Here is a 43,706-nt window from a genome sequence, read left to right on the forward strand (position 1 = left end):
GCCTGCAGCTGCTCGGCCCAGGCGTCGGCAATCAGCATCTGGGCCAGCCACGCCTTGGCCTGCAGCCAGCCGCCCTGGGCGGCCGCCGCAATGGCGCCCAGCAGCAGGACCGCAGCAATCAGCTTACGCATGGCGCGGCTTCCAGTTCAGCACCAGAATTGCCGCCAGCATTAGCGCCAGTGCCAGTGCCCACAAGCCGGTGAGGCCAAGCGAGGTCTGCGGATACAGGCGGTGGTCGACCGGGTTCAGGTTGGGCACCCGTTGGCTGTCGAGCGGTTCGTCAGCGGCGCGTACCGGTTGCTCCTCGACGGCGACGAAGCTGGTGAAGCGGCTCATCAACTGATGCTCCAGCGCTACCGGCAACACTAGGTCACGCACTTCGTCCTCGCCGGCGCCCTCGTTCAGACGGTCCATGGCGGCTTCGATCTTGCGGCGTGCCCAGATTCTGGCGATGCCATTGCCCTGCTGTGGCTCGGGGATGTGCAGGTGCTGCTCCCATGGCGCCGGTTGGCGGCCGTGCAGGGCCACTTTCTCCGGCAGTTGGTTCAGTTTCATGGCGATCAGCAACGGCTGATCCGAGTACAGATCGGGCAGTTTCTGCGGCCAGATTTCGGCATCGATGCCTTCCGGCAGCTCCAGTTGCAGGTGGGTCAGTACCGGTGACTCCAGTTTCTCGAACAGCCGCTCCATGGCGTCTTCAATCCCTGCACGGTCATCAATCGAGGTGAACTGGCCGCGGCCGACTTCGGCTGCCTTGCGCAGCAGGAAGCTGTTGGGGGACGCGCCAATGCCGACGGTGAAGATCCGCGCCTGACGCAGGCGCTGCTGAATCATCTGCAGGACTTCGCGCTCGTTGCTGACCGAGCCGTCGGTGATGAAGATCAGCTGGCGCAGGTAGCCGGGCTCGTTTGGCTGAGTCAGCGCCTCGCGCAGCACGGGCAGCATCTCGGTGCCGCCGCCGGCCGGCAGTCCGGCCACCCAGCTGCGCGCTTCCTGCAGGTTGTCCTGGGTGGCGTTCACCGGCTCACGGTAGAGCATGCTGTATTCACTGTTGAATTCGAGCACATTGAAACGGTCTTCGGGCTGCAGGCGGCCCAGCGCCTGGATCAGGCTGTCACGTGCCTGGCGAATGCGCTCGCCCTGCATTGAGCCCGAGGTGTCGAGAATCAGAAACACCTCGCGTGGCTGGCGTTCACGGCTGACCGGTTCGGCAGCAGGCGAAAGCATCATCAGCGCGTAGTGGTCGTCGCCCACCTGTTCGGTGAATACGGCGACCTGGTTGCCGGCTTCGCTGGGCAGCTGCCAGTTGAGGACGAAGTCGCGATCCATGACCACCGGATTGTCCTGCAGCTGAATGCGGTACTGGCGGCCGTCAAAATGGCTGCTGATGGCGTGGCTCGGGCTGCTCACCTCGTGCAGGGCAAAGCCGCTGTGCAGGTTGATATGGATGTCGGCCTGATGGGATGGCCCGTCACGCCACAGGCTGCCGACAATCGGGCCTTCCGGGCGTGCATCACTGGCGGCGACGGGCTGCTGCTGACCATCGACCGGCTGCGGGCGAGCGTTGTAACGCGGGGTCATGGTCAGCGGCAGGCGCAGGCTGTAACGTCCTGCGTCCGGCTGCAGCAGTTCGGTGTAGCTGAGGATGACGCTGATGGTTTCACCTGCGCCGATGTTGGCGACCGAGGTGCTGAACAGGTTGGGGCGTTCCTGCTCGACCAGACCGGTCTGCTGGCCGTTGTCCCGTGCCTGCTGGTAGGTCTTGCGCGCTTGTTCGCGCTCCTGAATCTGGCCGTTGATGCGGCGCTCGCCGATTTCCAGGGTCATGGCGTGAATGGCGGCATTTTCGCTGGTGGGCAGCACATAGCGGCCCTCGGCAAAGGCGCCACCGGGGTTGCTGAAGGATTGGCGAATCTGTACTTCGGCGACCGGGCCGCTGATCTGCACCTGCATATCGGTGTTGAGCAGCAGGGCGGGTTGCCAGCTGCCGTCGTCGGCACGCAGCAGGAAGCTGCCGGTGCCCGGTTGGTCGTTTGCAGCGGCCTGCGCGTTGAGTGAGGCGAGGGCGCCAAGCAGCACTAGCCAGATGAATGCGGTCTTCATGTCGGTCTCCCTGTGGACTGTGACAGGCAGTGTGTTGGCCGCCTTTGTGCTGCGTATGTGGTTTGTGTGTGGTTTTTACCGGTGACCCTGTTCTGGTGCATGTCGTCTTCCGACGGTACATTGTTGTACTTCCTCCCCCTGCCGGAACCTGCCTGCCTATGACCGATACCGACAGCCTCAGCATTCGCACTGAACTCGATGCCATCGTCGAGGCGCTGGAGCGCGACAAGCGCAAGCGGGTGCGCAAGCTGCTGCGCGGTATGCATCCAGGCAAGGTGGCGAGTCTTCTGGAGGCGCTGGATGGCGAGCTGCGAGCCGCGCTCTGGCAGCAAATCGAGGACGAGTCGGAGGAGCAGGTACTCAAGCACCTGAGCCCGCTGTTGGGTGCCCAGCTGCGCCGCGAGCCGGAAGAATCCGATCTGGCGGAAGAAAGCGAGGAGGGTGACGGCGCGGCGACGCAGATCGCTCGCGTGCGTGATGCCCTGGAGGCAGGCAAGTTCAAGCGCGTGGGCAAGGCTTTCCGGCAGATGCATCCGGCCAAGGCGGCCGGTCTGCTTGAAGCGCTGCCGCCGGCCGAGCGCAGCAGCGTCTGGGAAATGCTCGACGCCGAGCGCGCGGGCAAGATTCTGGTCCATCTGCATGACGAAGTACGCGCGCGTCTGGCGCTGGAGATGGAGGAGGACGAGCTGGTTGCTGCCGCGCGCAAGCTTGATCTCGACGACCTGGTTGACCTGATTCAGGCGCTGCCCAGCGGCAGTGGCCGACAGCTGCTGCAGGCGATGGACGTGCGCAAGCGTCAGCAGTTGCTGTCGATGCTGTCCTACCCGGAAGACTCCGCTGGCGGTCTGATGAACACCGACCATATCTCGGTGCGCGCTGATGTGCGGGTGGGCTCGGTATTACGTTATCTGCGGCTGCTGGAAGACCTGCCGGACCACACCGACAAGGTCATGGTGGTCGACCGCAAGAACCGCTATCAGGGCGTATTGCGCCTCAGTCGGCTGGTGACCAGCACGCCGGACTCGGTGGTCAGCGATGTCATGGACGCCGACTTTCAGCCCTTTGATGTGATGCTGCCCAGTCAGGACGTAGCGCGTCGCTTCGAGGATTTGGACATTCTGTCGGCGGCGGTGGTTGACGAGAACCAGTTGCTGATCGGCCGTATCACCGTGGATGACGTGATGGATATCATCCGCGAAGACTCCGAGCGGGCCATGATGAGTATGGCGGGCCTGGATGATGAGGCAGACATGTTCGCGCCGGTTTTGACCAGCAGCCGTCGCCGTGCGGTCTGGTTGGGGATCAATCTGGTGACCGCCTTTCTGGCCGCCTGGGTGATTGGCCTGTTCCAGGGCACGCTGGAGCAACTGGTGGCGCTGGCCGTGCTGATGCCGATTGTGGCCAGCATGGGCGGGATCGCCGGCAGTCAGACGCTGACACTGGTAGTACGGGGGATGGCGCTGGGCCAGGTAGAAGGCGGTAACGCGCGGCTGCTGCTCAGCAAGGAAATGGGCATTGCCTGTCTTAACGGTGTGCTATGGGCCTTGGTGGTGGCTGGGCTAGCCGTTGCCTGGTTCGGCAACTGGCAGCTGGGAGCGGTGATCGCCGCCGCCATCTTGCTCAACCTGCTTTGCGCGGCGGTCTCTGGCTTGGCGATCCCGCTGCTGCTGCGCCGCTTCGGGGTTGACCCGGCGCTGGCCGGTAGCGTGATTCTGACGACCGTCACCGATGTGGTGGGCTTTCTGGCCTTCCTTGGACTGGCGACGCTGTTTCTGCTCTGAGCCTGCCGCTCAGTCAATTGGATTGCTGACGCTTTCGATCTCGCGTTTGACGTACATCGGATCGTCAATGTTGCGAAACTTCACATCGCTGATGCCGCGGCCGGTCAGCTTGACCGTGCCGTAACCGAACATCCGTCCCCAGATGCTTTGCTCGATCTCGACGGTCTCGATCGAACTGAGCTTCATCTCTTCGGTATGCCGGCTGATGATGCCGGTCTTGAGGATCACCCGCTTATTGGTCACACCCTGCTCGATGGAGCGCAAGCGAAAGTACTCATACAGCGCAATCAGCCAGGTCAGCCCGAAGGTGATCAATCCCAATACCAGCCAGCAGTACATGGGCACCCTGGCAAACCAGTGCAGCTGGAAGACCTTGTGGATGGTCTCGCCGCTCGATAGCGACTCTTCGATGTAGGACATGCGGTGCTTCCTTTCCCTTGTGGCTGGTGATCAGGCTCAACTGTAGCCTGACTGTGACCCGCGGCGCGACAGGCTGTTCCGCCATTGCACCAATGCTTAGCTTGCTAAATAATTTGATCGGCGTAGACTATTGGTTAGCAAGCTAAGTAATTGAGGTGAGGCATGAGTGACAACAAACCTGCGCTGCATCAAACGCTGCGCCCCTCGATGGGCGCCGCCATGGGGCGTCTCCACCGCCTTTGGCGCAGTGCGATCAATCAGGCGGTCGGTGAGCTGGGCATGACCGAGGCGCGCTGGGCGGTGCTGCTGCACCTGGCCAAGCTCGGTGAAGGTTGTACCCAGCAGGTGCTGGCCGATGAACTGGCTATCGAGATGCCGTCGTTGACGCGCACGTTGAATCAGTTGCAGGCGCAGCAACTGATCGAACGTCGACGCGATCCGGCCGACGGGCGGGTGCATACATTGTGGTTCACTGCCGCAGGCCGTCAGCGGGTGGCCGATCTGTCGGTGCACGTCGAACGGGTACGTGAGCAGATCTATCAGGGGCTGAGTGCCGCCCAGCTGGATGCCTGCGCCGAGGTGCTGCTGCAAATGGAAGCCAATGTACGCGGCCTGCTTGGCTCCGGGGAGGAACAGCAATGACACCCGATCAGGTATTCGCGCGCTGGGTGCGCGCATCACTGGTGCTGTTCGCTGTGGTGTTTGTCTACTTTCTGGCAGCGGACTTGTGGATGCCGCTGACCCCGCAGGCCCGGGTCATGCACCCGGTCATCCGGGTGGCACCCCAGGTCAGCGGCCAGATCGTTGCGGTGCCGGTCACCGACAATCAGCACGTGCAGGCAGGTGATGTGCTGTTTCGTATCGATCCGCGCCCTTATGAGCTGGCGGTGCAACAGGCGCAGCTGGCGCTGGAGGCAGCTGAGCGCGACAACGCCGGTTACGATGCCTCGCTGGCGGCGGCGGAGGCGGATGTCCGCGCGGCGCAAGTGCAGGTCAATGAGCTGGCCCGCGAACACAACCGCCTGTCGACCCTGCTGGCCAGCCGCAACGTTTCGCAGCAACTGTACGACCAGACCCAGTCCAGCTATCAGACGGCGCAGTCCAGCCTGGCCAGCGCCAAGGCGCGTGCCGAGCAGTTGCGCGTGCAACGCGGTTTGACCGACGAGGACAACCTGCGCCTGCGTCAGGCGCGCAACGATCTTGAGCGTGCCGAGCTGAACCTGAGCTACACCGAGGTACGTGCACAGAGTGCCGGGGTCATCTCCAACCTGCAGGTCAAGCCCGGTACCTTCGCCAGTGTGGGAAATTCGCTGGCGGCGCTGGTCAGCGATGACGCTGACGTGATTGCCGATTTTCGCGAGAAGTCGCTGGTACACATGCAGCGCGGTGAAGCCGCCGCCATTGTCTTTGATGCCATGCCGGGACACGTGTTCGACGCTAGCGTGACGGCCGTCGATGCTGGCACGCAGCAGGGACAACTGCTGCCCGACGGCTCCCTGGCCGCTCCGGAAACCTCTGACCGCTGGGTCCGTGACGCGCAGCGTCAGCGCATCCATCTGCAGTTGGATGAGCCGCAACTGCTGGCACAATTGCCCACAGGTGCCCGGGCCACGGTGCAGCTGTACCCGGTGGGCGGGCTAGCTGCGCTGCTCGGCGGTGCGCAGATCCGTCTGGTCAGCCTGATGCATTACATCTACTGAGGTCCGGTGATGAAACCCATACTGCTGATGAGCAAACGCCACCTGGATGCCAACGATTTGCGCCAATGTCTGCGCATTGCCTTTGGCGGCACCCTGGGGTTTGTGCTGTGCAAGCTGATGGGCTGGAACTACGGTGCCTTCTTCGTGGTGCAGCCCATTTTGCTGCTGGGCATGGTGCCGACGCTGAACGGGCATATCATGCGCCAGTTCCTCGCCAATATGCTGCTGGTCAGCCTGTCCGTGCTGGTGGTGCAGGGGCTGTTCGGCGATAAGCCGGTACCTATGATCGTGTTGGTGGCCGGCATGTTCGCGGTGCTGTTTCGGCAGATGAGCGCGGGTAGTCACTTCCTGTTCGGGGCCATGGCGATCGTCAATATGTCGATGCAGCTGCACTTCGCCAGTTACCCCTCGGCTGACATCGGTGACATCGTCGCCTCCAATATCGTCTCGGTGTTCACCACCCTGGGCATCGCCATGCTGATGCATGTGGTATTCGCCGATGTGGCGCCGCGCCAGCCACGGCAGATGCCGGTCAAGCCGTTGACCAACCAGCGTCATGAGGTGATTCTGGCCACCACAGTGGCAACCCTGTCATTTATCGTGTTTCAGGTATTCAATCTGCAAAGCGGCCTGTCGGCGCAGGTGGCCAGCATCCTGGTCCTGTTTCCGCTGAACTGGAAGGGGGCAGGGCCGGCCGGTTGGAACCGGGCGCTGGGGACCTTGGTGGGGTGTAACGTCGGGCTGCTGGTGCAGTTCGTGTTGATGGACCACTTTGACGTGCTGCCCTTTGTCGCGGTGGGGCTGTGGGTCAGTCTTATGCTGTTTGCCCGTATTCATCTGCTGGAAGGGGGCACGGGTGCGGGCTTTGCCGCACTGACCACTATGTCGATCCTGTTTGGCCAGTACCTCTCGCCCCGGCAGGACCTGTTCTATAGTGACCTCTATCGGTTCTGGTCGCTGTCGGTCGCGGTGGTGCTGTCGCTGACCGGTGTGTATCTGATGCACCTGTTGCTGAACCGTTTTGCCGCCACGCGGTTGCAGACCTGAGCGCCAGAGCAGGGGGCTGCAGCTGCGCGGCATGGAGACAGGAGTGCTGCATTGCAGTTGACATCTTTTGGGGACGACTACCGCGCGCTGGTGATCGGTAGTAGCGGTGCGCTAGGTGGCGCTTTTTGCCAGCTGCTGCGCAGCGACCCGGCCTGCGCCGAGGTAGTCGAACTGGGGCGCCGGACAACACCGGGCATGGATCTGCAGGAGCCCGAGAGCATCGCCGCCGCCGCCGAAGCGCTGGCGGGCGCAGCGCCCTTTCAGCTGATGTTGCTGGCTACCGGTGTCCTGCATGGTCCCGGCTTTCAACCGGAGAAGTCCCTGGCCGCGCTGGATGCCGATGTGTTGCAGCAGGTCTTTCAGGTCAACAGCATCGGCCCGGCGTTGGTCCTTCGGCACTTCCTGCCGCTGCTCGATCCGGGTGGCGCGCTGGCCGTGTTGTCCGCCCGGGTCGGCAGTATTGCCGATAACCGTCTCGGTGGCTGGTATGCGTATCGCGCGTCCAAGGCTGCGCTCAACATGCTGCTGAAGACCGCAGCCATCGAGCATGCGCGCAAGCACCCGCAGGCGCGGCTGCTGTGTTTGCACCCCGGTACGGTCATCTCTCCGTTATCACAACCGTTCCGGGGCGCGGCGGCGGCCCGGCCTGCGCGCCAGGCGGCGGCCGAGCTGCTGACGGTGGTGGACAACAGCACCGCCGCTGAGAGTGGCCATTTCTATGCTTATGACGGGCAAGCCGTACCCTGGTAAGCGGGAGCGAGTGTATGACGCTGGCAGAATTGGTTAGCCGGGCCAACGCAGGTCAGGTCCGCGCGCTGGAGGTACTGTCGCTGCAAGGCGGGCGCTATATGCTGCGGGCCCAGTTAGCAGATGGCTGCCAAACCGTGCAGGACAGGCGCGGCAAGCGCTACTGCCTGCGCTCGATCAGCGAGGTGCGCGCGCTGCTGGGCCAGTGTCCGGTGTTGCAGGCGCTGCCCTGTGCGCTGGTGCAGTACGTTGCGCATGATGAGGCCTGCGCCGCGCGCAGCGGGCCGGTTGAGCCGCTGCGCCTGCCATTGAGGGTGGCTGCGGCTCCGGGCAGTTGAAGCGCGCCGACTCAGCCGAGCAAGGCAAGCAAGCTGGCGTATAGCTCGATACCGATCAATACGTTGAAGGGAAAGGTGATGCCCAGTGATGCCAGCATCACCAGACCGATGTCGGCGTCTTCGATGGCGTGTCGCACGGCGACAGGGGCGGCGATGTACGAGGCACTGGCGGTCAGCGTTGCAAGCACGATGGTCGTTCCCGGCGTCAGTCCGAGCGCAATGCCGGTGAACAGCCCCGCCAGCGACAGCAGCGGCGGTGTGCACAGCGCGAAGGCAATCACACGCCAGTGGCGCAGCTGAATCTTGCGCAACGTCTCGGCCGCGACCAACCCCATCTCCAGCAGGAACAGGGCGAGGATAAGCGGGAAGGCCTGGGTCAGCAGCGCAGTAACCTGACTGCCGTTGTGCTTGCCATACAGCATGCCGATGATCAGGCCACCCACCAGCAAGATCACACTGCGGTTGGTTAGGGTTTCCTGCCACAGCGGAACGGCGTTGTCGTCGCGCTGTTGCCCGCCGGCCGTGAAGCGGCGATAGAGCCACAGGCCGGTCAGAATGGCGGGTAACTCAAGTAGCACCAGATAGAGCGTTACCTGACCGCTGGTAGCCAGACCGCGCGACTCGGTCCAGGCCAGTGCGACAGCAAAGGTGCCGGCGCTGACCGAGCCGTAGTGCGCGCAGAAGCTCGCGGCGTCGGCCAGCGTCAGCTTGACCAGATAACGCAGCACCGGATAGAGCAGCAGGGGGATCAGAAAGCCAAGTGCAGTGACCGCCAGCGCCTCGCCCAGCAACGACCAGCTGAGGTTGCCGTGCAGCGCCATGCCGCCCTTGAGGCCAATGGTCAACATCAGCAGCAGTGACAGAATGTCGTAGACCGCCTTGGGGATGGCCAGGTCCGAACGTACCGAACCGGCAATCAGGCCGAGGATAAAAAACATGACAATGATGTCGGGCATTGCGCGGCAGTCCTGCGGGTAGTGGGTGGGGCGGGCAAAAAAGAGCCCCGATCTCGGGGCTCTGGTCACGCTGGTTAGCCGTTAGGCTGGCTGGGCCTGATGCAGCGTTGCTGCTGGTCGCGCGAAATGCCCGGCGTGCTGGTTTTCATGCGGCTGGGCTACCTCGTAGACGTGAAAAGCCTGCGGGCCGAAAGGATCCAGAGCGGTGTCGACGTGACGGTAGCTCAACGGCACCGCGGCGCCGGATTCGATCACCACGAACTGGCGCTGGATGGTCGGCAGATCGATGCTTAGCGACTCTTCGACCCAGAGGTAAATCTTCTTCTGTGCCAACAGGTACTCGCAGCGCACTATCCGGTAGCCTTCACGCAGCGCGAGGGTGGTGGTCTTCTTGTCGCTGTTCAGGATGTACTGGTGAATGGTCTTCATGCCTGTTCTCCGAGCCGGGGATGACGTGGCTAGGATCGCGCGGCAAGAGATCGTAATAAATAGAGTTATTTCTTATTTATTGTTCGGTTTTTTCGATGCTGTCATCCAGGTCTGGACGCGCATGCAGCAACGCGTTCACCCCCGGGTTGCTGCTGGAGCGCCCGCGTGTGACAGCGTAGAGGGTTTCGCGTACCTGCTCGATGGCGCCAATGCAGGTGACTTCGTACTGCCTGCATACCTCCTCGCGAATCACCGTGGGGGCTGCAAAGTAGCCGAGCCCTGACCGCCCGAATACCTTGATCAGTGCACTGTCATCCACCTCGGCGACCACGTTGATGCGAATACGCTGAGCGGCGAACCAGTTCATCAAGTCGTTGATGTAGGGCGCGTTGAGGGAGGTGGTGAGGAAGGGTTGGTGATCCAGGCTGGCCGGAAATCCCGACATCAGTCGATCGCTGAGCGCGGGTGCTGCAAACAGGGAAATGGAGGAGCTGGCGAGCTGAGTGGCCCGGAACTGCCCGGCGTCGTTGAAGTCGGGCTGGCGGTCGGTCAGCAGGATGTCCAGCTCACGGCGCCCCAGGCGTTTCAGCAGTTCGCCGGTTTCCCCTGTCTGGCAGCGCAGGTGGACCGGCCGCGACAGCGCCAGTGCCGGCGCGGTCAAATGATAGGCGATGAGTTTGTGAATGGATGCGGCAATGCCTACGGACAGGTTGAGAGGGCGTGTTTCCGGTGGCTGCTGCAGCAGGTCGTCCAGCGCCTGAACGCTCTGGAAGATCTCCTCTGCGTAGGTAAAGACGGTCTGTCCGAACTTGGTCAACTGCAGCGAGCGATTCCGGCGCTGAAACAGTGCATTGCCCAGGTTGGCTTCCAGAGTAGCCAGCTGGCCGCTGAGTGTCTGTGGCGATAGCTTGAGAATTTCCGCTGCGCGTACGATGGAGCCGTTGCGCGCGATCATCCAGAAATAGTGCAGATGACGAAGGTTGAGATGGTCCACATGTGTCTCCCGGCCGTGCGGGTCGCCCCGTCGAGCCATGGTAGCCTGTCGGTGCCCGACCTGCAGCGTCGGCTGTTGGTGTGACAGCGAAAGCGGGCACCGACGCCGTGCTTTGGCTATCATGTGCGGCATTCTTGCGCCGTTGGGGGCTGTTGTATGGTGCGCTTTCTGCGTCCAGTACTCTTTGTCTGTGGCATTTTGACCCTGTTGATGGCAGGGCTGATGCTTGCGGTTGCCTGTTTCGCCTGGTGGCGGCAGGACCCGGAGATGGAAGTCTTCCTGATCTCGTTCGGCATCACCCTTGGCTGCGGTCTGTTGCTGGTCTTCAGCTGTCGTGATCGCGGCTTTCATCTGGTCTCGCGTCAGCTGTACCTGTTGACCAGTCTGAGCTGGGTGCTGATGTCGCTGTTCGGCGCCTTGCCGCTGTTTTTCAGCCACTTCGAGTTGAGCGCCGAAGATGCCGTGTTCGAGGCCGTGTCGGGCATCACGACGACCGGCTCGACCATTCTCAGTGGCATTGAGCATCTGGCACCCAGCCTGTTGCTGTGGCGCTCACTGCTGCAGTGGCTCGGCGGCCTGGGGGTGATCGGCATGGCGGTGTCCATCCTGCCGTTTCTGCGGGTGGGCGGCATGCGGCTGTTCCACACCGAATCGTCGGACTGGTCGGAAAAGTCGATTCCGCGCGTGCAGTCGCTGGCGCGCCTGCTGGTACTGACCTACCTGACCCTGTCAGTCTGCTGTGTGCTCAGCTACTGGTTGGCGGGCATGAGCCTGTTTGATGCGGTCAACCATGCGATGGCGACCGTCTCCACCGGTGGTTTTGCCACGGACGATCGTTCCATGGGCCGGTTCTCGCTGGGCATACTGTGGGTTTCTATCGTGTTCATGTTGCTCAGCGCCTTGCCGTTCACCCTGCTGATCGGATTCTTCCGCCGCCCCTCGATGGATCTGCTGCGAAATCAGCAGGTGCGGGGCTTTTTTGCCATCATCGCGGCGGTGTCGCTGGTGCTGACCGCCGATCTGATCGACCTGCACGTGTTCGCGCCCTTCGAAGCCTTTACCCAGGCGACCTTCAATCTTGTCTCGGTGATTACCACCACCGGGTTTGCCTCGGCCGACTACACCCAGTGGGGCAGCTTCAGTATTGCGCTGTTCTTTGTGGTCACCTTTATTGGTGGCTGCTCGGGCTCGACCAGTGGCGGCATGAAGGTGTTTCGCTTTCAGCTCAGCTACCTGTTTCTGCGCAGTCAGATCCGCAAGCTGATTCACCCCAGCGGGGTGTTCGTTACCCAGTACAACGGCCGGCCGGTGCAGGACGACATCATTCTCTCGGCGGTGGCCTTTTCCTTTCTGTTCTTTGTCACTCTGGCGGTCGTTACTCTGCTGCTGGCGCTGATGGGGCTGGACCTGATGACCAGTCTCACCGCCGCAGCGACGGCGCTGACCAACGTCGGTCCGGGGCTGGGAGACATTGTCGGGCCAGCGGGTAACTTTGCCAGCCTGCCGGTAGCGGCCAAGTGGCTGCTGTCGTTCGCCATGTTGATGGGGCGCTTGGAGTTGCTGACGCTGATGGTACTCTTTACCCCCATGTTCTGGCGTGGGTGAATACATGGGATCCGGGGAGACAGTCTGATGCGCATTATCATTCTTGGCGCCGGCCAGGTGGGCCGCAGTCTGGTCGAGCATCTGGTCAGTGAAAAGAATCACATAACCGTGGTGGATACCAATCCGGACCGCCTGCAGATGGTGCACGAGCTGCACGATGTGAACATCCTGTGCGCCCATGGCGCGCATCCGGTGACCCTGTCCAAGGCCGGTGCCGACGATGCCGACATGCTGGTAGCCGTGACCAACAGCGACGAGGTGAACATGATTGCCTGTCAGGTTGGGCAGTCCCTGTTCCATGTGCCCAACAAGGTGGCGAGGGTACGAGAGCCGGGTTACATGGAGCAGAATCACGCGTTGTTTGCCAAGGCGGCGGTGCCGGTGGATGTGCTGATCAACCCGGAGGCGCTGATCACCCAGCATCTGAAGAAGCTGATTCGCTATCCTGGCGCGTTGCAGGTGATCAATTTTGCCGGTGGTCTGGCACAGCTGGTTGCCGTCCGCGCGACGACCGGTGGCGCGCTGGTCGGCCAGCGTATTTCGGCGCTGCGCGAGCGCCTGCCGGCGGTAGAAATCCGCGTGGCGGCCATTTTTCGCCAGAATCACGCGGTGGTGCCTGACGGCGATACCCTGATTCAGGATGGTGACGAGGTGTTCTTTGTTGCTGCGCGCCCCGACATTCGGCTGGTGCTCAATGAGCTGCGGCGCCGGGAGAAGCCCTACAAACGCCTGGTGATCGCCGGTGGCGGCAATATCGGCGCGCGGCTGGCCAGCGTGCTGGAGGACGATTACCGGGTCAAGGTGATCGAGCAGGATATGGGGCGCTGTCAGTATCTTTCCGAGCGCCTGCGCAAGGCCACGGTGCTGTACGGCAGTGCGTCGGACCGTGAGCTGTTGCTGGAAGAGAGTATCGAGTCCGCCGACGTTTTTCTGGCCCTGACCAATGACGATGAAGCCAACATCATGTCGTCCATGCTGGCCAAGCGCATGGGCGCGCGCACGGTGATCACCCTGATCAGCAACCCCGCCTACGCCGAGCTGGTGCAGGGCGGCAGTATCGATATCGCCATCTCACCGCAACAGGCCACCATCGGCGCCCTGCTGACCCACGTGCGACGCGGCGACGTGGTGGCGGTGCACTCATTGCGTCGTGGCACCGCTGAGGCCATGGAAGCGGTTGCCCACGGAGATCCGCAAAGCTCGCAGGTGGTTGGCAAACGCATCGACGAACTGCCGCTGCCGCCCGGCGCCATGGTCGGCGCTGTGGTGCGCGGGGAGGATGTGATTATTGCCCATGACAGCACCCAGATCGAAGAGGGGGATCATGTCATCGTGCTGGTGCCGGACAAGCGCGACATGCAGGCGGTAGAGCGCCTGTTCCAGGTGGGGCTGACGTTTTTGCTGTGACGGGCTGGCGCGTTCAGGTGGGGCTTGAGGTGCCCGAACGCGCCGTCTGTTAGCTCAGTCCGCGTTGCGCAGTTCGACCATCAGGTCGTCGGTCAGATTCTCCAGCGCATCGCGCAGGGCATCCAGATCAGTCTGCGGGTACACGCCCAGGTGGGCTTCGGCCTTGAACAGCATGTCGGCACTCATCGGCGCAGGCACGCATTCGGTTTCCAGCGATTCGACGTTCACGCCATGGCTGGCCAGCACGCGCGATACTTCATGCACGATGCCGGCGCGGTCGTTACCGACCAGATTCAGAATCAGCGCGCTCTGCACCGGCTCCTCGGCCTGGCCGCTGATCGCCACCTGTACGTTGATGCCCAGACTGGTCAGGCCTTCCAGGTCGATGCGCAGGGCTTCGAGCTGATCGTTGCCAACGTCAACCCGCAGGATACCGGCGAACTGACCGGCCATACGCGCCATGCGGCTTTCCAGCCAGTTGCCGCCGTGGCGGTTGATGGTCTGGGCCAGGCTCTCTACCAGGCCGGGCTTGTCGGCTGAAATGACGGTAAGTACGAGCGGGGTGGTCATGGGGTGTCTCCTTTGGGCCGGTGGCGGGCCGGTTTAATAGTAACGACCTTCGCCGGTGGCGGTCATTTCCTGGCAGGTGGCCTCCAGGTTCTCGAAGTCGTAATCCGACAGGCCAACGTATTCGAGAATGGCCGCGCCGACGGCGTTCCATTCGTGATCCACCGGGTGGTTGCCGAGCACCCGGTAGGATTGGCAGATATGCTCTGCCATCTTCAGAATCGCCAGCAGGTTCTTTTGTTCCACATCCTTGCCCAGCGGCGACAGAAAGGTCTGCTCGGCGTTGTGGTGGCTGGCGATGGCTTCGCACAGGTGCGGCGGCAGCCGCCATGATTTGGCGGTGTAATAGCCGATTACCGCGTGGTTGGTATTCATGCGCTGGTTTTCCACATCGACGATGCGCACCTCGTTCTGTGCGTAGGACTCTTCCATCACTTCGATGTAGTAGGGAAAGCGGCTGAGCATCAGCGGAATGCCGCAGTTGTGGAACAGCCCCAGCGCGTAGGCTTCATCCGGTTCTACGCAGCCAATGCGCTTGGCCAGCGTCATGCAGGTCACGGCAATATCCTGGGCGCTGTCCCAGAAACGGTTCAGATTGACGATGTTTTCATCGGTCAGCTCGCCGCGAATGGATTGGGCGTTGACGATGTTGACGACGCGCGACACACCCAGCAGGTTGACCGCCTGCTGGATCGAGCTGATGCGGTTGGTCAGACCAAAGAACGCCGAGTTGACTACCTTGAGCAGGCTGCCGGACAAGCCCGGGTCCTGGCTGATCAGGCGGGCGATGGCTTTCAGGTCCGGGTCGGGCATCAGCTGTTCCATCTGCAGATCAACCATGATCTGTGGTTGCGGTGGCACGCTGATGCCCTGCAGTGCACTGCTGATCTGCTGGTCGGTGAGTTCGGCATTCATGGGCGTGATCCGCTGGTGGCTGAATCACCGAGTTTAGCGCCACAGGGGGGCGCTTGGGAAACCCCCGCGAGGCTCTGGCGCAAAGGCCCTTCGCTGGCGCGGCGCGAAGGGCCGACAGCCTGTATAATCGGTCGCTGTGTTTTTACATCCCGCTTGTTCCCCAGGAGTTTCTCATGTCACTGCCCAGTCTGCGTCTCAAAGCCAATGCCGAACGGCGCATCCGCGCAGGGCACCTGTGGGTTTTCAGTAACGAGGTGGATACCGCACAGACGCCGCTGACGGCCTTTGAGGCCGGCCAGCAGGCCCAGCTGGAAACCAGCAGCGGCAAGCCCTTGGGCCTGGTGTGCGTCAGCCCCAACAACCTGATCTGTGCTCGCCTGTTCGGTCGCGATACCGGCCACCTGCTGGACAAGTCACTGCTGGTGCACCGCTTCAAGGTGGCGCTGAGTCTGCGCGAGCGCCTGTTCGACAAACCCTTCTATCGTCTGGTGTACGGCGAGTCCGATCTGCTGCCCGGGCTGGTGGTGGACCGCTTTGGTGATTACTTCGTCGTGCAGATCGCCAACCCCGGCATGGAGCGGGTACGCGACCAGATCGTTGAAGCGCTGGTGCAGGTGTTCAAACCCCAGGCGGTGCTGTTCAAGAACGACAGCGGCGCGCGCAAGCTGGAAGGGCTGGACGCCTACGTCGAGGATGCTTTTGGGGGGATGCCCGAACGGGTCGCGCTGGAAGAGAACGGCGTGCGCTTCGAGGCGCCGGTGCGTGACGGCCAGAAAACCGGCTGGTTTTACGATCACCGTGCCAACCGTGCCCGCCTCGCCCCTTACGTGGCTGGCAAGCGGGTACTCGACCTGTACAGCTACATCGGCGGCTGGGGCGTGCAGGCGGCGGCCTTTGGTGCCAGCGAGGTGATGTGCGTGGACAGCTCGGCGCCGGCGCTGGATTGTGTCGAAGCCAACGCCGAGCTGAACGGTGTGGCGGAGAAGATGGCGGTCGTTGAGGGTGACGTGATGGCGGCGCTGCGTGAGCTCAAGGGGGCGAACGAGCGTTTTGATGTGGTGATTGCCGATCCGCCGGCGTTTATCAAGAAACGCAAGGACATCCGCAACGGCGAGGCGGCCTATCGTCGCCTCAACGAACAGGCCATGCGTCTGCTCAACAAGGACGGCATTCTGGTCTCCGCTTCCTGCTCGATGCACCTGGAAGAAGACCGCCTGCGCGACGCCCTGCTGGGCGCCAGCCGCCACCTGGATCGCAACCTGATCATTACCGAGCGCGGCTTCCAGGGGGCGGACCACCCGCTGCACCCGGCGATTCCGGAAACCGGTTATATCAAGGCGTTGTTTTGTCGGGTCACGCCGGCCTGAGGCGCCGGCTTCGCGCCGGCGAGCTGCAAGCTGCAAGCTGCAAGAAAAAAACGCGCGGAGTTGAACCGCGCGGTTTTTTTATGCTGACGGTAGCGGTAGCTCCTTATTCAAACCCTTGAGGATCTCGCTACAGGTGCGAATCTGGTTTTTGCTTGCCGCTTGCCGCTTGCCGCTTGCCGCTGCTGCGCCTCAGCGCAAGCTGAGGATCTGCCACCCCTGCGCCTGTGCATGGGCGCGCAGGGTGTCGTCGGGGTCGACGGCGACGGGGTGGTCGACCATGCCCAGCAGCGGCAGGTCGTTGTGCGAGTCGCTGTAGAAGTAGCTGCCTTCCAGAGTACGGTTGTTTTCCAGCAGCCAGCGTTCCAGGCGCGTGACCTTGCCGTCGCGGAAACAGGGTATGTCCGTGGTGCGGCCGGTGTAGCGACCCTCGCTGCGCTCGCACTCGGTGGCCAGCAGTAGATCGATGCCCAGGTGACGGGCGATCGGGCCGGTGATGAAGCGGTTGGTGGCGGTGATGATCATCAGGGTGTCGCCGGCCTGACGGTGACGCTCGATCAGCGCCTGCGCCTTGGGCAGTACGATCGGCAGGATCTTCTCCTGCATGAACTGCGCGTGCCAGGCGTCGAGCTGGTCCTGGGAGTGCTCGCCCAGCAGCGCCAGACAAAAATTCAGGTAGATCTGAATATCCAGCTTGCCGGCCAGGTAGTCGTGGAAGAATTGGTCGTTGCGTGCCTGGTATTGCTCCGGGTCGACAATGCGGTGGGCAACGATAAATTCGCCCCACGCGTGGTCGCTGTCCCCGCCAAGCAGGGTGTTGTCGAGATCAAAGATGGCAAGTGACAAGGCAGCTCTCCAAGGCTGGGAAACGGCTGCATAGGATAAAGCAGTCTGCGCGCATTTGCCCACGCCGAGGAGGCGCTTCCAGAATTGCCGCCCCGGCGTCCTTTGTGGAACAATGCGGAGGTTACTGTACAAGGATAACGGCTGTGATTGACCCCGATGGTTTCAGACCCAATGTAGGCATCATCCTGACCAATGAGTTGGGTCAGGTGCTTTGGGCCAGACGCATCGGTCAGGACTCCTGGCAGTTCCCGCAGGGCGGGATTCAGCGTAACGAGAGTCCAGAGCAGGCGCTGTACCGCGAGCTGCATGAAGAGGTTGGTCTGCTGCCTGCCGACGTCGAAATTCTGGCTTGCACCCGTGGCTGGCTGCGCTACCGATTGCCGCAGCGGCTGATTCGCAGTCACTCGCAACCGGTTTGCGTCGGACAGAAGCAGAAGTGGTTTCTGTTGCGGCTGAAAAGTGAAGATCAGCGCGTGTGCATGACGCGTAGCGCAAAACCGGAATTCGACGGTTGGCGTTGGGTCAGCTACTGGTATCCTCTGGGACAGGTTGTCCCGTTCAAACGTGATGTTTACCGCCGCGCCATGAAAGAATTGGCGCCCCGTCTGCTTTCCAGTTTACCGGGTAGTTGATGATGCTCAACACGCTGCGTCGTATTGTCCAAGAGGTCAACTCTGCCAGAGATCTGGCAGCGGCTCTGGACATTATCGTGCAGCGTGTGCGCGAGGCCATGGGCACCGAGGTGTGCTCGGTTTACCTGCTTAACCCGGAGATCGGTCGCTACGTGCTGATGGCCACCGAGGGGTTGAACAAGGACGCCGTGCGCGCGGTGACCCTGGGTACCAGCGAGGGTCTGATCGGTTATGTCGGCGCCCGCGAAGAACCGGTCAACCTCGAGGATGCTGCCTCCCACCCCCGTTTTCGTTACTTTGCCGAGACCGGCGAAGAGCGCTTTGCTTCCTTTCTGGGTGTCCCCATCATCCACCACCGCCGGGTAATGGGCGTGCTGGTTGTGCAGCAGAAGGAGCGTCGCCAGTTTGACGAGGGCGAGGAAGCCTTCCTGGTGACCATGAGTGCGCAGCTGGCTGGTGTGATTGCCCATGCCGAGGCAACCGGCGCCATCGGCGGCCTCGGCTGGGGCGGCGAAGTGGTGCAGGATACCCGCTTCGACGGCGTTGCCGGGGCGCCGGGTATTGCCATGGGGCATGCGGTGGTGATTCTGCCTCCGGCGGACCTGAAATCGGTGCCGGACAAGCAGGTACAGGATGTCGACGCCGAAATTGCCCTGTTCCGTCGGGCGCTGGACGCGGTGCGTGCCGACATGCAGCAGCTGTCCAGCAAGCTGTCTTCCCAGCTCAGGCCTGAAGAACTGGCGCTGTTCGACGTCTACCTGATGATGCTGGACGATGCGGCGCTGGGCAATGAAGTGACCCGTATCATCCGGTCCGGCCAGTGGGCCCAGGGCGCACTGCGTGAGGTGGTGCTGGCCCACGTGACCCGCTTCGAGCTGATGGATGACCCCTACCTGCGCGAACGTGCGGCGGACGTCAAGGATCTGGGGCGGCGTATTCTTGCCTATCTGCAGGAGGTCGGTCGCCAGGAGCTGGTATTCCCCGATCAGACTATTCTGGTCAGCGAAGAGCTGTCGCCGGTGATGCTCGGGCAGGTGCCCAAGGAAAAACTGGTCGGCCTGGTGTCGGTGCTCGGCTCAGGTAGCTCTCACGTCGCCATTCTGGCACGGGCCATGGGTATTCCTACGGTGATGGGCGCGCTGGACCTGCCCTACACCCGGCTCGACGGCATGGAACTGATCGTCGACGGTAACCGCGGCGAGGGGTATTCCAACCCGTCCCCGGAGCTGCGTCGGCATTACCTGGAGCTGGTACGCGAGGAGCGTGAGCTGGTCCAGGGGCTGGAGAAACTGCGTGACGTGCCCTGTGTCACCCTCGACGGTTTCCGTATGCCGCTGATGGTCAACACCGGCCTGCAGGCCGATGTGGCGCGTTCACTTGATCGGGGCGCCGAGGGTGTCGGGCTGTACCGCACCGAAGTGCCCTTTATGATTCAGGATCGCTTCCCCAGCGAGAAGGAGCAGCAGGCGACCTACCGCGAGCAGCTCGAAGCCTTCCACCCGCTGCCGGTCACCATGCGCTCGCTGGATATCGGCGGTGATAAGGCGCTGACCTATTTCCCCATCGACGAAGAAAACCCGTTCCTCGGCTGGCGCGGCATTCGCGTGACGCTGGATCATCCGGAAATCTTCCTGGTGCAGACGCGGGCCATGCTCAAGGCCAGCCAGGGCCTGAATAACCTGCGCATCATGCTGCCCATGATCAGCAGCCTGTTTGAGGTGGAAGAGGCGCTGCACCTGATTCACCGTGCCTACAGTGAGGTGCTGGACGAAGGGGTCGACGTGCCGATGCCGCCAGTCGGTGTGATGATCGAGGTGCCTGCGGCGGTCTATCAGGCGCGCGAGCTGATCCAGATGGTGGATTTCCTGTCGGTGGGTACCAACGACCTGACGCAGTATCTGCTGGCGGTTGATCGCAACAATCCGCGCGTGGCCGATTTGTACCACTCGCTGCACCCGGCAGTACTGCAGGCGTTGATCAAGGTGGCAACGGCCTGTCGTGAAGCCGGCAAGCCGATGAGCGTGTGCGGCGAGATGGCGGGCGACCCGGCTGCGGCAGTGCTGCTGATGGCCATGGGCTGCGACGCCCTGTCGATGAACGCCACCAACCTGCCCAAGGTCAAGTGGCTGCTGCGTCAGATCAAGCTGACTGATGCCAAGGCGCTGCTCGACGAGGTGATCGAGCTGGATAACCCGCATCTGGTGCTCAGCACCCTGCACCTGGCGTTGCGCCGCATGGGGCTCGGCAAGGTGCTCAGCCAGCCGCGCTAGCACGGCTGACCTGCGAGCGCCTCAGGCCCACTCGCAGAGGCGCTCCCCCTCCGGCTGACCTAATGGCCCGAAGCGTTTTTCAATCAGGCTAATCCCGTTATCGTGACCGATTCGCAGCAGACTGCTGGCGCGGGTGCCGTATTCGCGGTTGCCGGTAATGAACGCCGGTGCCAGCATGCGCTCCCACTCCTGACTGATGCCGGTGGCGGGCAGTTGCTCATCCGGGTAGCTGCGGCTGTCGGCCAGCAGGCTCAGTAGGTGCTCACTGTCTGCGTCCACACTTGCAGAAAGCGCGTCGCGCAGGTAGCCGGTTTTTGGCCAGGGGCTGTCCAGGTCGGCGTTGGACAGTCCGTATATGCCGGGGCCTAGCTCGCGAGGCTGGCCGTCGAGACTGTTGAGAAACCAGAGTGCGTCGGCATCGCCGACCAGCAGGTTGAAACCGCTGTACTGTTCGCGCTGGGCGGCCAGCTGCTGCATAAAGGCTTCGGGTGTTTGTCGGCCTTGCAGGTAGTTTAGTGGCAACTGGCCCCGTGACAGCGGCGCCTTGGCCGCACCCGGCGCGCGAATATTGGTGACGGCGGCAAAGCGCCCGTCGCGGGTGACGCCCAGCCAGGTGCCGCCGGCTTCGAGGTCTCGGCCAGCTAGCAGGTCGGGTTGGTCGAGATCGTCCCACCAGTCCAGAGGGCGAGTGGGGCGGCGGTGGAATTCATCACGGTTGCCGATCAGGGTCAGGCGGTGGTGCTTGGACGTCTGCCAGGCAAAGGCAATCAAACACATACGGCTCTAGGCTCCTTTTTAATTGTCCTTGGAGTCTACCTGTTGTGGCGGCGGCAGTGCACGATGTCGGTGCGCCAGCGGGGGGATTTAAGTAGACTAGCGGCTTTGCGCGTCAGGGATGCGCTGATGCATTTCGCCAGCCCTCTGCGAGTGGCATTAGTCAGTGCTTCCTTAAGTCCGGCGGGCAGTCTGGGGGTATTGTGGAGTTTCTGATCTATCTGGTCCTCGGTGGATTTGCGGGCACCCTCGCCGGCTTGTTTGGCGTGGGCGGCGGCATGATTATCGTGCCTGTGCTGGTCTACAGCTTCTCGCTGCAGGGCATGAACGCCGAGGTGCTGACGCATATGGCGGTGGGCACCTCGCTGGCCACCATCGTGTTTACCTCTATCAATGCCATTCGCGCGCATCATAAGAAGGGCGCCGTGCGCTGGTATCTGTTCGCCTGGCTGACCGTGGGTATTGTGCTGGGCACCGTGCTGGGTGCCTTGACTGCCGCGCAGATCAGCGGACCGCTGTTGCAAAAGATCATTGGGGTGTTTGCCATCTGTGTTGCTATCCAGATGGCGTTCAAGTTGCAGCCTAAAGCCAGTCTGGGCGAACCGGGCAAGCCGACTCTTGGCGCGGCCGGTGGTGTCATCGGCTGGGCATCGGCGATTTTCGGCATTGGTGGTGGCTCGCTGACTGTGCCCTTTCTGGTCTGGCGCAGTGTGCCGATGCAGCAGGCGGTCGCCACCTCGTCGGCCTGTGGTCTGCCGATTGCGGTTGCCGGTGCGTTGTCATTTATTGTTACCGGCTGGCATGAAACCGCACTGCCGTCATGGAGTCTGGGCTATGTGTATTTGCCGGCGCTGGTCGGTATCGCTGCCACCAGTATGCTGTTTGCGGGCTTTGGCGCTCGCCTGGCACATCGGTTATCGCAGGATGTGCTCAAGCGCCTGTTTGCCCTGCTGCTGCTGTGTGTTGGAATCAACTTTCTTGTCTAGGAATAGAGCATGCTGACCTATCCGCAAATTGACCCGGTCGCAGTGGCCATTGGCCCGCTGCAGATCCACTGGTATGGCCTGATGTACCTGATCGGTATCGGCGGTGCCTGGTGGCTCGCCAAACGTCGGCTGGCCGACTTTGACCCTACCTGGAGCAAGGAAACGCTGTCTGACCTGGTGTTCTGGGTGGCCCTCGGGGTGATCGCCGGCGGGCGTCTGGGGTATGTGCTGTTTTATGATCTGGGCGCCTATATCAGCAACCCTGTGCTGATCCTGGAAATATGGAAAGGTGGCATGTCGTTTCACGGCGGCCTGCTCGGTGTGTTGCTGGCGCTGCTGTGGTTCTCCCGCAAGCACAACAAGCGCTTCTTCGAGCTGGTCGATTTTGTCGCGCCGCTGGTCCCCATCGGTCTGGGCGCCGGTCGCATCGGCAATTTCATCAATGCCGAGCTGTGGGGCAAGGCGACCGACCTGCCCTGGGCCATGGTCTTCCCGACTGATCCTGAGCAGCTGGCACGCCATCCGTCGCAGCTGTACCAGTTTGCGCTGGAAGGCGTCGCCCTATTCACGATTCTCTGGTTCTATTCACGCAAGCCGCGTCCGACCATGGCGGTCAGCGGCCTGTTTGCCATCTGTTATGGTTGCTTCCGGTTTGCCGTGGAATTTGTCCGCGTGCCGGACGAGCAACTGGGCTATCTGGCCTTCGATTGGCTGACCATGGGTCAGCTACTCTGTATTCCCATGATTGTATTTGGCGCCCTGTTGATGGGGCTGGCCTACCGGCGTGAGGGGCGCACCGCATGAAACAATATCTCGACCTGATGCGCCACGTGCGCGAGAACGGCACCTTTAAGAGTGATCGCACCGGCACCGGCACTTACAGTGTGTTTGGCCATCAGATGCGCTTTGATCTGGCCGAGGGTTTCCCGCTGGTGACCACCAAGAAGTGTCACCTCAAGTCCATCATCCACGAGCTGTTGTGGTTTTTGCAGGGCGATACCAACATCCGGTATCTGAAGGAAAACGGCGTCTCCATCTGGGACGAGTGGGCAGACGAGAATGGCGACCTGGGGCCGGTCTATGGCTATCAGTGGCGCAGTTGGCCGGCGCCCAATGGTGAGTCGATTGACCAGATCAGCAAGCTGATTGCGATGATCAAGAGCAACCCGGATTCCCGTCGCCTGATCGTCTCGGCCTGGAACCCGGCGCTGGTTGACCAGATGGCGCTGCCGCCCTGCCATGCGCTGTTCCAGTTCTATGTGGCAGACGGCAAGTTGAGCTGCCAGCTCTATCAACGCTCGGCTGATATCTTCCTCGGTGTGCCGTTCAACATCGCCAGTTACGCGCTGCTGACGCTGATGGTGGCGCAGGTCTGCGACCTGCAGCCGGGCGAGTTCATCTGGACGGGGGGCGATTGCCACCTGTACGCCAACCATATCGAACAGACCGACCTGCAGCTGACCCGCGAGCCGCTGCCGCTGCCGACCATGCAGCTTAACCCTGAGGTGCGCGATCTGTTTGCCTTCCGCTTCGAGGACTTCGAGTTGCAGGGCTACCAGGCGCACCCGCACATCAAGGCACCGGTGGCGGTATGAGCGAGATCAAGCTGTCGCTGATTGCAGCCATGGCGCGTAACCGCGTGATCGGCCGCGACAACGCCATGCCCTGGCATCTGCCGGAGGATCTGCGTTACTTCAAAGCCACCACGCTGGGCAAGCCCATCGTGATGGGCCGCAAGACCTTCGACTCTCTGGGGCGACCGTTGCCGGGGCGGACCAATATCGTGGTTTCGCGGCAGCCGGGTCTGGAGATCGATGGCGCGCAGGTGTTTAATTCCATTGCCGCTGCGCTGACCTTTGCTCGTCGGAAAGCCTTGTCTGATGGTGTTGCTGAGGTGATGGTGATTGGTGGCGAAAATCTCTATCGCCAAACCCTGGAACAGGCCGATCGCCTGTATCTGACGCGTATCGAGTCCGAGCCTGAGGGCGACGCCTGGTTTCCGCCGTTTGATGAGCAGGCCTGGGCGCTGGCGAGTGAGCGTGCGGTGGCGGCTGGCGATGGCTATCCAGCGCATGTCTATCAGGTGCTTGAGCGACGCTGAAACGCGCCCCGTGGCTCAGTGCAGCGCGTTCTGGCTGATCAGCTCGTCGAGTGTGCGCGGGTGGCCAATCCAGTAGCCTTGCAGCAGGTTGCCGCCCCAGCGTGACAGCTGGTCGGCGATACGCGCGTCTTCGACATAGTTGGCTGCCACCTGCTTGTCCATTTGCCGCGACAGGGTGATCAGGCTCTGCAGGTAGGCGCCGTGTTCCTCACCCTTGCTGCCGGTCAGCTCGCGGCTGTCCAGTTTGACCCCGGTGATCGGCAGGCGGCTCAGATAGCCCAGCGCGCCGTATTCCGAACCGAAGTGATCCAGCCAGATTTCCACGCCCAGCGCATGCAGTGCCTGACACAGCTTGCTGGCCTGATTGGCGTGCTTGAGCAGGGTGTCCTCACGCAGCTCAAGCTGAATCATCTGCGGTGGCACCTGACTGCGCTCCAGCAACTGGCGAAGCTGCTCGGCAAAGCGCGGCTGCTTCAATTCGCGGTCGCTCAGGTTGATCGACAGTCGGCACTGGATGCCGGCATCCAGCCATTGCTTGACGGCGTCCAGCGCCTGGGCGATGACCCAGTGCCCCATCGGCAGAATCAAGCCACTGTGCTCGGCCAGCTTGAGGAAGGCGTCCGGCGTCAGCAGGCCCAGTTGCGGGTGTTGCCAGCGCAGCAGGGCTTCCCAGGAGACCGTGTCACCGTTGCGGGTGTCGACAATCGGCTGGTAATGCAGGCGGAACTGACCCTCGAGCAGTCCGTGCCGCAGGCCCTGTTCGATGTCCAGGTTGTGCCGGGTAGCGGCATCTTTCTGCGGATTGAAGAAGGCATAGCCGTTGCGGCCGTTGGCCTTTGCGCGGTACAGCGCCTGGTCGGCGTGTTGCAGCAACTCGGCCGCAGTAGAGCCGTGGCTCGGGTAGGTGGCAATGCCGACACTGGCCGAGACCAGCAGATGATGGCCGCTGAGCGTCACGGGTTCACTCAGGGCGTGGATAATCTTGCTGGCGATCAGCGCAGCGTCGTTCGGGTCGTGCAGATCGTTCAGCAGGGCGACGAACTCGTCGCCGCCGATACGGGCAATCAGGTCGTCCTGGCGCATGGTGCGGCGCAGGCGGTTGGCGATCACGGCCAGCAGCAGGTCGCCCAGGCCGTGACCAAAGCTGTCATTGATCTGCTTGAAGTAGTCCAGGTCGATATACAGCAGGGCAAAGCCGGTCGGACTGCGCTGGCCGCGCAGGATCATGCGGTCCAGCTCGGCTTCCAGCAGAGCGCGGTTGCCCAGCCCGGTGAGCGGATCCTGACGGGCCATTTCCTGCAGTTTGCGGCCGCTGTCGCGGCGGCGCTCGGCATTGATCAGGGCGCGTTGCAGGCTCTCGCTGCTGAGCGTCTCGCGCGGCAGGATGTCGTCGGCACCCTCGGCAATCGCGCCCGCGTCGCGTTCGACGTTGTCATCGTCGCTGATCAGCAGGAACAGGGTATGTTCGGCGGTACGCCGGGCTTCGTTCAGCAGGCCCAGGTCGTTGGGCAGCAGGCAAGCGCTGTAGGGCTGTTGGCTCAGGCGCGAGACGGCCTCGCGCGGGCTGGTGCAGATCTCGACCTGCGCTTGCGGCGAAGAGGAACGGCAAAGCCCGAGCAGTTGCTCGCGCTTGGTGGGATTGCTTTCAACCAGCAGTATGGTGCGTGCGGGATCCATTAGGTGTGCTCTGTTGTGGGAGCTTGTTATCGTCCATGCACAAATTGTTGACGGCGGTATGTTAACGCCGTCACGGTTTTGTAGCACCTCTGCTGTTGAGTCAATGGCCGAAATCTCCGACCAGCGGTATGGCTAAATGCCTTCAGTGTCAATGCGTCGGCTGAAAAAATGTGCTACGCGATGAAAAGGCAGAAAGTTGGCGCAGGGGCGGGCGCCCCTGCGCCGGCAGGTTTACCCTTCGAGCATGGTCTTGTCGCGCACGCCGCCCTTGTCGGCGCTGGTTGCGAGCAGGGCGTAGGCCTTGAGCGCGGTGCTGACCTTGCGCGGGCGCGAGGCGGCGGGTTTCCAGCCCTTGGCGTCCTGAGCCGCCCGGCGAGCAGCCAGCTCTTCATCTGACACCAGCAGGTTGATGCTGCGGTTGGGGATGTCGATCAGGACCTTGTCGCCATCCTGCACCAGACCAATGGCGCCACCGGCCGCTGCTTCGGGGGAGGCATGGCCGATGGACAGACCGCTGGTGCCGCCGGAGAAGCGACCGTCGGTCAGCAGCGCGCAGTCCTTACCCAGGCCCTTGGATTTCAGGTAGCTGGTGGGGTAGAGCATTTCCTGCATGCCCGGGCCACCTTTCGGGCCTTCATAGCGGATGATCACGATGTCGCCCGCCTTGACCTCATCGTTGAGGATGCCTTTGACGGCGGTGTCCTGGCTTTCGAAGATCTTGGCGTTGCCCTCGAACACATGGATGGACTCGTCGACACCGGCGGTTTTCACCACGCAGCCGTCCAGCGCGATGTTGCCGTACAGCACGGCCAGACCGCCTTCTTTCGAGTAGGCGTGCTCGACGCTGCGGATACAGCCTTCGGCGCGGTCGTCGTCCAGGGTGTCCCAACGGGTGCTCTGGCTGAACGCGGTCTGGGTCGGGATGCCGGCCGGGCCGGCGCGGAAGAAGGTATGGACTGCTTCGTCGCTGGTCTGGGTGATGTCCCACTGGGCGATGGCATCGGCCATGCTGCGGCTGTGGACGGTGCTGACGTCGGTGTGCAGCAGGCCGCCGCGTGCCAGCGAGCCGAGGATGGAAAAGATACCGCCAGCGCGGTGCACGTCTTCCATGTGGTACTTCTGAATGTTGGGCGCCACCTTGCACAGCTGCGGCACTTTGCGCGACAGGCGGTCAATGTCACGCAGATCGAAGTCGATCTCCGCTTCCTGAGCGGCGGCCAGCAGGTGCAGGATGGTATTGGTCGAACCACCCATGGCGATGTCCAGCGTCATGGCGTTTTCAAACGCCTTGAAGTTGGCAATGTTGCGCGGCAGCACGCTGTCGTCACCTTCGGCGTAGTAGCGCTGGCACAGCTCGACAATGGTGCGACCGGCGCGCAGGAACAGCTGTTCACGGTCGCTATGGGTGGCCAGGGTCGAGCCGTTGCCGGGCAGCGACAGGCCGAGGGCTTCGGTCAGGCAGTTCATCGAGTTGGCGGTGAACATGCCGGAGCAGCTGCCGCAGGTCGGGCAGGCGCTGCGTTCGTATTCTTCTACTTTCTCGTCCGAGCAGCTGTCGTCAGCGGCCACCACCATCGCATCAACCAGGTCCAGGCCGTGGCTGGCCAGCTTGGTCTTGCCGGCTTCCATCGGGCCGCCGGAAACGAAGACCACCGGGATATTCAGACGCAGGGCTGCCATCAGCATGCCGGGGGTGATCTTGTCGCAGTTGGAGATGCAGACAATGGCGTCAGCGCAGTGCGCGTTGACCATGTACTCGACCGAGTCGGCGATGATCTCGCGGCTGGGCAGCGAGTACAGCATGCCGTCGTGACCCATGGCGATGCCGTCGTCGACTGCGATGGTGTTGAATTCCTTGGCAACGCCGCCGGCTTTCTCGATTTCGCGCGCGACCAGCTGACCCAGATCCTTCAGGTGCACGTGGCCGGGCACGAACTGGGTGAAGGAGTTGGCGATGGCAATGATCGGTTTCTTGAAGTCTTCGTCCTTCATGCCGGTGGCACGCCACAGGGCGCGTGCGCCGGCCATGTTGCGGCCGAAGGTGGAGGTTTTCGAGCGATAATCAGGCATGACGGAGATCTCGTGGTGTAGTGCAGACTGCCAAGCATACCAATTCGCTGCCCGGCATGCAGTAAGCGACGATCAGCTGGACCCGGTGCACTGCAGGCCAATGCGTGTTCGAGGGAGGCGAGGCTGGCTGGACGCCAGCCTCGGTTGGGCTCAGCGCAGCACGAAGCGGTAGCTGAGGATTGCGCGTACCTCGTCGATATCGCGCTGCCCGACCACGTTGCTGCGCAGGCTGGCGTGGCGCAAGGAGATACCGAGGTCTTTCAGGTAGCCGCTCTGCACCTTGTAGTCCACGCGCAGGTCGCGCTCCCACTCGCTGTCCGCGCCGGCAACGGCGCTGTCCACGTCGGTGCCGCGCAGGTAGGCGGCGGTGGTTTTCAGGCCGGGCAGGCCAACGCCGGCAAAGTCGTAACCATAGCGGGCCAGCCAGGTGCGCTCGCCGGCGCGCTGGAACTTGCCGATCTGCGAGTCGGTGATCAGGTAGGCGCTGGCACCGTCACCGTTGTTGATGAACGGGAAGTGGCTGGTGCCGCTCAGGTGCTGATAGCCCAGCCCCAGGCTATGGCCGCTCTGGCTGAAGGTGAACAGCGCGCTGGCTGCCTGGTTATCAACTTTGCCGTTGTTGTGGAAACCGCTGGCACCGTAGCCCGCACGCTGGTCATCGTTGGCCCCGTGGGCGTTGCTGTCGAAGTAGCGCAGGTCGGTTGTCAGCTTGCCGTCACCTAGCGCGAGATTGTGTACTGCGCCCAGGTAGTGCTGGCGGTAGTAATCCTTCAGCTCGGCGAAGTAGTAGGACGTAGTCAGGTTGTCGGTCAGCGCGTAGTCACCGCCGGCGTAGCGGAAGCGGTCAACGCGCTCAGTGCCACCGGCTATGCGCAGGTCGTCGTAGTCGCTGGAAATACGGCCGCTGGCCTCCCGGATTTCACCGAGGGTCAGCGTCAGGCCGTCGATATCGCTGGAGGTCAGCTGAGTGCCGCGGAAGGTCTGTGGCAGCAGGCGGCCGTCGTTGTAGGTCAGTACCGGCAGTTTGGGCTGCAGTACGCCGTAGCGCAGTTCGGTGTCGGCCACACGGGCCTTGGCGGCAAAGTCGATGCGGCTGAATTCGTTGACGGCGCTGCCATCGCTGTCCAGCGGGAACACGCTGCCCGGGTTGCGGCTACGGCCAGCCTTGGTGGTGCGGCCACCCGAGTCCAGACGGATACCCAGTTGCGCCAGGGCATCGAGGCCGACGCCGACAGGGCCGTCGGTGTAACCGGACTGGAAGTTGAGGACAAAGCCTTGGCCCCATTCTTCTGCGTAGGAGGGGGCGGCATCGCCGCTGCGGTTGTCCTGATTGATGTAGAAATTGCGCGTGTCGAGGGTGGCTTTGCTGTCCTCGACAAAGCCACTGGCGAGGGCTGGCTGGGCGAGGCCAAGAAGGCTGGCGGCCATGGCGCCGGCAATGGGTGTGTAACGCATGGTGTCTGCTCCGATGAACAAGAGTGGCAAGCGGTTCGCTGGGGCGGCTGGACGGGCGGCGGGGGATGCGCTGGCGTCGTGCGGCAACTGCTTCACAGGCGGTCGGCGCAGGCGTATGCCCTAGGGTGGCTGCCTGGATCAGCTCAGCCGCGCGCAGGGTGGGGCGCCCGCGTCAGCGGTGAGGCAGGCGCGAATGGTCGCCATCTCGGTGGAGATGGCGCCGGTAACATAATTGAAATATTTTTAAGCTAGAAGAAATAAAAAGTTATTTGCTTATAGCTTTTTCTCGAAAACCTTGGAGTTCCGCTGGAAGTTGTAGAGCGCTGCGCGCTTGGCCGGCAGCCGTTCTACGCTGCTGGGTTCAAAGCCGCGCTCGCGGAACCAGTGGGCGGTGCGGGTGGTGAGCACGAACAGGGTGTCGATCTTCAGGCTGCGTGCCTGGCTTTCGATGTGCTGCAGGAGCTGATCGCCGCGGCCACCCTGGCGGTAGGTCGGGTCGATCGCTACGCAGGCCAGTTCCGCCGAGCTGGAGCCTTCCAGTGGATACAGCGCAGCGCAGCCGATGATGCGACCGTCGCGCTCGATCAGGGTGAATTGGCTGATTTCGGTTTCCAGCACCTCGCGAGAACGGCGTACCAGGATGCCGGCTTCCTCCAGCGGCCGCAGTAATTCCAGCAGCCCGCCAACATCGTCGATGCTGGCACCGCGAATCTGCTCGAAGGCCTCCTGGCTGACCAGTGTGCCGCCGCCGTCACGGGTGAATAGCTCGGTCAGCAGGGCGCCGTCCTCGGCGAAGCTGACGATATGACTGCGCCGCAGCCCGGCATTGCAGGCCTTGCAGGCTGCCTGCAGCAGACAGCCGGCCTGGCTGGTGCCGAGTTTGGCCAGCAATGGTGCGGCGCGGGTCGGCTTCAGCTCGCGCAGCAGCTCACCCCGCTCGTCACGGATGCCGGTGTCCTCGCCAAACAGGATTAGCTTGTCCGCCCCCAGGGCTACGGCCACGCTGGTGGCGACATCCTCGGCTGCCAGATTGAAGGCCTCGCCGGTCGGCGAGTAGCCGAGGCTGGAGAGCAGGACGATGTCGTCTTCGTCCAGATGCCGGGTAATCGCCTTGCGGTCGATGCGGCGCACCTCGCCGGTGTGATGGAAGTCCACCCCGTCAACCACGCCGATGGGTTTGGCGGTGACCAGGTTGCCGCCGACCACGCGCAGGCGGCTGCCGGACTGCTGGGTGCAGAGCCGGGCCTCGATAGCGATGCGCAGACTGCCGACGGCGTCGATCACGCAACCCAGGGTATCCAGGTCAGTCACCCGCAGATCGTTGTGATAGCGTGACTGCACACCGCGTGCGGCCAGTCGCTCCTCGATCTGCGGTCGTGAGCCGTGCACCAGCACCAGACGCACGCCCAGGCTGCTGAGCAGCATGATGTCGTGGATGATATTGCTGAAGTTGGCGTGGATCATGGCCTCGCCCGGCAGCATCAGGACGAAGGTGCAGTCCCGGTGCTGGTTGATATAGGGCGTCGAGTGGCGGAACCAGTTGACGTAGTCGAGCATGCGCGGTGTTCCAGAAAAAAGAGCTATTTAACGGTGTTTGCAACGCTGGCGGCAAGCCGCTTACTGCAGACAGAATCGGCGGATCAGCCCTTGCAGCAGGTCGATTGTGGGTTGCAGACGGTCCATGGCCAGAAATTCGTCTGGCTGGTGTGCCTGGGCAATGTCGCCGGGGCCGAGGATCAGCGTCTGCGCCCCCAGCTGGTTGAGATAGGGGCCTTCGGTGGCAAAGGCCACGGCGTCGGCGCGGTAGCCGGTGAGGGCTTCGCAGGCCTGCACGATGGGCGCGTTTTCCGGGGTTTCGAAGGCCGGCACGCCCGGGAACAATGGACGATAGTCGATCTGCACCTGGTGCTCGGCGGCAATGGGCGCCAGGCGTTCGCGGATGGCCTCGCGCAGGGCGTCGCTGGCCATGCCGGGCAGCGGGCGAATATCAAACTCCAGCGCACATTTGGCGCAGATGCGGTTGGGGTTATCACCCCCGTGTATGCAGCCCAGATTCAGTGTGGGCGTTGGCACGCCGAACAGTGGGTTGTTCCAGCGCTTTTGCCAGTCGCTGCGCAGTTGCAGCAGATCACCGATCACGGCGTGCATCGCCTCCATGGCACTGTGCCCCAGGCTCGGGTCGGAGGAGTGTCCGGCCTGCCCGACGATGTCGATGCGCTCCATCAGAATGCCCTTGTGCAGGCGTATTGGCCGCATGCCGGTCGGTTCGCCGATGACCGCGTGGCGGGCCCCCAGCAAGTCCGCCTCGACCAGCGCCCGAGCGCCGCTCATGGAGCATTCCTCGTCGGCCGTCGCGAGGATGATCAGCGGCTGCTTGAAGGGCTGCTCGGCGTAGGCTTTTACCGCTTCGATAATCAGCGGGAAGAAGCCCTTCATGTCGCAGCTACCCAGGCCGTACCAGCGGTTGTCGGTCTCGGTCAGGGCAAAGGGGTCGTGCTGCCAGCGTTCCGGGTTGCAGGGCACGGTATCGGTGTGGCCGGCGAACACCAGCCCGCCCGGTCCGCTGCCCAGTGTGGCAATCAGGTTGGCCTTGCCGTCCTGGCCGGCGATGGGCTGGATGCGGCAACTGAATCCCAGCGTCTCGAACCAGCTGGCGAGCTGCTCGATGACGGCCAGATTGGACTGGTCGAGTGCTGGCTGGGTACAGCTGATGGAGGGTAGCTTGAGCAGCGCGTCGAATTGCGCCTTCAGCGTCGGCAGTGACATGGCAACTCCATGGACCGGAGCCTGCCCGCCGGAAGGCGGCGGGCAGGCAGTAAAGGTCTCTTGAGCTTACGCGCCAGGCGCGGCGCCGTCAGCCGAAAATGCTGGTAAGCGTGAAGAAGTAGATGATGGCCAGGAAGGCACCGGCCGGCAGGGTAACCACCCAGGAGGTAAAGATAGTGCCGACCACGCGCAGGTTCAGTGCACCGATACCGCGGGCCAGACCGACGCCCAGTACGGCGCCAACCAGGGTGTGGGTCGTGGAGATCGGCAGGCCGATGCTGGAGGCACCGACCACGGTGGTAGCCGTGGCCAGTTCGGCGGCAAAGCCGCGGCTGGGGGTCAGTTCGGTGATGTGCTTGCCGATGGTGGCGATGACCCGGTAGCCGTAGGTGGCCAGACCGACCACGATACCCACGGCACCGAGCAGCAGTACCCAGCCCGGGACCACCGACTTGGCGACGATGTCACCGCCCGAGTGCAGTACGCCGACAATGGCGGCCAGCGGGCCGACGGCGTTGGCTACATCGTTGGAACCGTGCGCGAAAGCCATGGCACAGGCGGTGAAGATCATCAGCACCGCGAAAACCTTTTCCACGCTGGCAAAATGAAAGCTGCGGTCCGCCTCCGGATCGGCCTTGATGCGGCTGAGCAGGCCGACGCCAAGGGTCGACACCGCGATACCCGCCAGCAGGGCAAGGCCCAGGCTTTCCCAGCCGTTGAGTTCCAGGCCGATGTGCTTGAGGCCCTTGGTCAGGGTCAGAATGGTGACCACAAAGCCGACGGCAAACATATAGAAGGGGACGTAGCGCTTGGCGTTGGCGAAGGGGTCATCGGTGTCGAGGATCAGCTTGTGTACGCTGATGAAGATCATGAAGGCGACGATACCGGACAGCAGCGGCGAGATGACCCAGCTGGCGGCAATCGGCACGACGCCATCCCAGTGCACGGCGTCCATCGACACGCCAACCGCGCCAAAGCCGATGACCGCGCCGATGATCGAGTGGGTGGTCGAGACCGGCCAGCCCTTGATGGAGGCGACCAGCAGCCAGGTGCCGGCGGCGAGCAGGGCGGCCAGCATGCCCAGGACCATCTGGTCCGGGCTGATGGCTTCGGCATCGACAATGCCGCTGCGGATGGTCTGGGTAACCGAGCCGCCGGCCAGATAGGCGCCCAGGAACTCGAATACCATGGCGACGACGATCGCCTGTTTGATGGTCAGCGCGCGCGAGCCTACCGAGGTGCCCATGGCGTTGGCAACGTCGTTGGCGCCGACGCCCCAGGCCATGAAAAAGCCAAACAGGCAGGCAAGAATCAGCAGTATGGTGCCGTATTCCGCAATCAGGGTCATATGTCACATTCTCTATACGGGTGCATGGGCCGCCGGCGTTTCTGGGTGTGCGCCGGCATGCGTGCTGATGGCCGGGTATTCGCTGTCCTAGCGAGCCATCAGCAGTTCCAAGCGGTTGCCCACGCGTTGTGCGCGGTCGGCAACATCGCCAATCCATTCGATGATCTGGTACAGGAACATCACGTCCACTGGCGGCAGACCCTTCTCCAGCAGATACAGCTCCGAGCGCAGGCTGATCTGCATGTTGTCGGTGTCGTGCTCGATGCGATCGAGCTCTTCGATCAGGCGCTCGACCAGGGTGACTTCGCGGCCGGCAAAGCCGGTCTCCAGCAGCTCGTCCAGCTCGTTCATCGCCGTCAGCGCCTGGGCTGCAGCGTCAATGGAGCGGGCAACGAACGCCTTGAAAGCGGGGAACAGCGGCTCGGGAATGACCATGCGCCGACCCAGCATCAGGCCGGCGATATCCTTGGCGCGGTTGGCGACTTTGTCCTGTACACTGAGCAGCTCCAGCAGGTCTGAGCGCGGCACAGGCAGGAACAGACTCTTGGGCAGATGCACACGCACGTCTTTCTTGAGTTTGTCGGCATCGCGCTCAAGCTGGGCAATCTGCTGCTGCAGTCGTGCGGCTTCGGCCCAGTCCTCGGCCTGCAGCGCTTCGATAAAGGGCAGCAACTGCGCTGCGCACTCGTGGGCCTTGGCGATGTGCTGCTGCATGGGGCCAATCGGCGAACGACCGAACAGGGTGAGGAACGGATTGTTTGGCATGACGCCTCCCGCTGGAATTGAGGCCGCAGAGTATAGGTGCTGAGCTTGCAGCCGTCATCAGATTGAAACGAAATGAACATTTTTGCGCGCTGGCTTTCACCGCCAGCGAGCCGTTAGAGAATCGCACATGGTCAAGGAAACCGAAATCAAGCTGCGTGCCAGCGCCGACACGCTTGCAGCGCTGCAGCAACACCCGCTGCTGAATGAACGCCGCGCCAGCGACTGGCAGCGCAGTACCCTTTACAACCAGTACTTCGACACCGCTGCGCGGGACCTGAGCGCCGCTCGGGTGGCTTTGCGCCTGCGCCGCGACGGCGATACCCACATCCAGACGCTGAAAAGCCGAGGCCAGAGCGTGGCCGGGCTGTCCGAGCGCAACGAGTGGGATTGGTATCTGAAGACCGACGCCCTGGATCTGGCGCTGCTGGATGACAGCTGCTGGCCGGCCAGTCTGGCGGAGCTGGACAAGCAGCAACTGCAACCGCTGTTTACCACGGACTTTGAGCGCACCCGTGCACTGCTGCGCTGGGAGCGCGACGGCGAGCTGGTCGAGGTGGAAGCGGCGCTGGACAGTGGCGAGGTTCGTACCGACGGCGCTGCCGAGCCGATCAGCGAACTGGAACTGGAAGTCAGGCAGGGGCCAGCGGTTGCCCTGCTGGAGCTGGCCCTGGAGCTGGCTCGCGAACTGCCGCTCATGCCCTGCGACATTTCCAAGGCTGAGCGCGGTTACCGCCTGTTTGATGCCGGCAGTTTCAGCCTGCGACTGGAACAACCCCGCTGGCAGGCCGACACGCCTGTTGATCAGGTGATTGCCGAGCTGGTTGGCCAGCTGCTGGGTCGGGTGCAGCGTCTGGCCGAGCAGTATCGTTATGCGCGCCAATGGAAGCTGTTCCGCGAGTTGACGACCGCCATGGCCCAGCTGCGGGCCTGCTTCGGCGTATTTGACCTGGCGTTGCCGCGCTCGGCAGCCAGCCCCTTCGTGGCACCGCTGGATGCGCTGCTGGCGGCCTTTCAGCCGCTGGTGCTGGCTGGCTGGGCGGATGACGCCGATGGTGAGGCGGCGCGCCGCGAGGCTGAATCGGTGTTCGACCAACAGCTGGGCGGAACGGCCTGGGGGGCGCTGTTTGTCGAGCTGGCGCTGTGGTTGCTGGAGCAGCGCTGGACGCTGAATCGGCCGCCGCGCGGTGGCAAGATTGCTGCCCTGCCGCTTGAGCGCTGGCTGCTGGCGGCCTGCGGCAAGGAGATTCAGGAGCTGCGGGTGCCGCACAACAACGATCCGGAGCATGCCGTCAGTGAATGGCTGGATCAGTTGCCGCGCCTTGGGCGCCTGCAGCTGTTGCTGGGGCATTTTCGGGCCTTTTTGCAGGTGCCCGAGCCTGACCGCCTGTTTGGTGAACTGAACAAGTTGCAGGCACTGCTGGAGCAGTACCCGCAGGTCGCCGAGGAGCAGCGCGAGCTGCTGCTGGATGCGCTGCGCAAGCAGGGTGTGCGCGTGCGCCGGCTGAACGGCTGGCGCGCCCTCAACGGCTGAGCTGAGTCCTATCTGAGTAAAGGGAGAGACCGATGAAGACACTGGCCGACCTGGCGATCCCGGGCAGTGATCGACCACTGGACCTGGGCGATTTTTTGAACACACTGGTTGCCCAAGGGCGGCTGAGCCAGGACAGCGCTGATCACCTGGTCAGCCTGCGCCGCGCCGCCGTGGGCGACACTGCCAAGCTGCACCCGCTGCAGTTCATTGCCGCGCAGGATGTCGAGGATCAGGCTCGGCCGGGCAAGAAGCTGGATCTCGATACCCTCAGCCGCTGGCTCGCGAGCGAGAGCGGCCAGCCGTTTTTCCGTATCGACCCGCTGAAGATCAATGTCACGGCGCTGACGCCGTTGATGTCCTTCGCCTTTGCCCAGCGCCACCGGATTCTGGCGGTCGAGGTCAATGATCGCGAGGTGACCATCGCCAGCGCCCAGCCTTTTGTACATGGCTGGGAAGCCAATCTGCAGCATGTGCTCAAACGCGATATCCGCCGCGTGGTTGCCAATCCGGAAGACCTGCAACGCTATTCGGTAGAGTTCTACCGTCTGGCCCGCTCGGTGACCGGTGCCAACGCCACCGATCAGAAAAGCAGTGGTGTCGGCAACTTCGAGCAGTTGCTCAACCTGGGCAGCATGAGTCAGGAGCCGGACGCCAACGATGCCCACGTGGTCAACATTGTCGACTGGTTGTTCCAGTACGCCTTTGAGCAGCGCGCCAGTGATATCCATATCGAGCCGCGCCGCGAAACCGGCAGCGTGCGCCTGCGCATCGATGGTGTGCTGCACACGGTGTATCAGTTCCCGTTGCAGGTCACCGTGGCGGTGGTCAGCCGGCTGAAAAGCCTGGGCCGGATGAACGTGGCTGAAAAGCGCAAGCCGCAGGATGGCCGCATCAAGACCCGTACGCCCAAGGGCAACGAGGTGGAGCTACGTCTGTCGACGCTGCCCACGGCCTTTGGCGAGAAGATGGTGATGCGGATCTTCGACCCGGACGTGCTGCTGCGCACCTTTGATCAGCTGGGTTTTTCCGGCGAGGATCAGCGCCGTTGGCAGCAGATGGTCAGCCAGCCCAATGGTATCGTGCTGGTGACCGGGCCAACCGGTTCCGGCAAGACCACCACGCTGTACACCACGCTGAAGCAACTGGCCACGCCCGAGGTGAATGTCTGCACCATTGAAGATCCGATCGAGATGGTCGAGGACAGCTTCAACCAGATGCAGGTGCAGCATAATATCGAGCTCAACTTTGCCAGTGGTGTCCGCGCGCTGATGCGGCAGGACCCGGACATCATCATGGTGGGCGAGATCCGTGACCTGGAAACCGCCGAGATGGCGATTCAGGCGGCGCTGACCGGCCACCTGGTGCTCTCAACCCTGCACACCAATGATGCGCCCAGCGCCATCAGTCGTCTGATCGAGCTGGGCGTGCCGCCCTACCTGATCAAGGCCACGGTGCTCGGTGTCATGGCACAGCGTCTGGTGCGTACGCTGTGCCCGCATTGCCGCGCCCCGGCGCCGGTCGATGAGGAGGCCTGGGCCGCGCTGACCAAACCCTGGAATGCGCCGCTGCCAACACAATCGCGGCACGCCGAAGGCTGTCTGGAATGCCGTGAGACCGGCTACCGGGGCCGCGCCGGTGTCTACGAGCTGATGCCGCTGAGCGATGGCATCAAAGCGCTGATTCACGGTGACACCGACCTGGGCCAGTTGCGCCGTCAGGCCTACAAGGAAGGTATGCACAGCCTGCGCCTGTCAGGGGCGCAGAAAGTGGGCGCCGGGCTCACCACCATCGAAGAGGTGTTGCGGGTGACGCCGCAGAGCCAGCAGACCTGATCCGCTTCACCACCTGCCTTTCTGGCGCGGTTGAGTAGGCCGCGCGTCGTCGCCCCCGCATGAAGTCCTGGCGGGGGCGAGGGCAGCTAATTCCTCTTGCTAACGCTGGCTGCAGGGCTCGACCGCTCTAGGCCGGGCTCTGCGTGATCCGCGGGGCTCCAAGGCGAAACATTTGTTCACAAATCGCTTGATGGTGAGAATCTATCTCATTACTATCCGCATCTGATTATAAATCAGGAGCATGTTGACTCCTGAACATGCTAGAGGAAAGGGTAGCTAAGCCATGCAAAAATCGACGTCGCCGTTCATTCGTGCCAGAAAGCATCGTTTGCAGCAACCGGTCGCCACTGCGGTCTCTTCACTGTTGCTGTTGTCCGGTACTGCCATCGCGCAGGAAGCCACTGATGTAGTGGAGCTGGACGCCATCCAGATTGAGGGCGAAGCCTCCTCCTACCGGGCCGACTCGGTCAGCTCCGCCAAATTTACCCAGCCGCTGCTGGATACCCCGCAGACCATTCAGGTCATCACCAATCAGGTCTTTACCGAGCAGGGCGCCACTACCCTGACTGAAGCCCTGCGTAATAGTGCCGGGGTGGGCACCTTTTACGCCGGTGAGAATGGCAACACGACCACCGGTGACTCCATCTACATGCGCGGCTTTGATACCTCCGGCAGCATCTTTGTCGACGGTGTGCGGGATATCGGGTCGATCTCGCGTGATCTGTTCAACATTGAGCAGGTGGAAGTCGAGAAGGGGCCGGCCGGCACCGACAGCGGTCGCAGTTCGCCTTCCGGCTCCATCAACCTGAGCACCAAGCAGGCCAATCTGCGCGACAGCAACCTGGTCAGCACCACCGTCGGAACTGACGGTCAGAAACGCGCAACGGCGGATCTCAACCAGACCCTGGATGGCCTGCCGGGAAGCGCCGTGCGCCTCAATCTGTTGTGGCAGGACAGCGATGTCGCAGGGCGTGACCACGTCAACAACAGCCGCAACGGCGTCGCTGCCTCCTTCGGCTTTGGTCTGGACACCGCTACCCGCGCCTATCTCAATCTGTTGTACGTCAAGCAGGACAATATTCCAGACGGCTATGTGCCGACCGTGGGCATTGATCACTGGAGCCCCCAGCCCGGACTGGAAAACCTGGTGGGTAACCCGGTCGACAGCGAGAATTTTTACGGCACCAAGCAGGACCACGACGATGTGACCGCCAAGATGGCGACCTTCCGCCTGGAGCACGACTTTTCCGAGCGGGTGCGGCTGACCAACGTGGTGCGTTGGGGCGAGACCAAGCAGGACTACCTGCTGACCGCCTTTATGAGCACCGGTACCAACATCACCTACACCGACATCAACGACCTCTCCACCTACGCACTGGCGCGCAGCCTGCCGACCTTCAAGGATATCGAGAACACCATCCTCACCGATCAGCTGAACCTGCGGGTTGATTTCGAGACGGGCACTATCGAGCACAATCTGCTGACCGGCGTCGAGCTGACCCGCGAAGAGCAGACCAGCTATGGTGTGAGTTCTGCCGGCAGCCGCCCGGATGCCAACCTGTTCAACCCGAACTGGAATGACACCGGGGACCTGACCTACGGGCGCAACGGTGCCAACAGTGAAGGCTCGACCGACACCTACTCGTTGTATGTGTTCGATACTCTGAAGTTTGGCGAGCAGTTCCTGATCTCCGGCGGCGTGCGTGCCGATCACTATTCAACCGAGTACAGCAACGATGCCATCTGTGGTGGCACCGGGCGTCGCGCCGTGCCCTGCGGCACGCTGCCGACCGGCAGTATCGTCAATACGATCGACACCGATGACAGCGACACCCTGATCAACTGGAAGTTGGGCGCGGTCTACAAGCCGGTGCCGCAGACCAGTCTGTACATCAACTACGCGCTGTCCCAGCAGCCACCGGGCGGTCTCAACTTCCAGCTGAGCGACTCTGCCACCAGCGCCAATAACCCGAGCATGGATCCGCAGGAAGCGCGCACCTACGAGGTTGGCGTCAAGTGGGATGCGGTTCCGGACGCGCTGACGTTGAATGCCGCGGTGTTCCGCACCGACGTGCTCAATGAGGTGAGCGAGGATGACCTGGGCAACCCGACACAGGATGGTGAGAAGCGCGTGCAGGGCGTTGAGTTGTGGATGAATGGCAACATTACCCCCAACTGGGCCGTGTCGGCGGGCTACACGTATCTGGACACCGAAGTGACTGAAGGTGATGCGATCACCGCCAGCGGCTCCAGCGACCTGACCTACACGCCGGACAGCGCCTTTACCAGCTGGACCACCTATCGCTTCCCGTCTGGGCTGACGGTGGGCGGCGGTGCGCGCTACACCGCGGGCCTCACCCGTGGCCGCGACGGCGCCGTGGGCACGCCCGATCACACCGACTCCTACACTGTGTTCGACGCGGTAGTGTCCTATCCGGTATCGGATAACCTGGCGCTGCGTCTGAATGCCTATAACCTGGCGGACGAGGAGTACGTGGCGGCGATCAACAAGAGCGGCTATCGCTACACGCCCGGCGCGGCGCGGACCTATCTGCTCAGCGCCGACATGAGCTTCTGATCCGCGCGCCGGGCCCTGTCCCGGCGCTCGGTCGCAGCCATTGCCGTGGTGTTTTACCGGTGGCACCCGCACTCTGCGGGTGCTGCTGTTTTCAGTCGTCGGCCCGGACTGATTGCCCGTGCCGTTGCTCGCAGGGGCAGCGCCGGCGGTGACCGTGGCCCTCAGCAGGTGAACGCATTATGTTGGTACATATTCCAGAGGTTCTCAGCAAGGCCGAGGTGGCTGAGGTGCGCAAGCGCCTGGCGGCGGCCGACTGGGTGGACGGTCGCGCGACGGTCGGGCAGCAGGGCGCGGTGGTCAAGCGCAATCGCCAGTTGCCGGTAGACTCGCCGGTGGCGCGCGAACTGGGTGAGATCATCCTGACGCGCCTGTACGCCCATCCACTGTTCATGGCCGCCGCCTTGCCGCTGCGCTCGGTACCGCCGCTGTTCAGCGTTTACAGCGGGGGCGAGCACTACGGGTTTCATGTCGATGGCGCGGTACGACAATTGCCGTTTAATCAGCTCAGCCTGCGTACCGATGTCTCGTCCACCTTGTTCCTGTCTGAGCCGGAGGAATACGACGGCGGCGAGCTGGAGGTGCAGGACACCTACGGTTGCCACGAAGTCAAACTGCCGGCAGGGGACTTGATTCTCTATCCGTCGAGCAGTCTGCATCAGGTTACACCGGTCACCCGAGGTGAGCGGGTGTGCAGTGTGTTCTGGAGCCAGAGCATGGTGCGCTCCGATGCTCAGCGCTCGCAGCTCTACGACCTGGATGCGACCATTCAGCAGCTGCGCGGCAAACTGGGTGACTGCCCAGAGGTGCTGACCCTGACCGGGCACTACCATAATCTGCTGCGACAATGGGCCGAGGTATAAGGCCGGCGGCCTGTTAGAATGCGCGGCTTACGCTGAGTGATCGCGCGGAGCCGCCCTATGAACTACCGTCACAGTTATCACGCCGGCAATCACGCCGACGTGTTCAAACACGCGCTGTTGCGCCAGTTGCTGGTGCTGATGCAGCGCAAACAGACGCCGCTGTGCTGTCTGGACAGCCACGCCGGTACCGCCTTTTATGATCTGCAGGGCGAGGCCGCCGGCAAGACCGGTGAATACGTTGAGGGTATTGGCCGGCTCTGGGCCCGCGATGACCTGCCGCTGTGGCTGGCTGATTACCGGGATGCGGTAGCGCGGCACAATCCGGACGGACAGCTGCGCTGGTATCCGGGCTCGCCACAGATCATGGCTGAGTTGCTGCGCGAGCAGGACCGTATGATCCTCAGCGAACTGCACCCCGAGGACGCCGATACCCTGCGCCAGTATTTTGCGCCGCAGCCGGAGATCGCGGTGCATCAGCGCGATGGCTACGAGCTGCCCAAGGCATTCCTGCCGGTTGCGGAAAAACGCGCGCTCTGGCTGCTGGACCCCCCCTTTGAAAAGACCGACGACCTGCAGCGCTGCGTGGCTGCAGTCGAGCAGGCAGTCGCGCGCATGCGTCAGACGGTGATTGCGATCTGGTACCCGATCAAGGATCAGCGGCTGCTCAAGGACTTCTACCAAGGCATCGCCGATAGCGGCGCGCCCAAGGCGCTGCGAGTCGAGCTGAACGTGCGTCCGGCTGATAATCAATTGGGGCTGAACGGCTCAGGCATGATGCTGATCAACCCGCCGTGGCCGATCTGGGAAGAGCTGGAGCAGATATTGCCGTGGCTGAGCCGGGAGCTGGCGCAGTCCGCTGGTGGGAGTTGGCGGATGGATTGGCTGGCTGGCGCGCCCTGAGGTCAGGGCGCACCGCCGCCGGATTGTCGAGGGGCACGACATGCCGTGCCCGCCACGATTGCCGCGCGATCAACCCTCCAGCTGGAAGGTCAGCCCGGCGTGTTCCTGCAGACGCTTGATCAGCTTGTCGCCCATGGCCGGTGCGGTCGTCCAGATGCCGCCCTGGGTATCGGTGGCATCGCGTACCAGGCAGATGGCGCTTTCGGCAATCATGCGCGAGGTCGAGCCGTAACCCGGATCGCGTTTGCCCGCCACGCTGGCCATCAGCGTCTTGCCGTCGGCGCCTTCACCAATGAACAGTACATCGTAGAAGCCGTTTTCACGCTCCTCCTTGGTCGGGCCTTCACCCGGCTTGGGCGCGTCGTCGCCGGCCAGTGACTTGTCGCCTGTGACTGCCTTGGCGATGGCTTCGCCCTGTTCGCCCGGGCCGGTCAAAATCATCTCGTCGTAGACAAAATCGCTGCCGTAAGCATGCCCCAGCAGCGCGTTGGAGCGGTGCACGTTGCGGGTGTTGATGGCCGCCATGACGAAGGGCGCCGCCCAGCTGCCCAGTGACTCGTCAAACTCCGGCTTGGCCGCCGGCGGCTGGGCCGGGCCAGTGAAGCCTGGCGTGAGCGCAAAGGGGTTGCCGAGCAACTGGTAGATTTCCGGGTTGGCCTTGGCCGCCGCCAGTGTGGCCTTCAGGCTGGCGGCAGTGCCGCCGGAAAAGGTGCCCTTCATCTTGCGCACGCGGCCCTTGACGCGGGGGAGCGCCGCGCCAAATTTCTCCTGCGCGGCCTGCTGCAGGAAGTAGACCCCCAGATCGAATGGAATGGAGTCAAAACCGCAGGAGAAGACGATACGCGCGCCGCTTTGCTTGGCGGTCTCGCCATGGGCATCGATCATCTGACGCATCCACGCCGGCTCGCCGCAAAGGTCGACGTAATCGGTACCGGTTTCTGCGCAGATGCGCACCAGGTCAGAACCGTACAACTGGTAGGGGCCAACGGTGGTCAGTACCACGCGGGTACGCTCGGCCATGGCGCGCAGGCTGTCTGCGTCGCCGGTGTCGGCAACCACCAGCGGTGTGCCGGCAGGGGCGCCGATTTCATCGCGAACGGCTTCCAGCTTGCTCTGGCTGCGGCCCGCCATGGCCCAGCGCAGGTCGCTGTCGTTGGCATACTCCTGGCTCAGGTATTCTGCAACCAGACGGCCGGTATAGCCGGTGGCGCCGTAGACGATGATGTCAAACTCTGGCGTACTGCTCATGCGGGGTGTCCTCCTGGTGGGCGGGGAGTGGCGGCTGAACTTTGTGTCATGCGAGCCAGTCCCAGCCAGTGTGGGTGCCTGATATTCAAGCTAGTCTGGCACAGATTGCGGGGCAGGGTTGAGCGCTCGCGCCGGTTTCTCCGGGGCGAATGGCGGCCAATAATCCGCAGCGATGACGGGCGGCACCTATAGTGGACTGATGGCCGTTGACCGGCCTACAAACAACGAATGCAAGGAGATCGACATGGCTGCAGAGAAGACACCGCAGAGCGCCACGAACAAGCAGAGTGAGCTGGCCGCCAGCAAGGTGGCGGTCGGTGAGGCCTATGAGAAGCTGCTGGAGGCGCGCGACCACTTTGCCTCCGCGGCTCAGGCCGCTGGGCTGGAAGTGCGACACGACGCCCTTGAACATCTGCTCAAGGGGCGCGAGAAGGCCGAAGAACTGGGCGCTCAGGCCAACACCTACATTCGCGAGAAACCACTGGCAACCATCAGCCTGGCCTTTGCGGCGGGCTTTGTGCTGTCGCAGTTGCTCTCGCGCAAATGATTGAGCCGACGCGCGATCAGCCGGAAGCGGAGCCTCAGGGCGCCGCCTCCGGCGAACAGCAATCCGAACAGCAATCCGAACAGCAATCCGAACAGCAATCCGAACAGCAATCCGAACAGCAAGCTGATCAGGAGGCTGTCAGCGAGG

At 62.8% G+C, this 43,706-nt stretch carries 39 protein-coding genes (1 of these 39 running past the window's edge); 21 read left to right on the top strand and 18 right to left on the bottom strand.

What is annotated here, in order from left to right; translation table 11 throughout:
- Positions 1 to 131 carry the beginning of a class GN sortase gene (locus tag ASB58_RS00530; RefSeq protein WP_118128975.1) on the bottom strand. 436 nt of this gene lie to the left of the window's left edge, so only the first 131 of its 567 coding nucleotides appear in the window; its start codon is at positions 129 to 131; its stop codon lies beyond the left edge, outside the window.
- Complete coding sequence (locus tag ASB58_RS00535) at positions 124 to 2,103, bottom strand: marine proteobacterial sortase target protein (protein WP_118128976.1); 1,980 nt, start codon at positions 2,101 to 2,103, stop codon at positions 124 to 126. Before ASB58_RS00535 ends, ASB58_RS00530 begins: the two co-directional genes overlap by 8 nt.
- A gap of 158 nt (positions 2,104 to 2,261) precedes the next feature.
- Between ASB58_RS00535 and mgtE the strand changes: the two genes are divergently transcribed.
- Positions 2,262 to 3,884: a magnesium transporter gene (gene mgtE, locus ASB58_RS00540; protein ID WP_118128977.1), complete on the top strand. Its 1,623-nt coding sequence runs from the start codon at positions 2,262 to 2,264 to the stop codon at positions 3,882 to 3,884.
- Positions 3,885 to 3,893: 9 nt separating this feature from the next.
- Here the strand turns inward: mgtE and ASB58_RS00545 are convergent, their stop codons facing one another.
- Entirely contained in the window at positions 3,894 to 4,304 is a 411-nt protein-coding gene (locus ASB58_RS00545) for a PH domain-containing protein (RefSeq protein ID WP_096003827.1), read from the bottom strand.
- 162 nt (positions 4,305 to 4,466) lie between these two features.
- Here ASB58_RS00545 and ASB58_RS00550 point away from each other — a divergent pair, with 162 nt between their 5' ends.
- From ASB58_RS00550 to ASB58_RS00570, 5 genes are read left to right on the top strand one after another with little or no spacing between them, the layout of a single operon-like run.
- Positions 4,467 to 4,946 carry a MarR family winged helix-turn-helix transcriptional regulator gene (locus ASB58_RS00550; protein WP_096003828.1) on the top strand — a complete coding sequence of 160 codons (480 nt, stop codon included), beginning with the start codon at positions 4,467 to 4,469 and terminating at the stop codon, positions 4,944 to 4,946.
- Complete coding sequence (locus ASB58_RS00555) at positions 4,943 to 6,004, top strand: HlyD family secretion protein (RefSeq protein WP_118128978.1); 1,062 nt, start codon at positions 4,943 to 4,945, stop codon at positions 6,002 to 6,004. Before ASB58_RS00550 ends, ASB58_RS00555 begins: the two co-directional genes overlap by 4 nt.
- A gap of 9 nt (positions 6,005 to 6,013) precedes the next feature.
- A complete protein-coding gene (locus ASB58_RS00560) occupies positions 6,014 to 7,051 on the top strand; it encodes a DUF2955 domain-containing protein (RefSeq protein WP_118128979.1) in 1,038 nt (345 codons plus the stop codon).
- 51 nt (positions 7,052 to 7,102) lie between these two features.
- Positions 7,103 to 7,801: an SDR family oxidoreductase gene (locus tag ASB58_RS00565; protein ID WP_118128980.1), complete on the top strand. Its 699-nt coding sequence runs from the start codon at positions 7,103 to 7,105 to the stop codon at positions 7,799 to 7,801.
- 14 nt (positions 7,802 to 7,815) lie between these two features.
- On the top strand, positions 7,816 to 8,136 hold the full coding sequence (locus tag ASB58_RS00570) for a DUF6482 family protein (RefSeq protein ID WP_118128981.1): 321 nt from the start codon (positions 7,816 to 7,818) through the stop codon (positions 8,134 to 8,136).
- Positions 8,137 to 8,147: 11 nt separating this feature from the next.
- Here ASB58_RS00570 and ASB58_RS00575 read toward each other — a convergent pair whose 3' ends face one another.
- The 3 genes from ASB58_RS00575 to ASB58_RS00585 form a co-directional block, all read right to left on the bottom strand.
- Complete coding sequence (locus tag ASB58_RS00575) at positions 8,148 to 9,092, bottom strand: sodium-dependent bicarbonate transport family permease (RefSeq protein WP_118128982.1); 945 nt, start codon at positions 9,090 to 9,092, stop codon at positions 8,148 to 8,150.
- A gap of 81 nt (positions 9,093 to 9,173) precedes the next feature.
- Positions 9,174 to 9,521: a DUF7352 domain-containing protein gene (locus tag ASB58_RS00580; RefSeq protein WP_174704245.1), complete on the bottom strand. Its 348-nt coding sequence runs from the start codon at positions 9,519 to 9,521 to the stop codon at positions 9,174 to 9,176.
- A gap of 76 nt (positions 9,522 to 9,597) precedes the next feature.
- Positions 9,598 to 10,515, bottom strand: a complete 918-nt coding sequence (locus ASB58_RS00585; protein ID WP_118128983.1) for a LysR substrate-binding domain-containing protein — start codon at positions 10,513 to 10,515, stop codon at positions 9,598 to 9,600.
- Between the two features lie 156 nt (positions 10,516 to 10,671).
- On the opposite strand from ASB58_RS00585, the gene ASB58_RS00590 reads away from it, so the two are divergent.
- The gene (locus ASB58_RS00590; RefSeq protein ID WP_118128984.1) at positions 10,672 to 12,120 is read left to right on the top strand and encodes a TrkH family potassium uptake protein; all 1,449 of its coding nucleotides are present in this window, start codon (positions 10,672 to 10,674) and stop codon (positions 12,118 to 12,120) included.
- A 27-nt stretch (positions 12,121 to 12,147) separates the two neighbouring features.
- Positions 12,148 to 13,527, top strand: coding sequence for a Trk system potassium transporter TrkA (gene trkA / locus ASB58_RS00595; protein WP_096003836.1), 1,380 nt, complete (start codon positions 12,148 to 12,150; stop codon positions 13,525 to 13,527).
- Between the two features lie 54 nt (positions 13,528 to 13,581).
- On the opposite strand, the gene ASB58_RS00600 is transcribed toward trkA, so the two are convergent.
- Entirely contained in the window at positions 13,582 to 14,097 is a 516-nt protein-coding gene (locus ASB58_RS00600) for a glycine cleavage system transcriptional repressor (protein WP_096003837.1), read from the bottom strand.
- A 33-nt stretch (positions 14,098 to 14,130) separates the two neighbouring features.
- The gene (locus tag ASB58_RS00605; protein ID WP_096003838.1) at positions 14,131 to 15,009 is read right to left on the bottom strand and encodes an HDOD domain-containing protein; all 879 of its coding nucleotides are present in this window, start codon (positions 15,007 to 15,009) and stop codon (positions 14,131 to 14,133) included.
- A 173-nt stretch (positions 15,010 to 15,182) separates the two neighbouring features.
- Here ASB58_RS00605 and ASB58_RS00610 point away from each other — a divergent pair, with 173 nt between their 5' ends.
- Positions 15,183 to 16,376, top strand: coding sequence for a class I SAM-dependent rRNA methyltransferase (locus tag ASB58_RS00610; protein WP_118128985.1), 1,194 nt, complete (start codon positions 15,183 to 15,185; stop codon positions 16,374 to 16,376).
- A 189-nt stretch (positions 16,377 to 16,565) separates the two neighbouring features.
- Here the strand turns inward: ASB58_RS00610 and ASB58_RS00615 are convergent, their stop codons facing one another.
- Positions 16,566 to 17,219 (bottom strand): histidinol-phosphatase, encoded by a 654-nt coding sequence (locus tag ASB58_RS00615; protein ID WP_118128986.1) that lies wholly within the window; start codon positions 17,217 to 17,219, stop codon positions 16,566 to 16,568.
- 143 nt (positions 17,220 to 17,362) lie between these two features.
- On the opposite strand from ASB58_RS00615, the gene rppH reads away from it, so the two are divergent.
- Together rppH and ptsP are read left to right on the top strand one after the other, a co-directional pair.
- Positions 17,363 to 17,851: an RNA pyrophosphohydrolase gene (gene rppH, locus ASB58_RS00620; protein WP_083727944.1), complete on the top strand. Its 489-nt coding sequence runs from the start codon at positions 17,363 to 17,365 to the stop codon at positions 17,849 to 17,851.
- 2 nt (positions 17,852 to 17,853) lie between these two features.
- Positions 17,854 to 20,121, top strand: a complete 2,268-nt coding sequence (gene ptsP, locus ASB58_RS00625; RefSeq protein WP_118128987.1) for a phosphoenolpyruvate--protein phosphotransferase — start codon at positions 17,854 to 17,856, stop codon at positions 20,119 to 20,121.
- 21 nt (positions 20,122 to 20,142) lie between these two features.
- Here the strand turns inward: ptsP and ASB58_RS00630 are convergent, their stop codons facing one another.
- Positions 20,143 to 20,898 (bottom strand): NRDE family protein, encoded by a 756-nt coding sequence (locus ASB58_RS00630; RefSeq protein WP_118128988.1) that lies wholly within the window; start codon positions 20,896 to 20,898, stop codon positions 20,143 to 20,145.
- 200 nt (positions 20,899 to 21,098) lie between these two features.
- Here ASB58_RS00630 and ASB58_RS00635 point away from each other — a divergent pair, with 200 nt between their 5' ends.
- The 4 genes from ASB58_RS00635 to ASB58_RS00650 are packed head-to-tail and all read left to right on the top strand — an operon-like array spanning position 21,099 to position 23,982.
- A complete protein-coding gene (locus ASB58_RS00635; protein WP_096003843.1) occupies positions 21,099 to 21,881 on the top strand; it encodes a sulfite exporter TauE/SafE family protein in 783 nt (260 codons plus the stop codon).
- Between the two features lie 9 nt (positions 21,882 to 21,890).
- Positions 21,891 to 22,685 carry a prolipoprotein diacylglyceryl transferase gene (lgt, locus tag ASB58_RS00640; protein ID WP_096003844.1) on the top strand — a complete coding sequence of 265 codons (795 nt, stop codon included), beginning with the start codon at positions 21,891 to 21,893 and terminating at the stop codon, positions 22,683 to 22,685.
- Complete coding sequence (locus ASB58_RS00645) at positions 22,682 to 23,476, top strand: thymidylate synthase (protein ID WP_096003845.1); 795 nt, start codon at positions 22,682 to 22,684, stop codon at positions 23,474 to 23,476. Before lgt ends, ASB58_RS00645 begins: the two co-directional genes overlap by 4 nt.
- The gene (locus tag ASB58_RS00650) at positions 23,473 to 23,982 is read left to right on the top strand and encodes a dihydrofolate reductase (protein WP_118128989.1); all 510 of its coding nucleotides are present in this window, start codon (positions 23,473 to 23,475) and stop codon (positions 23,980 to 23,982) included. Before ASB58_RS00645 ends, ASB58_RS00650 begins: the two co-directional genes overlap by 4 nt.
- Positions 23,983 to 23,997: 15 nt before the next feature.
- On the opposite strand, the gene ASB58_RS00655 is transcribed toward ASB58_RS00650, so the two are convergent.
- The 7 genes from ASB58_RS00655 to ASB58_RS00685 all read right to left on the bottom strand — a co-directional run bounded on the left by ASB58_RS00655 (position 23,998) and on the right by ASB58_RS00685 (position 34,063).
- A complete protein-coding gene (locus ASB58_RS00655; RefSeq protein ID WP_118128990.1) occupies positions 23,998 to 25,659 on the bottom strand; it encodes a GGDEF/EAL domain-containing response regulator in 1,662 nt (553 codons plus the stop codon).
- A gap of 231 nt (positions 25,660 to 25,890) precedes the next feature.
- A complete protein-coding gene (gene ilvD / locus ASB58_RS00660; RefSeq protein WP_096003848.1) occupies positions 25,891 to 27,729 on the bottom strand; it encodes a dihydroxy-acid dehydratase in 1,839 nt (612 codons plus the stop codon).
- Positions 27,730 to 27,879: 150 nt separating this feature from the next.
- Positions 27,880 to 29,184 (bottom strand): OprD family porin, encoded by a 1,305-nt coding sequence (locus ASB58_RS00665; RefSeq protein WP_118128991.1) that lies wholly within the window; start codon positions 29,182 to 29,184, stop codon positions 27,880 to 27,882.
- A 273-nt stretch (positions 29,185 to 29,457) separates the two neighbouring features.
- A complete protein-coding gene (argA, locus tag ASB58_RS00670) occupies positions 29,458 to 30,741 on the bottom strand; it encodes an amino-acid N-acetyltransferase (protein WP_118128992.1) in 1,284 nt (427 codons plus the stop codon).
- Positions 30,742 to 30,801: 60 nt separating this feature from the next.
- Positions 30,802 to 31,950, bottom strand: coding sequence for an acetylornithine deacetylase (gene argE, locus ASB58_RS00675; RefSeq protein WP_096003851.1), 1,149 nt, complete (start codon positions 31,948 to 31,950; stop codon positions 30,802 to 30,804).
- Between the two features lie 88 nt (positions 31,951 to 32,038).
- The gene (locus ASB58_RS00680; protein ID WP_096003852.1) at positions 32,039 to 33,298 is read right to left on the bottom strand and encodes an inorganic phosphate transporter; all 1,260 of its coding nucleotides are present in this window, start codon (positions 33,296 to 33,298) and stop codon (positions 32,039 to 32,041) included.
- 87 nt (positions 33,299 to 33,385) lie between these two features.
- The gene (locus tag ASB58_RS00685) at positions 33,386 to 34,063 is read right to left on the bottom strand and encodes a TIGR00153 family protein (protein ID WP_096003853.1); all 678 of its coding nucleotides are present in this window, start codon (positions 34,061 to 34,063) and stop codon (positions 33,386 to 33,388) included.
- A gap of 127 nt (positions 34,064 to 34,190) precedes the next feature.
- Here ASB58_RS00685 and ASB58_RS00690 point away from each other — a divergent pair, with 127 nt between their 5' ends.
- The 5 genes from ASB58_RS00690 to ASB58_RS00710 all read left to right on the top strand — a co-directional run bounded on the left by ASB58_RS00690 (position 34,191) and on the right by ASB58_RS00710 (position 41,764).
- Complete coding sequence (locus tag ASB58_RS00690) at positions 34,191 to 35,594, top strand: CYTH domain-containing protein (protein ID WP_118128993.1); 1,404 nt, start codon at positions 34,191 to 34,193, stop codon at positions 35,592 to 35,594.
- A 32-nt stretch (positions 35,595 to 35,626) separates the two neighbouring features.
- The gene (locus tag ASB58_RS00695; RefSeq protein ID WP_118128994.1) at positions 35,627 to 37,426 is read left to right on the top strand and encodes a type IV pilus assembly ATPase TfpB; all 1,800 of its coding nucleotides are present in this window, start codon (positions 35,627 to 35,629) and stop codon (positions 37,424 to 37,426) included.
- Positions 37,427 to 37,709: 283 nt separating this feature from the next.
- The gene (locus ASB58_RS00700) at positions 37,710 to 40,004 is read left to right on the top strand and encodes a catecholate siderophore receptor Fiu (RefSeq protein ID WP_096003856.1); all 2,295 of its coding nucleotides are present in this window, start codon (positions 37,710 to 37,712) and stop codon (positions 40,002 to 40,004) included.
- 179 nt (positions 40,005 to 40,183) lie between these two features.
- On the top strand, positions 40,184 to 40,864 hold the full coding sequence (locus ASB58_RS00705) for a Fe2+-dependent dioxygenase (protein WP_118128995.1): 681 nt from the start codon (positions 40,184 to 40,186) through the stop codon (positions 40,862 to 40,864).
- 57 nt (positions 40,865 to 40,921) lie between these two features.
- A complete protein-coding gene (locus ASB58_RS00710; RefSeq protein ID WP_118128996.1) occupies positions 40,922 to 41,764 on the top strand; it encodes a 23S rRNA (adenine(2030)-N(6))-methyltransferase RlmJ in 843 nt (280 codons plus the stop codon).
- Positions 41,765 to 41,833: 69 nt separating this feature from the next.
- On the opposite strand, the gene ASB58_RS00715 is transcribed toward ASB58_RS00710, so the two are convergent.
- Positions 41,834 to 43,012 carry a saccharopine dehydrogenase family protein gene (locus ASB58_RS00715; protein WP_118128997.1) on the bottom strand — a complete coding sequence of 393 codons (1,179 nt, stop codon included), beginning with the start codon at positions 43,010 to 43,012 and terminating at the stop codon, positions 41,834 to 41,836.
- 244 nt (positions 43,013 to 43,256) lie between these two features.
- Between ASB58_RS00715 and ASB58_RS00720 the strand changes: the two genes are divergently transcribed.
- A complete protein-coding gene (locus ASB58_RS00720; RefSeq protein WP_118128998.1) occupies positions 43,257 to 43,559 on the top strand; it encodes a hypothetical protein in 303 nt (100 codons plus the stop codon).
- Positions 43,560 to 43,706 lie beyond the last annotated feature (147 nt).

This window comes from Pseudomonas abyssi, assembly GCF_003444685.1.
GTDB lineage: Bacteria > Pseudomonadota > Gammaproteobacteria > Pseudomonadales > Pseudomonadaceae > Halopseudomonas > Halopseudomonas abyssi.

Excerpts from the sequence above, each read along its gene's own strand:
- ASB58_RS00720 (WP_118128998.1), top strand. The coding sequence starts at position 43,257 with ATGGCTGCAGAGAAGACACCGCAGAGCGCCACGAACAAGCAGAGTGAG.
- ASB58_RS00550 (WP_096003828.1), top strand. The coding sequence starts at position 4,467 with ATGAGTGACAACAAACCTGCGCTGCATCAAACGCTGCGCCCCTCGATG.
- ASB58_RS00685 (WP_096003853.1), bottom strand. The coding sequence starts at position 34,063 with ATGCCAAACAATCCGTTCCTCACCCTGTTCGGTCGTTCGCCGATTGGC.
- ASB58_RS00690 (WP_118128993.1), top strand. The coding sequence starts at position 34,191 with ATGGTCAAGGAAACCGAAATCAAGCTGCGTGCCAGCGCCGACACGCTT.
- ASB58_RS00590 (WP_118128984.1), top strand. The coding sequence starts at position 10,672 with ATGGTGCGCTTTCTGCGTCCAGTACTCTTTGTCTGTGGCATTTTGACC.
- ASB58_RS00710 (WP_118128996.1), top strand. The coding sequence starts at position 40,922 with ATGAACTACCGTCACAGTTATCACGCCGGCAATCACGCCGACGTGTTC.
- ASB58_RS00545 (WP_096003827.1), bottom strand. The coding sequence starts at position 4,304 with ATGTCCTACATCGAAGAGTCGCTATCGAGCGGCGAGACCATCCACAAG.
- ASB58_RS00645 (WP_096003845.1), top strand. The coding sequence starts at position 22,682 with ATGAAACAATATCTCGACCTGATGCGCCACGTGCGCGAGAACGGCACC.
- ASB58_RS00555 (WP_118128978.1), top strand. The coding sequence starts at position 4,943 with ATGACACCCGATCAGGTATTCGCGCGCTGGGTGCGCGCATCACTGGTG.
- ASB58_RS00580 (WP_174704245.1), bottom strand. The coding sequence starts at position 9,521 with ATGAAGACCATTCACCAGTACATCCTGAACAGCGACAAGAAGACCACC.
- ASB58_RS00680 (WP_096003852.1), bottom strand. The coding sequence starts at position 33,298 with ATGACCCTGATTGCGGAATACGGCACCATACTGCTGATTCTTGCCTGC.
- ASB58_RS00695 (WP_118128994.1), top strand. The coding sequence starts at position 35,627 with ATGAAGACACTGGCCGACCTGGCGATCCCGGGCAGTGATCGACCACTG.
- ASB58_RS00715 (WP_118128997.1), bottom strand. The coding sequence starts at position 43,012 with ATGAGCAGTACGCCAGAGTTTGACATCATCGTCTACGGCGCCACCGGC.
- ASB58_RS00650 (WP_118128989.1), top strand. The coding sequence starts at position 23,473 with ATGAGCGAGATCAAGCTGTCGCTGATTGCAGCCATGGCGCGTAACCGC.
- ASB58_RS00665 (WP_118128991.1), bottom strand. The coding sequence starts at position 29,184 with ATGCGTTACACACCCATTGCCGGCGCCATGGCCGCCAGCCTTCTTGGC.
- ASB58_RS00535 (WP_118128976.1), bottom strand. The coding sequence starts at position 2,103 with ATGAAGACCGCATTCATCTGGCTAGTGCTGCTTGGCGCCCTCGCCTCA.
- ASB58_RS00605 (WP_096003838.1), bottom strand. The coding sequence starts at position 15,009 with ATGAATGCCGAACTCACCGACCAGCAGATCAGCAGTGCACTGCAGGGC.
- lgt (WP_096003844.1), top strand. The coding sequence starts at position 21,891 with ATGCTGACCTATCCGCAAATTGACCCGGTCGCAGTGGCCATTGGCCCG.
- ASB58_RS00560 (WP_118128979.1), top strand. The coding sequence starts at position 6,014 with ATGAAACCCATACTGCTGATGAGCAAACGCCACCTGGATGCCAACGAT.
- ASB58_RS00630 (WP_118128988.1), bottom strand. The coding sequence starts at position 20,898 with ATGTGTTTGATTGCCTTTGCCTGGCAGACGTCCAAGCACCACCGCCTG.
- mgtE (WP_118128977.1), top strand. The coding sequence starts at position 2,262 with ATGACCGATACCGACAGCCTCAGCATTCGCACTGAACTCGATGCCATC.
- ASB58_RS00705 (WP_118128995.1), top strand. The coding sequence starts at position 40,184 with ATGTTGGTACATATTCCAGAGGTTCTCAGCAAGGCCGAGGTGGCTGAG.
- ASB58_RS00610 (WP_118128985.1), top strand. The coding sequence starts at position 15,183 with ATGTCACTGCCCAGTCTGCGTCTCAAAGCCAATGCCGAACGGCGCATC.
- ASB58_RS00600 (WP_096003837.1), bottom strand. The coding sequence starts at position 14,097 with ATGACCACCCCGCTCGTACTTACCGTCATTTCAGCCGACAAGCCCGGC.
- ASB58_RS00575 (WP_118128982.1), bottom strand. The coding sequence starts at position 9,092 with ATGCCCGACATCATTGTCATGTTTTTTATCCTCGGCCTGATTGCCGGT.
- trkA (WP_096003836.1), top strand. The coding sequence starts at position 12,148 with ATGCGCATTATCATTCTTGGCGCCGGCCAGGTGGGCCGCAGTCTGGTC.
- ptsP (WP_118128987.1), top strand. The coding sequence starts at position 17,854 with ATGCTCAACACGCTGCGTCGTATTGTCCAAGAGGTCAACTCTGCCAGA.
- ilvD (WP_096003848.1), bottom strand. The coding sequence starts at position 27,729 with ATGCCTGATTATCGCTCGAAAACCTCCACCTTCGGCCGCAACATGGCC.
- argE (WP_096003851.1), bottom strand. The coding sequence starts at position 31,950 with ATGTCACTGCCGACGCTGAAGGCGCAATTCGACGCGCTGCTCAAGCTA.
- argA (WP_118128992.1), bottom strand. The coding sequence starts at position 30,741 with ATGCTCGACTACGTCAACTGGTTCCGCCACTCGACGCCCTATATCAAC.
- ASB58_RS00700 (WP_096003856.1), top strand. The coding sequence starts at position 37,710 with ATGCAAAAATCGACGTCGCCGTTCATTCGTGCCAGAAAGCATCGTTTG.
- ASB58_RS00570 (WP_118128981.1), top strand. The coding sequence starts at position 7,816 with ATGACGCTGGCAGAATTGGTTAGCCGGGCCAACGCAGGTCAGGTCCGC.
- ASB58_RS00655 (WP_118128990.1), bottom strand. The coding sequence starts at position 25,659 with ATGGATCCCGCACGCACCATACTGCTGGTTGAAAGCAATCCCACCAAG.